The 55,915-nt window shown below is 72.1% G+C and carries 54 protein-coding genes and 1 pseudogene (2 of these 55 cut by a window edge); 12 read left to right on the forward strand and 43 right to left on the reverse strand.

Going from position 1 to position 55,915, the window contains the following annotated elements:
• Positions 1–911, reverse strand: the 5' portion of a protein-coding gene (locus ACWCO8_RS20860) for a glycoside hydrolase family 10 protein (protein WP_451033469.1). Its footprint begins 358 nt before the window's first position; 911 of the gene's 1,269 nt are visible here — the first part of the coding sequence; its start codon is at positions 909–911; the stop codon falls past the left edge of the window.
• 179 nt (positions 912–1,090) lie between these two features.
• On the opposite strand from ACWCO8_RS20860, the gene ACWCO8_RS20865 reads away from it, so the two are divergent.
• Entirely contained in the window at positions 1,091–1,951 is an 861-nt protein-coding gene (locus ACWCO8_RS20865) for a 3-hydroxybutyryl-CoA dehydrogenase (protein ID WP_362004583.1), read from the forward strand.
• Between the two features lie 85 nt (positions 1,952–2,036).
• Here ACWCO8_RS20865 and ACWCO8_RS20870 read toward each other — a convergent pair whose 3' ends face one another.
• The 10 genes from ACWCO8_RS20870 to infC all read right to left on the reverse strand — a co-directional run bounded on the left by ACWCO8_RS20870 (position 2,037) and on the right by infC (position 13,174).
• The gene (locus ACWCO8_RS20870; protein WP_362004580.1) at positions 2,037–2,567 is read right to left on the reverse strand and encodes an NUDIX hydrolase; all 531 of its coding nucleotides are present in this window, start codon (positions 2,565–2,567) and stop codon (positions 2,037–2,039) included.
• A 51-nt stretch (positions 2,568–2,618) separates the two neighbouring features.
• Positions 2,619–3,962 (reverse strand): transcriptional regulator, encoded by a 1,344-nt coding sequence (locus ACWCO8_RS20875; protein WP_451033470.1) that lies wholly within the window; start codon positions 3,960–3,962, stop codon positions 2,619–2,621.
• Positions 3,963–4,221: 259 nt separating this feature from the next.
• A complete protein-coding gene (locus ACWCO8_RS20880; RefSeq protein ID WP_451033471.1) occupies positions 4,222–5,301 on the reverse strand; it encodes a PP2C family protein-serine/threonine phosphatase in 1,080 nt (359 codons plus the stop codon).
• 319 nt (positions 5,302–5,620) lie between these two features.
• Positions 5,621–8,149 carry a phenylalanine--tRNA ligase subunit beta gene (gene pheT, locus ACWCO8_RS20885; protein ID WP_451033472.1) on the reverse strand — a complete coding sequence of 843 codons (2,529 nt, stop codon included), beginning with the start codon at positions 8,147–8,149 and terminating at the stop codon, positions 5,621–5,623.
• Positions 8,149–9,276, reverse strand: a complete 1,128-nt coding sequence (gene pheS, locus ACWCO8_RS20890; RefSeq protein WP_362004569.1) for a phenylalanine--tRNA ligase subunit alpha — start codon at positions 9,274–9,276, stop codon at positions 8,149–8,151. The genes pheT and pheS overlap by 1 nt, the downstream gene beginning before the upstream one ends.
• A gap of 138 nt (positions 9,277–9,414) precedes the next feature.
• A complete protein-coding gene (locus ACWCO8_RS20895; RefSeq protein WP_362004567.1) occupies positions 9,415–10,563 on the reverse strand; it encodes a sensor histidine kinase in 1,149 nt (382 codons plus the stop codon).
• Positions 10,564–10,645: 82 nt separating this feature from the next.
• Complete coding sequence (locus tag ACWCO8_RS20900) at positions 10,646–11,485, reverse strand: TrmH family RNA methyltransferase (RefSeq protein WP_451033473.1); 840 nt, start codon at positions 11,483–11,485, stop codon at positions 10,646–10,648.
• 175 nt (positions 11,486–11,660) lie between these two features.
• The gene (gene rplT / locus ACWCO8_RS20905) at positions 11,661–12,047 is read right to left on the reverse strand and encodes a 50S ribosomal protein L20 (protein ID WP_043227974.1); all 387 of its coding nucleotides are present in this window, start codon (positions 12,045–12,047) and stop codon (positions 11,661–11,663) included.
• 107 nt (positions 12,048–12,154) lie between these two features.
• Complete coding sequence (gene rpmI, locus ACWCO8_RS20910) at positions 12,155–12,349, reverse strand: 50S ribosomal protein L35 (protein ID WP_329122635.1); 195 nt, start codon at positions 12,347–12,349, stop codon at positions 12,155–12,157.
• Between the two features lie 123 nt (positions 12,350–12,472).
• The gene (infC, locus tag ACWCO8_RS20915) at positions 12,473–13,174 is read right to left on the reverse strand and encodes a translation initiation factor IF-3 (RefSeq protein ID WP_362005106.1); all 702 of its coding nucleotides are present in this window, start codon (positions 13,172–13,174) and stop codon (positions 12,473–12,475) included.
• Between the two features lie 333 nt (positions 13,175–13,507).
• Between infC and ACWCO8_RS20920 the strand changes: the two genes are divergently transcribed.
• On the forward strand, positions 13,508–13,867 hold the full coding sequence (locus ACWCO8_RS20920; protein ID WP_362004561.1) for a DUF1844 domain-containing protein: 360 nt from the start codon (positions 13,508–13,510) through the stop codon (positions 13,865–13,867).
• A 53-nt stretch (positions 13,868–13,920) separates the two neighbouring features.
• Here the strand turns inward: ACWCO8_RS20920 and ACWCO8_RS20925 are convergent, their stop codons facing one another.
• From ACWCO8_RS20925 to ACWCO8_RS20935, 3 genes are read right to left on the reverse strand one after another with little or no spacing between them, the layout of a single operon-like run.
• Positions 13,921–14,658: an SseB family protein gene (locus tag ACWCO8_RS20925; RefSeq protein ID WP_362004558.1), complete on the reverse strand. Its 738-nt coding sequence runs from the start codon at positions 14,656–14,658 to the stop codon at positions 13,921–13,923.
• A gap of 30 nt (positions 14,659–14,688) precedes the next feature.
• Positions 14,689–15,903 (reverse strand): type VII secretion-associated serine protease mycosin, encoded by a 1,215-nt coding sequence (mycP, locus tag ACWCO8_RS20930; protein ID WP_451033474.1) that lies wholly within the window; start codon positions 15,901–15,903, stop codon positions 14,689–14,691.
• Positions 15,900–17,426 (reverse strand): hypothetical protein, encoded by a 1,527-nt coding sequence (locus ACWCO8_RS20935; RefSeq protein ID WP_451033475.1) that lies wholly within the window; start codon positions 17,424–17,426, stop codon positions 15,900–15,902. Before ACWCO8_RS20935 ends, mycP begins: the two co-directional genes overlap by 4 nt.
• Before the next feature lie 124 nt (positions 17,427–17,550).
• Between ACWCO8_RS20935 and ACWCO8_RS20940 the strand changes: the two genes are divergently transcribed.
• On the forward strand, positions 17,551–18,753 hold the full coding sequence (locus ACWCO8_RS20940; protein ID WP_451033476.1) for an amino acid deaminase/aldolase: 1,203 nt from the start codon (positions 17,551–17,553) through the stop codon (positions 18,751–18,753).
• 13 nt (positions 18,754–18,766) lie between these two features.
• On the opposite strand, the gene ACWCO8_RS20945 is transcribed toward ACWCO8_RS20940, so the two are convergent.
• Genes ACWCO8_RS20945 through ACWCO8_RS20960 form a run of 4 tightly spaced genes read right to left on the reverse strand, consistent with a single transcriptional unit; the run spans position 18,767 to position 23,312 of the window.
• A complete protein-coding gene (locus tag ACWCO8_RS20945) occupies positions 18,767–19,726 on the reverse strand; it encodes a DUF2510 domain-containing protein (RefSeq protein WP_451033477.1) in 960 nt (319 codons plus the stop codon).
• Positions 19,727–19,756: 30 nt separating this feature from the next.
• Positions 19,757–20,569, reverse strand: coding sequence for a 3-oxoacyl-ACP reductase (locus tag ACWCO8_RS20950; protein WP_451033478.1), 813 nt, complete (start codon positions 20,567–20,569; stop codon positions 19,757–19,759).
• On the reverse strand, positions 20,566–21,939 hold the full coding sequence (locus ACWCO8_RS20955) for an aldehyde dehydrogenase family protein (RefSeq protein WP_451033479.1): 1,374 nt from the start codon (positions 21,937–21,939) through the stop codon (positions 20,566–20,568). The genes ACWCO8_RS20950 and ACWCO8_RS20955 overlap by 4 nt, the downstream gene beginning before the upstream one ends.
• 8 nt (positions 21,940–21,947) lie before the next feature.
• Positions 21,948–23,312, reverse strand: coding sequence for a glutamine synthetase family protein (locus ACWCO8_RS20960; protein ID WP_451033480.1), 1,365 nt, complete (start codon positions 23,310–23,312; stop codon positions 21,948–21,950).
• 78 nt (positions 23,313–23,390) lie between these two features.
• On the opposite strand from ACWCO8_RS20960, the gene ACWCO8_RS20965 reads away from it, so the two are divergent.
• The 3 genes from ACWCO8_RS20965 to ACWCO8_RS20975 all read left to right on the forward strand — a co-directional run bounded on the left by ACWCO8_RS20965 (position 23,391) and on the right by ACWCO8_RS20975 (position 26,433).
• The gene (locus ACWCO8_RS20965; protein WP_451033481.1) at positions 23,391–24,140 is read left to right on the forward strand and encodes a FadR/GntR family transcriptional regulator; all 750 of its coding nucleotides are present in this window, start codon (positions 23,391–23,393) and stop codon (positions 24,138–24,140) included.
• Between the two features lie 113 nt (positions 24,141–24,253).
• Positions 24,254–25,714 carry an ethanolamine permease gene (gene eat, locus ACWCO8_RS20970; protein WP_451033482.1) on the forward strand — a complete coding sequence of 487 codons (1,461 nt, stop codon included), beginning with the start codon at positions 24,254–24,256 and terminating at the stop codon, positions 25,712–25,714.
• Positions 25,715–25,743: 29 nt separating this feature from the next.
• Entirely contained in the window at positions 25,744–26,433 is a 690-nt protein-coding gene (locus ACWCO8_RS20975) for a gamma-glutamyl-gamma-aminobutyrate hydrolase family protein (RefSeq protein ID WP_451033483.1), read from the forward strand.
• Positions 26,434–26,494: 61 nt separating this feature from the next.
• Here ACWCO8_RS20975 and ACWCO8_RS20980 read toward each other — a convergent pair whose 3' ends face one another.
• A complete protein-coding gene (locus ACWCO8_RS20980; RefSeq protein ID WP_451033484.1) occupies positions 26,495–27,430 on the reverse strand; it encodes a LysR family transcriptional regulator in 936 nt (311 codons plus the stop codon).
• A 70-nt stretch (positions 27,431–27,500) separates the two neighbouring features.
• Here ACWCO8_RS20980 and ACWCO8_RS20985 point away from each other — a divergent pair, with 70 nt between their 5' ends.
• The gene (locus ACWCO8_RS20985; protein WP_451033485.1) at positions 27,501–28,658 is read left to right on the forward strand and encodes a TDT family transporter; all 1,158 of its coding nucleotides are present in this window, start codon (positions 27,501–27,503) and stop codon (positions 28,656–28,658) included.
• Here ACWCO8_RS20985 and ACWCO8_RS20990 read toward each other — a convergent pair.
• From ACWCO8_RS20990 to ACWCO8_RS21005, 4 genes are all read right to left on the reverse strand, one after another.
• Positions 28,585–29,319: a helical backbone metal receptor gene (locus tag ACWCO8_RS20990; RefSeq protein WP_451033486.1), complete on the reverse strand. Its 735-nt coding sequence runs from the start codon at positions 29,317–29,319 to the stop codon at positions 28,585–28,587. The two genes, ACWCO8_RS20985 and ACWCO8_RS20990, sit on opposite strands and share 74 nt — an antisense overlap.
• Positions 29,316–29,867, reverse strand: coding sequence for a helix-turn-helix domain-containing protein (locus ACWCO8_RS20995; protein WP_362004523.1), 552 nt, complete (start codon positions 29,865–29,867; stop codon positions 29,316–29,318). Before ACWCO8_RS20995 ends, ACWCO8_RS20990 begins: the two co-directional genes overlap by 4 nt.
• Before the next feature lie 161 nt (positions 29,868–30,028).
• Positions 30,029–31,834 carry an ABC transporter permease/substrate binding protein gene (locus ACWCO8_RS21000; protein ID WP_451033487.1) on the reverse strand — a complete coding sequence of 602 codons (1,806 nt, stop codon included), beginning with the start codon at positions 31,832–31,834 and terminating at the stop codon, positions 30,029–30,031.
• A complete protein-coding gene (locus tag ACWCO8_RS21005) occupies positions 31,827–32,912 on the reverse strand; it encodes a quaternary amine ABC transporter ATP-binding protein (protein ID WP_451033488.1) in 1,086 nt (361 codons plus the stop codon). The genes ACWCO8_RS21000 and ACWCO8_RS21005 overlap by 8 nt, the downstream gene beginning before the upstream one ends.
• A 361-nt stretch (positions 32,913–33,273) precedes the next feature.
• On the opposite strand from ACWCO8_RS21005, the gene ACWCO8_RS21010 reads away from it, so the two are divergent.
• Together ACWCO8_RS21010 and ACWCO8_RS21015 are read left to right on the forward strand one after the other, a co-directional pair.
• On the forward strand, positions 33,274–34,179 hold the full coding sequence (locus tag ACWCO8_RS21010) for a 5'-3' exonuclease (RefSeq protein ID WP_362005102.1): 906 nt from the start codon (positions 33,274–33,276) through the stop codon (positions 34,177–34,179).
• Between the two features lie 74 nt (positions 34,180–34,253).
• The gene (locus ACWCO8_RS21015; RefSeq protein WP_451033489.1) at positions 34,254–35,090 is read left to right on the forward strand and encodes a siderophore-interacting protein; all 837 of its coding nucleotides are present in this window, start codon (positions 34,254–34,256) and stop codon (positions 35,088–35,090) included.
• A 121-nt stretch (positions 35,091–35,211) separates the two neighbouring features.
• Here the strand turns inward: ACWCO8_RS21015 and ACWCO8_RS21020 are convergent, their stop codons facing one another.
• Positions 35,212–35,844, reverse strand: a complete 633-nt coding sequence (locus ACWCO8_RS21020; protein WP_451033490.1) for a MerR family transcriptional regulator — start codon at positions 35,842–35,844, stop codon at positions 35,212–35,214.
• A gap of 189 nt (positions 35,845–36,033) precedes the next feature.
• On the opposite strand from ACWCO8_RS21020, the gene ACWCO8_RS21025 reads away from it, so the two are divergent.
• Together ACWCO8_RS21025 and ACWCO8_RS21030 are read left to right on the forward strand one after the other, a co-directional pair.
• Positions 36,034–36,936 (forward strand): hypothetical protein, encoded by a 903-nt coding sequence (locus ACWCO8_RS21025; protein ID WP_451033632.1) that lies wholly within the window; start codon positions 36,034–36,036, stop codon positions 36,934–36,936.
• Positions 36,933–37,364, forward strand: coding sequence for an ABA4-like family protein (locus ACWCO8_RS21030; RefSeq protein ID WP_451033491.1), 432 nt, complete (start codon positions 36,933–36,935; stop codon positions 37,362–37,364). The genes ACWCO8_RS21025 and ACWCO8_RS21030 overlap by 4 nt, the downstream gene beginning before the upstream one ends.
• A 19-nt stretch (positions 37,365–37,383) precedes the next feature.
• Here ACWCO8_RS21030 and ACWCO8_RS21035 read toward each other — a convergent pair whose 3' ends face one another.
• The 14 genes from ACWCO8_RS21035 to ACWCO8_RS21100 form a co-directional block, all read right to left on the reverse strand.
• Entirely contained in the window at positions 37,384–38,529 is a 1,146-nt protein-coding gene (locus tag ACWCO8_RS21035) for a winged helix DNA-binding domain-containing protein (RefSeq protein ID WP_451033492.1), read from the reverse strand.
• Positions 38,530–38,548: 19 nt separating this feature from the next.
• Positions 38,549–39,937: a cytochrome P450 gene (locus tag ACWCO8_RS21040; RefSeq protein WP_451033493.1), complete on the reverse strand. Its 1,389-nt coding sequence runs from the start codon at positions 39,935–39,937 to the stop codon at positions 38,549–38,551.
• 212 nt (positions 39,938–40,149) lie between these two features.
• The gene (locus ACWCO8_RS21045) at positions 40,150–42,978 is read right to left on the reverse strand and encodes a DEAD/DEAH box helicase (protein ID WP_451033494.1); all 2,829 of its coding nucleotides are present in this window, start codon (positions 42,976–42,978) and stop codon (positions 40,150–40,152) included.
• A gap of 82 nt (positions 42,979–43,060) precedes the next feature.
• On the reverse strand, positions 43,061–43,951 hold the full coding sequence (locus tag ACWCO8_RS21050) for a diacylglycerol kinase (protein ID WP_451033495.1): 891 nt from the start codon (positions 43,949–43,951) through the stop codon (positions 43,061–43,063).
• A 42-nt stretch (positions 43,952–43,993) separates the two neighbouring features.
• On the reverse strand, positions 43,994–44,905 hold the full coding sequence (tatC, locus tag ACWCO8_RS21055) for a twin-arginine translocase subunit TatC (protein ID WP_451033633.1): 912 nt from the start codon (positions 44,903–44,905) through the stop codon (positions 43,994–43,996).
• 108 nt (positions 44,906–45,013) lie between these two features.
• Positions 45,014–45,295, reverse strand: coding sequence for a Sec-independent protein translocase subunit TatA (gene tatA / locus ACWCO8_RS21060; protein WP_362004492.1), 282 nt, complete (start codon positions 45,293–45,295; stop codon positions 45,014–45,016).
• A gap of 229 nt (positions 45,296–45,524) precedes the next feature.
• Positions 45,525–45,722, reverse strand: a complete 198-nt coding sequence (locus tag ACWCO8_RS21065) for a hypothetical protein (protein WP_451033496.1) — start codon at positions 45,720–45,722, stop codon at positions 45,525–45,527.
• 35 nt (positions 45,723–45,757) lie between these two features.
• Positions 45,758–46,021, reverse strand: a complete 264-nt coding sequence (locus ACWCO8_RS21070; RefSeq protein WP_362004487.1) for a hypothetical protein — start codon at positions 46,019–46,021, stop codon at positions 45,758–45,760.
• A gap of 73 nt (positions 46,022–46,094) precedes the next feature.
• Positions 46,095–47,051, reverse strand: a complete 957-nt coding sequence (locus ACWCO8_RS21075) for a helix-turn-helix transcriptional regulator (protein ID WP_451033497.1) — start codon at positions 47,049–47,051, stop codon at positions 46,095–46,097.
• A 17-nt stretch (positions 47,052–47,068) separates the two neighbouring features.
• Positions 47,069–48,025 carry a helix-turn-helix transcriptional regulator gene (locus tag ACWCO8_RS21080; protein WP_362004482.1) on the reverse strand — a complete coding sequence of 319 codons (957 nt, stop codon included), beginning with the start codon at positions 48,023–48,025 and terminating at the stop codon, positions 47,069–47,071.
• 176 nt (positions 48,026–48,201) lie between these two features.
• Positions 48,202–48,582 (reverse strand): FKBP-type peptidyl-prolyl cis-trans isomerase, encoded by a 381-nt coding sequence (locus ACWCO8_RS21085; RefSeq protein WP_362004480.1) that lies wholly within the window; start codon positions 48,580–48,582, stop codon positions 48,202–48,204.
• A 60-nt stretch (positions 48,583–48,642) separates the two neighbouring features.
• The gene (locus ACWCO8_RS21090) at positions 48,643–49,581 is read right to left on the reverse strand and encodes an FKBP-type peptidyl-prolyl cis-trans isomerase (RefSeq protein ID WP_362004478.1); all 939 of its coding nucleotides are present in this window, start codon (positions 49,579–49,581) and stop codon (positions 48,643–48,645) included.
• A gap of 118 nt (positions 49,582–49,699) precedes the next feature.
• Positions 49,700–51,061, reverse strand: a complete 1,362-nt coding sequence (pafA, locus tag ACWCO8_RS21095; RefSeq protein WP_137990376.1) for a Pup--protein ligase — start codon at positions 51,059–51,061, stop codon at positions 49,700–49,702.
• 9 nt (positions 51,062–51,070) lie between these two features.
• On the reverse strand, positions 51,071–52,393 hold the full coding sequence (locus ACWCO8_RS21100) for an MFS transporter (RefSeq protein ID WP_451033498.1): 1,323 nt from the start codon (positions 52,391–52,393) through the stop codon (positions 51,071–51,073).
• A gap of 126 nt (positions 52,394–52,519) precedes the next feature.
• Between ACWCO8_RS21100 and ACWCO8_RS21105 the strand changes: the two genes are divergently transcribed.
• Entirely contained in the window at positions 52,520–53,536 is a 1,017-nt protein-coding gene (locus tag ACWCO8_RS21105) for a LacI family DNA-binding transcriptional regulator (protein WP_451033499.1), read from the forward strand.
• Between the two features lie 78 nt (positions 53,537–53,614).
• On the opposite strand, the gene prcA is transcribed toward ACWCO8_RS21105, so the two are convergent.
• The 5 genes and pseudogenes from prcA to dop form a co-directional block, all read right to left on the reverse strand.
• Positions 53,615–54,376: a proteasome subunit alpha gene (gene prcA / locus ACWCO8_RS21110; protein WP_384509316.1), complete on the reverse strand. Its 762-nt coding sequence runs from the start codon at positions 54,374–54,376 to the stop codon at positions 53,615–53,617.
• A gap of 45 nt (positions 54,377–54,421) precedes the next feature.
• The gene (prcB, locus tag ACWCO8_RS21115) at positions 54,422–55,261 is read right to left on the reverse strand and encodes a proteasome subunit beta (RefSeq protein WP_451033634.1); all 840 of its coding nucleotides are present in this window, start codon (positions 55,259–55,261) and stop codon (positions 54,422–54,424) included.
• Between the two features lie 78 nt (positions 55,262–55,339).
• A pseudogene (locus tag ACWCO8_RS21120) lies at positions 55,340–55,396 on the reverse strand (hypothetical protein); the annotation flags it as partial.
• 138 nt (positions 55,397–55,534) lie between these two features.
• Positions 55,535–55,747 carry a ubiquitin-like protein Pup gene (locus ACWCO8_RS21125; RefSeq protein WP_175439096.1) on the reverse strand — a complete coding sequence of 71 codons (213 nt, stop codon included), beginning with the start codon at positions 55,745–55,747 and terminating at the stop codon, positions 55,535–55,537.
• A gap of 146 nt (positions 55,748–55,893) precedes the next feature.
• On the reverse strand, positions 55,894–55,915 hold the final stretch of the coding sequence (dop, locus tag ACWCO8_RS21130; protein WP_451033500.1) for a depupylase/deamidase Dop. 1,490 nt of this gene lie beyond the right edge of the window; only the last 22 of its 1,512 coding nucleotides appear in the window; its start codon lies beyond the right edge, outside the window; the stop codon is at positions 55,894–55,896.

Consider the following 55,915-nt stretch of genomic DNA (forward strand, 5'->3'; position numbering starts at 1 on the left):
GCGTGCAGATCGTCGTAGCTCTCCACGCCCAACTCGGTGTTCGACCCCAGGGGGTCGCTGGTGGCGTGGCGCCAGATCCCGAAGGGGCTGATGCCGAAGGCGACCTGGGGCGCGAGCTGCTTGATGCGGGCGGAGGCCTCGGAGACGAGCAGGTCGACGTTGTTCCGCCGCCAGGCGGCCCGGTTCGCGAAGCCCCCGCCGTACCGCGCGTAGGCCTCGTCGTCGTCGAAGGCCTCCCCTGCCACCGGGTACGGATAGAAGTAGTCGTCCCAGTGGACGGCGTCGATCTCGTAGCGGCCGAGGACGTCGAGCATCGCGTCCTGGACGAAGCCGCGCACCTCGGGCAGCCCGGGGTTGTAGTGCAGCTTCCCGCCGTAAGGAACGATCCACTCCGGGTGACGTCGGGCCGGATGGTCCGCCGCGAGCCGGCTCGGGTCCGTGTGGTTCGCCACACGGTACGGGTTGAACCAGGCGTGCAGCTCCAGACCGCGCGCGTGGGCCTCCTCGACGGCCGTCCCGAGCGGGTCCCAGCCCGGGTCACGCCCCTGGACCCCGGTCAGGCACTCCGCCCACGGCTCGTGCGGCGAGGGCCACAGGGCGTCGGCGGTCGGCCGGACCTGGAGGACGACGGCGTTCAGCCGGCGGGCGACGGCCCGGTCGAGGTGGGCGAGGAGTTCGGCCCGCTGCGCCTGGGCCGAGAGGCCTGGGAGGGAGGGCCAGTCGCGGTTGAAGACGGTGGCGATCCACATGCCGCGGAAGGCGTTCGCCGCCCGCCGCTTCGGCTCCGCCGGCACGGTACCCGGATCCGGATCCGCTCCCGCGCTCCCGCCCTCCCGCGCGCTCGCGCCCGTCGTGGCGAGCATCGCGAGGGCCGTGCCCGCCACGAATCCCCTTCTCCCGATCAGACCCATATGTCGACCTTGCCGTCCGTCTTGTGTCGGATACGTCACACCTACAGGCAGAGCATGCCCGACCCGGCCGATCGATCATCGGTTAATGAGCGGTAACGTCGTGGGGTCGAGGCGGACGCACCGGAATCACACGGGGCCCGCCGCCAGTGAACAGCGAAAGGCACGAGGTGACGGACTCCATGGCCGACATTGAGCGCGTCGGAGTGGTGGGCTGCGGCCAGATGGGCGCGGGCATCGCGGAGGTGTGTGCCCGCAGCGGTCTTGAGGTGAAGGTCGCCGAGACCACCGGCGAGGCGCTGGAGATCGGCCGTACGCGGCTCTACAACTCGCTCGCGAAGGCCGCCGAACGCGGCAAGATCAGCGAGGAGGAGCGCGACGCCACGCTGGCGCGCCTCAGCTTCACCACCGACCTGGGCGAGTTCGCCGACCGTGACCTCGTGATCGAGGCCGTGGTGGAGAACGAGCAGGTCAAGACCGAGATCTTCAAGGTCCTCGACCAGGTGATGACCCGGGCCGACGCGATCCTGGCCTCGAACACCTCCTCTATCCCGCTGGTCAAGCTGGCGGTGGCCACCTCTCGCCCGGACCAGGTCATCGGCATCCACTTCTTCAACCCGGCGCCGGTGCAGAAGCTGGTGGAGCTCATCCCGGCCCTCACCACCTCCGAGGGCACGATCAGCCGCGCCCAGCTCTTCGCCGAGAAGGTGCTCGGGAAGCACGCGATCCGCGCGCAGGACCGGTCCGGCTTCGTGGTGAACGCGCTGCTCGTCCCGTACCTGCTCTCCGCGATCCGGATGTTCGAGTCGGGCATCGCGAGCCGCGAGGACATCGACAACGGCATGGAGTTCGGCTGCGCCCACCCGATGGGTCCGCTGAAGCTCGCCGACCTGATCGGTCTGGACACGATCGTCTCCATCGCCGACTCGATGTACACCGAGTACAAGGAGCCGCTGTACGCCGCTCCCCCGCTGCTCCAGCGCATGGTGGACGCGGGCCGGCTCGGCCGCAAGACCGGCTCGGGCTTCTACCCGTACTCCTGAGGCCCCATCGACCTCCTGAGCACCACCGACCACCGTTCGGCCCGTACACCCGCACAGGTACGGGCCGTTCGGCTTTCCCGCGCTCTCAGCCGAGCCGCAGGTGATGGAGCATGAGCAGCCCGGCGGCCATGTTGGCGGCCGGGATCTCACCCCGGGAGATCATGTCCGGGATCAGTTTGAGCGGTATCCACTCGCGCCGCGAGGACTCGAAGTCGTCCTCGGGCGGGCCGATGTACGTGGCTTCCTCGGCCCAGTAGAGATGGTGCCGGGCGTCGGTGAGGCCGTTGGAGGGCTCGACGGTGAGGAGATGGCGCAGGGGCCCCGGGCGCCAGCCGGTCTCCTCCTCCATCTCGCGGGCGGCGGCCGTTTCGAGGTCCTCGTCGTCCTCGACGACACCGGCGGCCAGCTCCCAGCCCCAGCTGTCGGTGATGAAGCGGTGCCGCCAGAGCATGAGGACTTCGTTGGCCTCGTTGACGGCGGTCGCGACGGCGACCGGGCGGAGCCGGATCAGATAGTGGGCGAGGTGGCGGCCGTCAGGGAGCTCGACGTCCGCGAGGTTCACCCGGAACCAGCGGTTCTCATAGACAGGTTGTTCGCTCAGTTTCGTCCACTGCACGTTTCTGCCACCTTCCGATTGGTCGGTGGCAATATGGCAGCAGTCCTTGGCTCACAGGGGAACGCGTAGCGCCCCGTCGATGAGTTCGGCCGCCTGCCGCGCGTCCCGGCAGTCGCTCGCCAGCAGATGCTCCCGTACCAGCCGCAGCCGGTCGCGCAGCCGCTGCGACTCCATCCCCCGCGCCCGCTCGGTCATCTCCACCGCCGTCCGCGCGGCCGCGTCGGCCTCCCCCTGCCGCAGCTCGATCTGGCAGAGCATCGCGAGGCGGTGCACGCGGCCCCGGTCGTGCGCCGGGGTCTCCACCGCCGCCCGCGCGTGCTCCCGGGCCGCCGGAAGATCACCCAGACTGAGCAGGGCCTCGGCGACCTGCACGTTGACCAGGCCCGGCTGGACATAGCCGGTCTCGGCGGGCTCGTGCCCGGGCCTGATCCGCTCCGCCTCCGCCTCCGCCCGCCGGATACCGGCCAACGCGGCGGCCCCGTCGCCGAGATGGGCGTACGCCTTCGCCTGCATCGCCGAGAGGTCGGCGGCGAGGGCCGGGGTGATCCGCTCCCCCGCCGAGCGCAGCGCCGCCTCGGCGAACGCGACCGCCTGCCGGTACTCCCCCATGAACAGCGACTGGTTGACGAGCAGCGCGACCACGTACGCGCCGAGGCCCCGGTCCCCGCTCGCCTTCGCGAGCCGCAGCGCCTGGTGGAAGTAGCGCTGGGCGAGGCCGAGGGCGTCGGAGTCGTACGCGCAGATGCCGGCCACGGCCACCAGACCGCCGGTGGCGCGGTGCAGCTGCCGGCCCAGGCTGTCGCCGTACGCGCCGCGCAGCAGCGGGGCGGTCTCGGCGTTGAGGAAGCCGACGATCCGCTGCCGGGTCGCCACGCCGCCGGTCTTGCGGTACATCTGCTCGTAGTGCGCCCGGGCGGCGCCGAGCATGGTGATGTCGGCGGTGGACACCCGGGTCCGGCCGTCGCGGGAGACGTCGGAGTCCTCCGGCGGGTTCTCCCACTCCCAGACCGGCATCACGGCCGGGGTGCCGGTGACCGCCTGCACGCCGAGTATGTGCGGCCGTTGCTGCTCGTCGGAGCGCCACAGGGCGGTGGCCCGCTCGACGAACGCGGAGAGCGGCGAGCCGTGGGCGACTGCGGCGACGCCGCCGGAGACGCCGAGACCGATGTCGTCGAGGGTGACCGCCCGGTGCAGCCTCGCCGCGAGCACCTCGCAGATCAGGTCGGGCACCTGGCCGCGGGGCCGTTGGCCCTTCAGCCAGCGGGCCACCGCGGTGTGTTCGTACCGCAGGGCCAGGCCGCGGTCGCGGCCGGCCCGGTTCACATGGGCGGCCAGGCCTGCGTGCGAGACGCCCGCCTCGTCCAGCAGGGCGTCGAGCAGGGTGTTGGGGTGCATGGGCCGCTCCGACGACTCGGTCCGCCCAGCGTAGTGGTGGGCGGTTTCGCACGGGGTGTGAATGAAGTGCCCGTTCTTCCGGTCCGTGCACTCTGCCGCCGTCCGCTCGGGGCCGGTTGACTGAGCGCCTCGCCGCAAGGCGACCCGGGCCGCCGGGCTCCCCCTCGTACAGTGCGGCGGCCCGCACCGCGCCGCCCGCCCGCCGACCTGCCCGACACTCCCAGGCGGCCGGGCGGCGCCGGCCTCAGGCCCTGTCCGCTCAACAGTGAGGGGAGGGTTCAGGTCGGGTACGGCGCAGCCCGGGTTCGGCGGGCTGCGCCGGAACCCGCATGCGGTCGTTGCGGACGACCAACAGGGCGACGTCGTCGGCGAGTCGGCCCCTGGTGTGCCGCAGCAGCGCGGCGTGCACGCGGTGGACCAGCGCCGCCGGGGAGAGGGGCGTGTCACGGGCGGCCTCGGTCAGGACCGCTTCGAGGCCGAAGAAGCGCCCGGCCCCGTCCCGCGCGTCCTCCGCGCCGTCGGTGTGCAGGAAGAGCGCCTCGCCCGGCTGGAGCCGGCCGCAGGGGTACGGGGTGAGGTCGGCCGGCAGCGGGAACGTGCCGAGCGGGGGCAGCGGGTCGCCGACGGGGACGGGCTCGACGCGGCGGCCGATCCGGTACGGGCCGGGGTGCCCGCAGTTGAGCGCGTACACCTCCCCGTCCTTGCCGATCTCCAGGAGCAGTAAGGTGACGAACTCCTCGGCCGCCGGATGTTCCGGCTCACGTCCGGCGCAGGCCGCCGGGTGCTCCTCCCGCGCCCGCTCGCGCAGATGGCGGGTGAGCGCCCGGTCGAGCCGCCGCAGGACCCCGCCGAGTTCGGGCTCGTCGTGGGCGGCCTCGCGGAAGCTGCCGAGGACCGCGACGACCGCGCCGAGGGCGGCGAGCCCGTGGCCCCGGACGTCTCCGATGACGACCCGCACGCCGTAGGGCGTGGCCACCGCCTCGTAGAGGTCCCCGCCGACGGACGCGCCCCGGGAGGCGGAGAGCTGGCCGGCGGCGACGGAGAGGCCGTCGAGCCGGGGCGGCGGCGGTCGTAGCAGAACGCGTTGGGTGGCGTGGGCGATGGCCCGCACCCGCTCGAGTTCGCGCGAGAGGCCCCGGCGGATGCCGAGGATCAGTCCGGTGCCGACGCTGAAGAAGACCACGCTGGTCGCGATCCGCATGGGAAGCCCCGGTTGCTGCGCCAGTGGACAGCCGAGTTTCCATGTCACGGCCACGGCACCCCAGAGGGTGGGAAGGGCGAGAGGTCCCAGCCTGCGCAGCCGGGAACCATCGGAGAGCGACGTCCTGGTACGGATCATGCACGGCCCTTCCTGAGGCCCTGCAGCGCCCGAAGGCCCTGCGGCACACAGGCCCGCCCCTGTGGCCGCGTCGATTCTCCCGACCTCACGGGGCACCAGGGAACACCGCCCGGACATCTCACCCGAAGGAGTGACCACCCCCACCGCGCCGCCCCACGCCACCCGTCCGCCACCCGCACGGACACCGCCTCTTCGCACGGGGGATCGACCGAAGGGCGAGCGCGGGGTCCGGCCCGCAACACCGGAGAGGCAGGCCGCCCGCAACGCCGGAGGGGCCGGCCCGGGTTCACCGGGCCGGCCCCTCCGGGGAGCGTTCCGCTCAGGCGCCGCGCAGGACGGCGCCCGTGCGGTCGGATGCCAGGGCGACGGCCGCGTCGCGGGCGGCGGTGGCCTCTTCGACCGTGAGGGTGCGGTCCGTGGCGCGGAACTTCAGGGCGTACGCCAGGGACTTCTTGCCCGCGCCGATCTGGTCGCCGGTGTACACGTCGAACAGCCGGATGGCCTCGAGGAGTTCACCGGCACCGTCGCGGAGCGCGGCCTCGACCGTCTCGGTCGGGACCGACGCGTCGACGACCAGGGCGACGTCCTGGGTGGCGACCGGGAAGGAGGAGATGCTCGGGGCCTTCAGGGGGCCCTCGTTCGCCCGCTCCACCAGGTCCAGGTCCAGCTCCATCGCGCAGGTGCGGTCGGGCAGGCCGAGCGCCTTGACGACGCGCGGGTGCAGCTCGCCGCCGTGGCCGACGAGGACCTTCTCGCCGTCGACGACCACGTGGAACGCGGCGCAGCGGCCCGGGTGCCACGGGGCGTGCTGGTCCGAGCTGATGATCAGCTCGACACCGGCCTCCGCGGCCACCGTGCGCGCCGCCTGGATCGCGTCGGCCCAGTCGGCCGGGTAGCCCTTGCCCCACCAGCCGGCCTGCTCGCGGGCGCCCGCGAGGACGACGGCGACGCGGCGCGGCTGAGCCGGAAGCGCGGCGTTGACGCCTCCGATCTCCTCGTCGGTGGGACGGCGGTCGACGGGCAGCCGGACGGCGACCCCCGGCCGGTCGCCCGGCCGGAAGACCAGACCGGTCTCGAAGAGCGCCAGGTCGTGGCTGCCGCGCCCGTTGTTGCGGCGCAGCGCGCCGAGCAGGCCCGGCAGCAGCGTCGTACGGAGCGCGGGCTCCTCGTCGGAGAGCGGGTTGACGAGCGTGACCACGCGGCGACGGGCGTCGTCCGCGTCCAGGCCGAGCTGGTCGAAGACCTGCGCGCCGATGAACGGGTAGTTCAGCGCCTCGACGTAACCGGCGCCGGCCAGCGCGCGGCCGACCCGGCGGTGGACGCGCTGGCTCTCGGTGAGGCCCCGCCCGGCGGGCGGCTTGGGCAGCGTCGAGGGCAGGTTCTCGTACCCCTCGAGCCGGATGACCTCTTCGGCGAGGTCGTTCGGCACCCACAGGTCGGGACGCCACGACGGGACGGTGACGATCAGCTCGTCCTGCCCGTAGACGTCGCAGCCGATCTCCTGGAGGCGGCGGACGACGGTCTCGCGGCCGTAGGCGACGCCCGCGACCTTGTCCGGGTGGTTCGCCGGCATGGTGACCGTACGGGGCGCGGACGGCGCGACGATCTCGGTGACACCGGCCTCGGCCGTGCCGCCCGCGAGCAGCACGAGCAGGTCGACGCAGCGCTGCGCGGCGGCGGAGGCGGCCTGCGGGTCGACGCCCCGCTCGAAGCGCCGGGACGCCTCGGAGGCCAGCTTGTGCCGGCGGGCCGTACGCGCGATCGAGATCGCGTCGAAGTGCGCGGCCTCGATGACGATTTCGGTGGTGCCCGTGACGATGCCCGTCTCGGGGTCGGTCACCGGGTCGGCGATCTCGGTGTGGGCGCCGCCCATCACACCGGCCAGACCGATCGGGCCGGTGTTGTCGGTGATCAGCAGGTCCCCGGAGTCGAGGACGCGCTTGGCACCGTCGAGCGTGGTGATGATCTCTCCGGCGGCGGCACGGCGGACGCCGATGGGGCCGTTGAGCCGGGTGCGGTCGTAGGCGTGCAGCGGCTGACCGAGCTCCAGCATCACGTAGTTGGTGATGTCCACGGCGAGCGAGATCGGGCGCATGCCCGCCTTCTGCAGGCGGCGGCGCATCCAGATCGGGGTGCGCGCCTCGGGCGCGACCCCGACGACGGTGCGCGCGGTGAAGCGGTCGCAGCCGATCGGGTCGATGACCTGGACGGGGTGGCCGTACGAGTTCGGCGCGGGCACGTCGAGCAGCGCCGGGTCGCGCAGCGGCAGGCCGTACGCGATGGCGGTCTCGCGGGCGACACCGCGCATCGAGAGGCAGTAGCCGCGGTCGGGCGTGACGGCGATGTCGAGGACCTCGTCGTACAGCTCCAGGAGCTTGGTCGCGTCGATGCCGATCTCGAGCTCCGGCGGCAGCACGATGATGCCGTGCGTGCCGTCGTCGCCCATGCCGAGCTCGTCGCCCGAGCAGATCATGCCGCGGGAGACCCGGCCGTACGTCTTGCGCTCGGCGATCCGGAAGTCACCGGGGAGCACGGCGCCGGGCAGGGCCACGACGACCTTGTCGCCCTCGGCGAAGTTCCGGGCGCCGCAGATGATCTCCTGGGGCTCGCCGGTGCCGTTGGCCTGGCCGACGTCGACGGTGCAGAAGCGGATGGGCTTCTTGAACTCCGTCAGCTCCTCGATGGTGCGGACCTGGCCGACCACCAGCGGGCCGGTCAGGCCGGCGCCGAGCTGCTCGACGGTCTCGACCTCGAGTCCTGCCGAAATGAGCTTGGCCTGGACGTCGCGTCCGGTCTCCGTCGCCGGCAGGTCGACGTACTCCCGCAGCCAAGAAAGCGGGACCCGCATCAGATCTCCATCCCGAACGGCCGGGTGAACCTGACGTCACCCTCGACCATGTCTCGCATGTCATCGACGTTGTGGCGGAACATCAGCATCCGCTCGATGCCGAACCCGAAGGCGAATCCGCTGTACTTCTCCGGGTCGACACCGCAGGCGACGAGCACCTTGGGGTTGACCATGCCGCAGCCGCCCAGCTCGATCCAGCCCTCGCTGCCGCAGGTGCGGCAGGGGCGGTCGGGGTTGCCGACGGACTCGCCGCGGCAGACGTAGCAGAGCATGTCCATCTCGGCGGACGGCTCGGTGAACGGGAAGAAGTTCGGGCGGAGCCGGGTCTTCATGTCGGGCCCGAAGAGCGCCTGGACCATGTGGTCGAGGGTGCCCTTGAGGTCGGCCATGGTCAGGCCCTCGTCGACGGCGAGCAGCTCGATCTGGTGGAAGACCGGGGTGTGCGTGGCGTCGAGCTCGTCGGTCCGGTAGACCCGGCCGGGGCAGACGACGTAGACCGGGGGCTCCCGGTCGATGAGCGTGCGGGCCTGCACCGGGGAGGTGTGCGTCCGCAGCACGACACCGGACTCGTCGCCGGTGGTGCCCTCGGGGCCCCGGACGAAGAAGGTGTCCTGCATCTGGCGCGCCGGGTGGTCCGGCACGAAGTTCAGGGCGTCGAAGTTGAACCACTCCGCCTCGACCTCGGGGCCCTCGGCGACCTCGTACCCCATGGAGACGAAGACGTCGGCGACCCGCTCCATGAGCGTGGTCAGCGGGTGGCGGGCGCCGGCCGGAACGCGGTCGTACGGCAGGGTGACGTCCACCGCCTCCTCGACCAGGACGCGGGCGTCGCGCTCGTCCTCGAGCTCGGCCTGGCGGGTGGCGAGGGCCTTGGAGACCGCGCCGCGGGCCTGGCCCACGAGCTTGCCGGCCGCGGCCTTGGCCTGCGGCGGCAGCGCGCCGATCTCGCGGTTGGCCAGCGCGAGCGGCGAGGTGCCGCCGGTGTGCGCGACCTTCGCGTGCGCGAGCGCGTCGAGGTCACCCGCGGCGGCGAAGGCGGCGAGCGCCTCGTCCCGCATGCGCTCGATCTCTTCCGGTTTCAAGGCCTCGACCTCAACCGGGTCGTACGACTTATTGGGTGCGGACATCTCTTCCCGTGCTTCCGTTTGGCTGGCTTGGGCGCGGCCCCGCTCGACGTCAAGGGCGCAAACGTGCCAAAGGTCGAGTCTAACGGGGCGCGGGGACGCGAATGAGCCCGTGGGCGGCCCGGGCGGCTGTGGATCTCGTCAGGCGAGATAGGCCGGGGCGCCGACGGGCAGGATAAATCGGAACTCGGCGCCGCCGCGGGGACCGCGTCCGACGGTGATCGTTCCGCCGTGGGCCTCGACGATGCCCTTGACGATGTAGAGGCCGAGTCCGGTGCCACCTCGCTTGCTCCCCCGCCAGAAGCGGGTGAAGACACGGCCCATCGACTCCTCGGGGATGCCGGGGCCTTCGTCGCTCACGGTGACCGCCGTTCCCTTCTCTCCGTCGGGGGTGTCGCAGGTGGGTGCCACCTCGATGGTGACGGTTCCCTCGCCGTGGCGCACCGCATTTTCGAGCAGGTTGCCGAGGACCTGGTCGACCTTGTCGGGGTCGGCCCACAGATCGGGCAGCTGGGGCCGGACGCGGACGAAGAAGCGGTCCGGGGACTGGCCGCCGGTGGTGTGGGCCTGGATGTGCCGGCCGACGGCGGCGGCGATGTCGACGGGCTGGCGGCGCACCTCGAGGCGGCCGGAGTCGATCCGGGAGATGTCGAGGAGCTCGGCGATGAGCCGGGTGACGCGGTTGGCGTCGGCGTCGACGGTCTCCAGCATCAGCCGCTTCTGGTCGTCGGTGAACCGCTCCCACTTGGCGAGGAGGGTCGCGGTGAAGCCCTTGACGGAGGTCAGCGGGGAGCGCAGCTCGTGGGCGACGGTGGCGATGAGTTCGGCGTGGCTGCGTTCGGTACGGCGCCTGGCCTCGGTGCCGCGCAGCGAGACGACGACGCGGCGGACGGGCCCGGTGGGGTGCTCGCGGACGTAGCGGGCGGAGACGAGGACCTCGCGGCCGCCGGGCAGGAGCAGGTTGCGCTCGGGCTGGCCGCGCCGGGTGGCGAGGCCGCCGTACGGGTCGGTGAGGGTCCACCAGCGGCGGCCCTTGAGGTCCTCCAGGGGCAGCGCCTGTTCGAGCGGGAGGCCGAGGGCCTTGCCCGGGGGTACGGAGGTGATGCGGGCGGCGGCGGCGTTGAAGCAGACGACGTGTCCGGTGGCGTCGGCGACGACGAGGCCGTCGGGCAGCTCGTCGGGGTCGATGCCGGGGATGCCCGGCGCCTCGGGCGGGGTCCCGCCCGGGTCCTCCGGGGCATCCGGCGCGGCACTCCGTGCCTGTGCGGGACTGTCCGTGCCGACCGTCATCCCCGTTCCCCACCCCTCCGTGTAGCGCAGTGGGCCCCCGAGTTCGTCACCCTACTAGGTGCGGGTGACGCTTTGGAGCCCCTCAGCGGGAGGTTCGGGGGCGCTGGGCTCGCGCGGAGGCGTAGAGGCACACGGCGGCCGCCGTCGCGAGGTTCAGGCTCTCGGCCTTGCCGTGGATCGGGACGCGCACGACGGCGTCCGCGAGGGCGCGGGTCTCCTCGGGAAGTCCCCAGGCCTCGTTGCCGAAGACCCAGGCGGTGGGCCCGCCCATGGTGCCGGCGTCCAGCTCGTCGTCGAGGTCGTCCTGCCCGGCGCCGTCGGCGGCGAGGATCCGTACGCCCACGCTCTTCAGTCCGGCGACGGCCTGCTCGACCGGGACGCCGACGACGACCGGGAGGTGGAAGAGGGAGCCCACGGAGGCGCGGACGGACTTGGGGTTGTAGAGGTCGACGGAGGCGTCGGTGAGGACGACGGCGTCGGCGCCGGCCGCGTCGGCGCAGCGCAGCACGGTGCCGGCGTTCCCGGGGTCGCGTACGTGGGCGAGGACGGCGACCAGCTTGGGCCGGGCCGCGAGGACCTCCTCGAACGGCGAGTCGAGGAAGCGGCAGACCCCGACGAGCCCCTGCGGGGTGACGGTCTGGGAGACCTCGGCGAGGACGGCGGCGTCGGCGTAGTGGACCCGGGCGCCGGCCGCGCGGGCGGCGTCGACGATCCCGTCGTACCGCTCGGCGGCCTCGACGGTGGTGAAGAGCTCGACGAGGGTGGGCTCACCGGAGCCGCCGCGGTGCCGGACGGCCTCGCGGACGGCCTGCGGGCCCTCGGCGATGAAGAGGCGGTCCTTGCCCCGGAAGTTGCGCTTGGCGAGCCGCCTGGCGGCGACGACACGCGGCGAACGCGGGGAGATCAGCTCAGGGGTACCCATGGGGTCGGTTGGCTCTTTTCGGCGGTCCGGGCGAGGGGGTCAGGGTCCGGGGTGATCGGGGCGCGGGGCCTAGCCGCGGGTCAGGGCCGGGCGTGGCTCCGAACGCCACCGAACGCGACCGGACCCGCAGGCCCGAAGGCCTGCGGGTCCGGTCGGAAGATCTGCGGCCTGGAGATCAGGCAGCGGCCTTCGGGGCGTTGACGTCGGCCGGGAGGGCCTTCTGGGCGACCTCGACGAGCGCGGCGAACGCGTTCGAGTCGTTAACGGCCAGCTCGGCGAGGATCTTGCGGTCCACCTCGATGTTGGCGGCCTTCAGACCCTGGATGAGGCGGTTGTACGTCATGCCGTTCTGGCGGGCAGCGGCGTTGATGCGCTGGATCCACAGCTGACGGAAGTCGCCCTTGCGCTTCTTGCGGTCGTTGTAGTTGTAGACCAGGGAGTGGGTGACCTGCTCCTTGGCCTTGCGGTACAGGCGCGAGCGCTGACCGCGGTAGCCGGAGGCCGCCTCGAGGATCGCCCGGCGCTTCTTGTGGGCGTTGACTGCCCGCTTGACGCGTGCCACTTGTTAACTCCTTGTAGCGGGGTCGTGGTTGGACTCACACGACCCGAAAACGAATTGGTCCCGGACTGGCCGGATGGCCCTCGTCACCGAGGGCACGAGACGATCGGTCAGATGCCCAGCATCTTCTTGATGGTCTTGGTGTCACCCGGGGCCATCTCGGCGTTGCCGGTGAGGCGACGCGTCAGCTTGGACGACTTGTGCTCGAGCAGGTGGCGCTTGCCGGCGCGCTCGCGCAGGATCTTGCCGGAGCCGGTGACCTTGAAGCGCTTCTTGGCACCGGAGTGCGTCTTGTTCTTCGGCATAGCGCCGTTATCTCCTCGTCAGTGGCGCTCCCCCGGTGCGGGCACCGGACAACCAGGAGCGTCATATCTTCGTTTGGTGGTTCCGGGCGGGGCCCGGGGCTGCCTGGGTGGCAGCCCCTCGGGTCACGCCTCGGGGTTCTCGGCCTCGGCGGGAGCCTCGGCCGAAGCGTCCTCGGCCGGAGCCTCGGCGGTCTCGTCGGACGTGCCGCCCTGACGCTCCGCCTTGCGCGCGGCCTGGGCCTCACGCGCCTCGGCCATGGCCTCGGTCTTCTTCTTGTGCGGGCCAAGAACCATGATCATGTTCCGGCCGTCCTGCTTGGGGTTGGACTCGATGAAGCCAAGCTCCTCGACGTCCGAAGCCAGCCGCTGAAGCAGCCGGAAGCCAAGCTCGGGGCGGGACTGCTCGCGACCACGGAACATGATCGTGATCTTGACCTTGTCGCCCTGCTTGAGGAACCGGACGACGTGACCCTTCTTGGTGTCATAGTCGTGCGGGTCGATCTTCGGCCGGAGCTTCATCTCCTTGATGACCGTGTGCGCCTGGTTCTTGCGCGCCTCACGGGCCTTCATGGCCGACTCGTACTTGAACTTCCCGTAGTCCATGAGCTTGCAGACGGGCGGGCGGGCGTTCGCCGCCACCTCGACGAGGTCGAGGTCGTACTCCTGAGCAAGCTCAAGGGCCTTGGCAAGCGGAACAATCCCGACCTGCTCGCCGCTGGGACCGACAAGTCGCACTTCGGGAACGCGAATCCGGTCGTTGATGCGGGGCTCGGCGCTGATGGATCCTCCTCGGTAGCACCACGTGACCGCCTGGCGGACGGACACGTATGTCTGTTTCAGTAGACCTACCGCGCCGGTACATGAAAAACGCCCCGGACGGGACACAGGCGGGGCTCCACGGAAATACCGGAGCACCGCCGCGGTCAACCGCGGGGCGCACATCGGGCGGCTCCATCGTCCGTACGGAACGATGGGCGCCACCTGACCGGTGACCCGCCGCCCGCGAGGGCGGCCAGGTGGGAGATCGGAGCCTCCACTTGTGGGCCGGGCACATAGGTGTCCGGCCGGTCGTTACACCAGGTTAGCAGGACCCGTCCCGGTACGCGAACGGGGACGGCGGCGCCGGGCGGGCGGCCCGGTCCGCTTATCGTGTGGGGCATGAGCGAGACGCCCCAGAACGAGTCCCCCGACTTCGACGACATGACCCGTGACATCGCGGAGGTCCCCGCGGTGGAGGTCATCGTGACCGTCGCGGTGAACCTGATGAGCGCCGCCGCGGTGAAGCTCGGTCTCACCGAGGACGGTGAGAAGCACAAGGACCTCGACGAGGCCCGCAAGCTGGTCCACGCCCTGGCCGGCCTCCTCGACGCCGGTGCGACGGAGATCAGCTCCTTCCACGCGGCGCCGCTGCGGGACGGCCTGAAGTCCCTGCAGCTGGCCTTCCGCGAGGCGTCGCTCGTCCCGGACGAGCCGGGCCAGGGTCCGGGCGAGAAGTACACGGGGCCGGTGTACGGGTAGGACCGGCCGAGGGTACGGGGGTCGTCCCCCGTACCCCTCGTCAGTTCCGTACGTCAGCTGTTCCGTACGTAGAAGGGCTCGCCCGGAGGCGTGGCCGAGGCCGGCAGGAGTGCCAGGTCGAGGCCGCGTACCAGGCGGGCCCTCAGTGTTTCGTCGGCGGCCAGGCCGCGGGCCACGCGCTGGGCGGCCTCCGCCGGAGCCGCGTCCTCGGCGAGGACGAGGGCGAGCGTGCCGTCGGCGGTCCCGGGGCCGAGGTGGGCGCGCAGGACCGCGGGCTCGGCGGCGACGGCGTTCCGTACCGCGTCCCGTACGGCCGGGTCGTCCAGCGGGTCGAGGCTGGTGCGGCCCTCGGCGAGGGCGAGCAGCGCGGGGCCGGTCAGCTGGTACGGGACGGGGCCCGCGAGGTCGAGGACGAGGGTGTCGGCCTTCTCGTGCGCGGCGGCCTGGAGGGCCTGGTGCAGGGGGACGGCCACCGGCCGGGCCTCGGGGTCCCAGAGCGCGAGCGAGGCGATCGACGTGAACGCGGGCAGCGCGCGGCGGTCTCCGGCGGTGAGCGTGGGGACGGCCATGTCGCTGGTCTTCTCGCGGCGCAGGCCCGTCTCGGGGTCCTCCTCGACCTCGCCGAGGACGGCGACGACGGGGACGAGCAGGCGCGCGTCCTTCAGGGCCGCCAGGACCGGGCCGTGGGCGGTTCTGTCCACCGCCCAGGCCGCGAGGGCCTCGGCGAGCCGCGGGTCGGCGGTTCCGTCGTCGTCGGAGAAACCGGGGTCAGGGATGTTCTTGAGCGCCACGCACCGAGCCTAACCGCCGAGGCGGGGCGGTCAGCGCGGAGGGCGGGGCCCGGTGACGCGGCTGCCGCGCCACAGGACGATCGCGGCGGCGAGCAGGAGGGCTCCGAGGCCGCCGGCGGCCGGGGCGAGCAGGCCGACCGGCTTGCCCTCCTCCTCGGCGGGCGGCTGCGGGCCGGGGCCGAAGAAGCGGCCTCCGTAGCCGGCGGCGGCGTTCTTGGGGTCGGCGGCCTTGAGCCGGAGGCCGGCCTTGATGGCGGCGGCCGGGTCGACGGTGCCGTAGCCCTTCTCGTCGCTGCGGCCGTGCTCGGGCCGGTCGCGGGCGGTGTCGATGAGGAGCTGCTTGACCTGGGCCGGGGTCAGGTCGGGGTGGGCGGAGCGGACGAGGGCGACGGCGCCGGAGACGAAGGCGGCGGCGGCGCTGGTGCCCCAGCCCGAGTAGTAGCGGCGGTCCGGGTCGGCGATGACGATGTCGAGGCCGGGGGCGCTGACGGTGGCGTACCAGCGGCTGGTGGAGAACGCGGCGCGGGTGCCCCACCGGTCGACGGCGGTGACGGCGACGACGCCGGGGTAGGCCGCGGGGTACGAGATGTGGTCGCCCTTCTCGCCCCCGTTGCCGGCCGAGGCGACGACGGAGACGCCCTTGGCGAGGGCGTACTGGACGGCGGCGTCCTCGCCGGCGTCCGGGTGGGCGGACTTGGAGTCGTCGCCGAGGGAGAGGTTGATGACGTCGGCGCCGTGGTCGACGGCCCAGCGGATGCCTTCGGCGAGCGCGGTGCCGCGGGTCTTGCGGGCCTTGTCGCGGGACTTGTCGGCGCCTTCGAGGATGACGCGGACGGGCAGGATGTCGGCCTTGGGCGCGATGCCGAGGACGCCGTCCTGACGGCCGGCTCCGTGGCCGTGTCCGGCGATGATGCCGGCCATGGCGGTGCCGTGGCGGGCCCACGCGCGGTCGCCGGGTGCGGCGCCGAAGCCGACGAGGTCCTTGCCGGGGAGGACGGAGCCGGTGAGGTCGGGGTGGTCGGCGTCGACGCCGGTGTCGAGGACGGCGACGGTGATGCCCTCGCCCTTGGTGGTGCGCCAGGCCTCGGTCGTCCGCAGGGCTTCGAGGCCCCACTGGCGGGCGCGGATGGTGTCCGCGTACGCCGGGGTGGTGGTGGCGGGCAGGACGGCGAACGCGGCGGCGAGGAGGGTGGCGAGCGCGCGGGGGTTGCGGAGGGCACGGGGCGTGCGGAGGGTCCGGTTCACGTGTCGGCGTCCTTCGCTGCCGTGGCGACCGTGGCGCGCAGGGCGCGTTCGATCTGGTCGGCGACGCCCTTCGCCTCGTGGCCGAGGCCCGCCTGGGCGGTGGGGCTGGTCTGTCCGTCGGCCATGGCCCGCGCGACGGATTCGGGGGTGGCGACGGGGCGGCCGTCGGCGAAGCCGGAGACGGCGGTGACGACGACGGGGAGGTCGGCGAGGGCCCGGGTCGACCAGCTGGCGCGCTGCCCGGGGCCGAAGCGGGCGGCCACGGTGCCGGGGCCCGCGAGCGCGGGCGGCACGTCGGCGGCGAGCCGGGCGGCGGAGTCGGTCGCGAGCGTGCGGGTGGCGGTGGGGTCGGCGTGGGTGAAGACGAGGCCGACGGTGATGACGCTGGAGGCGGTCGCGTCGGTGTAGGTGGCGCGCAGGACGCGGTCGCAGCCGACGGGGCGGAGCGTGGTGAGGACGCTCGCGGGCAGCACGGCCGCCGTGCAGGGGGTGTCGGGCGCGACGACGACGCGGGTCCAGGTGCGGTCGGCGGCGCCGGGGCCCTTGCCGGGACCGGCGAGGGTGCGGGGGAAGAGGGTGTCGACGGGGACGCTGTGCCAGAGGGTGCCGGCCTCGGTGTAGCCCTCCGGCTCGGGGGGCGCGCCGGCGTCGGTGGCGGCGAGGACGGCTCCCGCGAGGGCGCCGCCGAGGAGGCCGACACCGAGGACGAGGCAGGCCCCGGCCGCGACGACCCGGCCGACGGCACGGCGGTCGCGGATGGGCCGCAGGCGGGTGGTGGTCTCGACGGGCGTCTCGGGCGGCGCGGTGAACGCCCGGTAGGCGCCGTACGTCCCGTACGTCTGCCCGCTCGGCGGCCCGCTCCGGGGCGGGAGCCCGGTGCCGTGGCCCTGACCTGTGCCGGGTGCGGCCTCGCGTATGGGCCGCAGCCGGGTGGTCGTCTCGACGGCCGGGACGGCGCTGTGGGCGCTGCCGGTACGGGGCGCGATGACACGGTCGGGAGCGGGGGCGGGCGTACGGCCGGGACCGGCCTGCGGCGTCGCCGCCGGACGCGGCGGTACGACTCGGGGGCCGCCTCCCGGAGCGGTGGCGCCCTCGGGCGCGGGCGTACCCGCGCGCGGGGCGGCCGCCGGACGCGGCGAACCGCCCGCCGGGCCGGTCACACGGTCGGGACCGACACGCGGAGCGCCCGCGGCTCCCGGAGCGGTCGAGCCGCCGGGCGCGGGCACACGGCCGGAACCGGGTGCCTGCGGGGCCGCCGCCGGACGCGGAGGTACGACGAGGGGGCCGGCTGCCGATGCGGGGGCGCCCTCGGGCGCGGGCGTGGCCGCGCGTGGGGCGGTCGCCGGGCGCGGCGGCAGGGCCGGCGTCGCCGGGGGTTGGGGTGGCCTCGCGGGGACGGGCGGGCGGGTCGCGGCGGCTTCCGGCGTGGGGGTGGTCTCGTCGCCTCGGCCCGCGGGCTCGGGCGGGGGCAGCAGGGCGTCGGTGACGCGGGCGGAGGCGGGGCGGTGCGCGTCAGTGCTCATGCCCGCCCCCTGGTGGTTCCTCGTCGTGCCTGCCCTCGCAATGCCCGCCACTCTACGGGCTGTTCCCCTCACCACGGGAACCCAGGGGCTACCCACCCGTAAACCCGTCTGGCAAGCTCGGGCCATGACTCCCCGCGCCGCAGACCGGGCCCGGTACGACCGGGCCACCGCCCCTCTCGACGCGCCCGTCGCCATCGTCGACCTGGAGGCCTTCGACGCCAACGCCGACGATCTCGTCCGGCGGGCCGGGGGCAAGCCGATCCGGGTGGCGAGCAAGTCGGTGCGGTGCCGGGCGCTCCTGGAGCGGGTCCTGGCGCGCGAGGGCTTCGCGGGGATCATGTCGTTCACGCTCGACGAGAGCCTGTGGCTGGCCCGGGCCGGGTTCGAGGACGTGCTGGTCGCGTACCCGTCCGCCGACCGCACCTCCTTCGGCGAGCTGGCGAACGACCCGAAGCTCGCCGCCGCCGTGACGGTCATGGTCGACGACCCGGCGCAGCTGGAGCTGATCGACGCCGCCCGCGCGGGCGGCACCGAGGAGATCCGGGTCTGCCTGGAGCTGGACACCTCCCTCCGGCTGCTCGGCGGCAAGGTGCGGATAGGCGCGCTGCGCTCCCCGCTGCGCGAGCCCGCCCAGCTCGCCGAGCTGGCCCGCTCGATCGCCCGCCGCCCCGGGTTCCGGCTGGTCGGGATCATGGCGTACGAAGGGCATGTCGCCGGGGTCGGGGATTCGGTGGCGGGGCGGCCGCTGCGGTCGCGGGCGATCCGGCTGATGCAGGCGGCGGCCCGTCGGGAGCTGGCTGCCCGGCGCGCGGCCGTGGTCCGTGCGGTACGGGCGGTGGCGCCGGACCTGGAGTTCGTCAACGGCGGCGGTACGGGCAGTGTGCAGCAGACGGCGGCCGAGGAGGCGGTGACCGAGATCGCCGCCGGTTCGGGGCTCTACGTGCCGCGCCTCTTCGACAACTACACGTCCTTCACCGGCCGTCCGGCGGCCCTCTTCGCCCAGCCCGTCGTGCGCCGCCCCGGCGTCGGTGTGGTGACCGTGCTCGGCGGCGGCTACCCCGCCTCGGGCGCCGCGGGCCCGGACCGGCTGCCGGTCCCGTACCTGCCGGAGGGGCTGCGGTACGACCCGCAGGAGGGGCCCGGCGAGGTGCAGACCCCGCTGATCGGCTCGGCGGCGGACGATCTCCTCATCGGGGACAAGGTGTGGTTCCGGCACGCGAAGGCCGGGGAGCTGTGCGAGCGGTTCGACAGCCTTCAGCTGATCGAGGGCGACCGGATCACGGCGACGGTGCCGACGTACCGGGGCGAGGGCCGCACGTTCCTGTAGCCCTCGGGCCCCCTCACGTCCCCGGGGTGATCGAGCTGCCCACTCCCCCGTTGGTGTCGCTGCCGATGGGGCGGATGCCGCGCGTGATCTCGTCCATCACGGCGAGCGCCGGTCCGTCCGGGCCCGCGTCGAAGACGAAGCGCACGACGACCGGGGACTCGCTGCCCGTCGGGGACGGGAACGCGAGCGACTGGACGTAGCCGCCGGGGCCCTTGTCGGTGGTGACCTGCCAGCGGACCAGGTAGCCCGTGCGTCCCGCGACGGCGGTGGGGCCCGCGGCGACCACCTTGTAGGCGGTCATCCGGCCGTAGGGGAGGCTGCCGAGGATGTCCTCCTCGTAGGTCTCCTTCGCGGCGGCGGCCACGTCCTCCTTGGCGATCGCCTCGGGGGTCGAGGCGTCGGTGCGGGAGACCGCGTGCGAGGAGACCGTGCCGTGGCGGCACTCCTTGCTGCCGGAGGGGCACGGATAGGTGCCGACGGTCGTCACCGTCGGCGCTGGACCCGAGTAGAACTCCGGCTTCTCCCAGCCCTTGACGATGGGGAGGGAGATCCCGTTGAGCTGGTCGTCGACCCGCGTGGCGTTCTTGTCCTCGTCGTCGTCCTCGACGGGCCCGTCGGTGGTGGGCGGCGCGGTGGGGGTGGGCGTGACCGCCGTCGGACCCGCCGTGGGCGGGTTCTCCTCGTCGTCGCCGCCGATGACGAGCACGCCCGCGACGACCGCCGCGACCACGGCCACCGCGACGGCGCCGATGAGGACGGCCCGGTTCCGCCCGGCGCCCGCGGAGCCGGACGGGGCCGGTGCGACGACCGGGGACGGCACGGTGGACGGCATCACGGGCGGCGCCCCGTACGCGGCCTGCGGCTGCGTCTGCGCCTGCCGGGTGTGTGCGGTCCAGTTCGTACCGTCCCACCAGCGTTCGACGCCGGGAGCGGCGGAGTCCGGGTACCAGCCAGGAGGAGTCGTCATGCTCATCCCATCAGACTAGGACCCGGACCTCGGCGCCTACAGCGGGGTCACGTACGCGCCCGAAATGCCGCCGTCCACGAGGAAGTCGGTGGCGTTGATGAAGGACGAGTCGTCGCTGGCGAGGAAGGCCACGGCGGCGGCGATCTCCTCGGCCTCGGCGAAGCGGCCGACGGGGATGTGCACGAGCCGGCGCGCGGCGCGCTCCGGGTCCTTGGCGAACAGCTCCTGCAGGAGCGGGGTGTTGACCGGCCCCGGGCAGAGCGCGTTGACGCGGATGCCCTCGCGGGCGAACTGCACGCCCAGTTCGCGGGACATGGCGAGCACGCCGCCCTTGGAGGCGGTGTACGAGATCTGGCTGGTGGCCGCGCCCATGATGGCGACGAAGGAGGCGGTGTTGATGATGGAGCCCCGGCCCTGGCGCCGCATGTAGGGCAGGGCGGCCTTGCAGCACAGGTACACCGAGGTGAGGTTGACGTCCTGGACGCGCTTCCAGGCCTCCAGGCCCGTGGTGAGGATGGAGTCGTCGTCCGGGGGCGAGATGCCCGCGTTGTTGAAGGCGATGTCGACGGAGCCGTAGGTGTCGAAGGCGGTCTTGAAGAGCGCCTCGACCTGCTCGGGGTCGGTGACGTCGACCCGCACGAAGGTCCCGCCGACCTCCTCGGCGGCGGCCTTGCCGGCCGTCTCGTCGATGTCGCCGCAGACGACGTTCGCGCCCTCGGAGGCGAGGCGGCGGGCGGTGGCCAGGCCGATGCCGCTGCCGGCGCCGGTGATGACGGCGGTGCGGCCGACGAGGCGCCGGCAGACGTTCTCGCTGCTCGGGGTGGCGTTGGTCAGGGTCTCGTTGCTCACAGTGCGGGGCCCTCCGTGCTGATGAAGACGTTCTTGGTTTCGGTGAAGGCGGTCAGTGCGTCGGGGCCGAGCTCCCGGCCGAGGCCGGACTGTCGGTAGCCGCCGAAGGGGGTCCAGTAGCGGACGCTGGAGTGGGAGTTGACGGAGAGGTTGCCGGCCTTGACGGCGCGCGAGACGCGCAGGGCGCGGCCGACGTCACGGGTCCAGATCGAGCCGGACAGGCCGTACTCGGTGGCGTTGGCGAGCCGTACGGCGTCCGCCTCGTCCTCGAAGGGCAGGACGACGGCGACCGGTCCGAAGACCTCCTCGACGGCGCAGGGCGCGTCCTCGGCGATGCCGGTGAGGACGGTCGGCGGGAACCAGAAGCCGGGGCCCTCGGGGGCCTCGCCGCGGATGCCGGGGAGGGTGTCGGGGACGTACGCCCGTACGCGGTCCAGCTGGGCCTGGGAGATCAGCGGGCCCATCTGGGTCTTCTCGTCGGCCGGGTCGCCGACGACGATCTCCTCGACGGCGGGGGTGAGCAGCTCCAGGAAGCGGTCGTACACGGAGCGCTGGACGAGGATGCGGGTGCGGGCGCAGCAGTCCTGGCCGCTGTTGTCGAGGAACGACATGGGCGCGGCCGCGGCGGCCGCCTCGATGTCGGCGTCGGCGAAGACGATGTTCGGGCTCTTGCCGCCGAGTTCGAGCGTGAGGCGCTTCACCTGGTCGGCGCACTTGGCCATGATGCTCTTGCCGACCCGGGTCGAGCCGGTGAAGACGATCTTGGCGATGCCGGGGTGGGCGACGAGCGCGTCGCCCGCGACGGCGCCCTCGCCGGGCAGGACCTGGAAGAGGTTCTCGGGGAGCCCGGCCTCCAGGGCGAGTTCGGCGAGGCGGAGCGCGGTGAGCGGGGTGGTCTCGGCGGGCTTGAGGATGACCGCGTTGCCGGCGGCGAGCGCCGGGGCGGTGGCCCAGGCGGCGATCGGCATGGGGAAGTTCCAGGGCGCGATCACGCCGACGACGCCGAGGGGTTCGAGGATCGTGACGTCGAGCCCGCCGGCGACCGGGATCTGCCGGCCGTTCAGCCGCTCCACTCCCCCGGCCGCGTAGTCGAGCAGGTCGCGGACGTTGCCCGCCTCCCAGCGGGCGTTGCCGAGGGTGTGGCCGGCCTCGCGTACTTCGAGGAGGGCCAGCTCCTCGGTGTGGGCGTCGACGACGGCGGCGAAGCGGCGCAGCAGCCGGGCCCGGTCGGCGGGGGCGGCGGCGGCCCAGCCGCGCTGGGCCTCGGTGGCCCGGACGACGGCTGCGTCGACGTCCTGCCGGGTGGCGGCGGGGACGGTGGCGACGACCTCCTCGGTCGCCGGGTTCAGTACCTGGAGTTCCTGAAGCAACTCGTTCCTCACATGCGTTCGAAGGAGCGGCGCAGCTCCCAGTCGGTCACCGCGGCGTCGTACGCGTCCAGTTCGACGCGGGCCATGTTGCGGTAGTGCGCGACGACCTCGTCGCCGAAGGCGGCCTTGGCGATGGGGCTGGTCTCCCAGAGCTCGGCGGCCTCGCGCAGGGTGGTGGGGACGTGGGCGTAGTCGCCGGTGTAGGCGTTCCCGTCGCAGGCGGCGGGGAGTTCGAGCTTCTGCTCGATGCCGTACAGGCCGGCGGCGATCAGGCCGGCGACGGCGAGGTACGGATTGACGTCTCCGCCGGGGAGCCGGTTCTCGAAGCGCGTCGAGCGGCCGTGGCCGACGACGCGCAGGGAACAGGTGCGGTTGTCGACGCCCCAGGCGACGGCGGTGGGGGCGAAGGAGCCCGGCTGGAAGCGCTTGTAGGAGTTGATGTTGGGGGCGTAGAGGAGGGAGAAGTCGCGCAGCGCGGCGAGCTGTCCGGCGAGGAAGTGCCGCATGACCTCCGACATGCCTGCCGGCCCGTCGCCGGCCATGACGTTCGTACCGTCGGCGTCCTGGAGGGAGAGGTGGATGTGGCAGGAGTTGCCCTCGCGCTCGTTGTACTTCGCCATGAAGGTGAGCGAGACGCCCTCCTGGGCGGCGATCTCCTTGGCGCCCGTCTTGTAGACGGCGTGCTGGTCGCAGGTGACGAGGGCCTCGTCGTACTTGAAGGCGATCTCGTGCTGGCCGGGGTTGCACTCGCCCTTGGCGGACTCGACGGTCAGTCCGGCGCCGGCCATCTCGTTGCGGATCCGCCGCAGGAGGGGCTCGACGCGGCCGGTGCCGAGGATCGAGTAGTCGACGTTGTACTGGTTGACCGGGGTCAGGCCCCGGTAGTTCGCGTCCCAGGCCTGCTCGTAGGTGTCCTTGAAGACGATGAACTCCAGCTCCGTGCCGACGTGCGCGGTGTAGCCGTGCTCGGCGAGCCGGTCCAGCTGGCGGCGGAGGATCTGGCGCGGCGCGGCGACGACGGGCGAGCCGTCGCTCCAGGCGAGGTCGGCGACGAGCATCGCCGTACCCTCGTTCCAGGGCACGCGGCGCAGGGTGGAGAGGTCGGGGCGCATGGCGAAGTCGCCGTAGCCGCGGTCCCAGGAGGACATCGCGTATCCGTCGACCGTGTTCATCTCGGTGTCGACGGCCAGGAGATAGTTGCAGCCCTCGGTGCCGTGGTCGAGGACCTCGTCGAGGAAGAAGGGTGCGGCGAACCGCTTGCCCTGGAGCCGTCCCTGCATGTCGGGGAAGGCCAGGACGACGGTGTCGATCTCACCGCTCGCGACGAGGGCGCGGAGCTCCTCGACGGAGAGCGGGGCTTTGCGGTCTGCCACGGGATTGTTCCTCCTTGGGTCAGCCGGAAGCCATAAGGTATTGCCGAAGACCATTGCTTGGGAAGGGGAAACGGGAACGTGTCCACTACGAGTGATACGAGCGGATCGCCCGCCCCGCAGGCGGACCGGCTGACGCCCGTGCTGCGGCCGGTCCGGGCGGGCAACGGTTTCGAGGAGGCCCTGGAGCAGATCCTCCAGGTGGTACGGCTCGGACTCGTGCCCGGCGGCGAACGGCTGCCCGCCGAGCGGGAGCTGGCCGACCGGATGGGGATCAGCCGGGTCACGCTGCGCGAGGTCCTGAAGGTCCTCCAGGAGCAGGGCCTGGTCGAGAGCCGGCGCGGGCGGTACGGCGGAACGTTTGTGCTGCCGCGCACCCAGACGGCGGACGAGGACGAGTTGCGGCGCCGGATCGCCGCGGTCGACGTCGAGGACACGCTGCGGTTCCGGGAGGTCCTGGAGGTCGGTGCGGCGGGCCTGTGCGCGGCGCACGGGCTCGACGACGAGGGCGCGGACCGGCTCCGCACGGCCCTGGCCGCCACGCACGACGCCCCGCTGGCCGACTACCGGCGCCAGGACACCCTGCTCCACCTCACGCTGGCCGAGCTCTCCGGCTCCCCGACGCTCACCGCGCAGTACGCGGCGGTACGGGCGACGGTGAACGACCTCCTGGACTGCATCCCGCTGCTGGTACGGAACCTGGAGCACTCCCAGCACCAGCACACGGCCCTGGTGGAGGCGGTCCTCGACGGTGACGCGGACGGGGCCCGCGAGGTCATGCGGGAGCACTGCGGGGGCACGGCGGCGCTGCTGCGGGGCTTCCTGACGTGAGCGGCGCGGCGCCCGCGTAACCCGAAAGTAACGCACGGGGGTTGCATTCGAGCCGACCCGGCGCAAAGGTATGGCACCAATCCATTGGGCCCGACGCGGGAGCTGACGCTGCCATGACGCTCGAAGACACCACCGGGGACAAGACAGCACCACCGAACGGGACGGCGCCGGACGACTATCTCCAACGCCGGGCCCTGCGCCGGGGCAGCGCCGGCTGGCTGCTGCTCACCGGCCTCGGCGTCGCCTATGTCGTCTCCGGCGACTTCTCCGGCTGGAACATAGGCCTCTCCAAGGGCGGCTTCGGCGGCCTCGCCATCGCGACCGTCCTGATGGGCGCGATGTACGCCTGTCTCGTCTTCGCGCTCGCCGAGCTCTCCGCCATCCTGCCCACCGCCGGCGGCGGTTACGGCTTCGCGCGCCGGGCGCTCGGCACCTGGGGCGGCTTCCTCACCGGCACCGCGATCCTCATCGAGTACATCCTCGCCCCCGCGGCGATCTCCATCTTCATCGGCGACTACGTCGAATCGCTCGGCCTCTTCGGCCTGGAGTCCGGCTGGCCGGTCTACCTCGCCTGCTTCGCGATCTTCATAGGGATCCACCTCTGGGGCGTGGGCGAGGCGCTCCGCTTCAGCCTGGTCGTGACGGCGATCGCGGTCGCGGCCCTCGTCATCTTCGCGCTCGGCGCGCTGAGCGACTTCCACGTCGACGGGCTCAACGACATCCCGGTCGACGGGGAGGCGCTCGGCTCCAACTCCTGGCTGCCGTACGGCCTGTTGGGCATCTGGGCGGCGTTCCCCTTCGGCATGTGGTTCTTCCTCGGCGTCGAGGGCGTGCCGCTCGCGGCGGAGGAGGCCAAGGACCCGGTCCGCTCGATGCCGAGGGCGCTCGCTCTGTCGATGGGCATCCTGGTGCTGCTCGCCGTGATCACCTTCGTCGCGGCGACGGGGGCGCGCGGCTCGGCCGCGATCCAGGAGGCGGGCAACCCGCTGGTCGTGGCGCTGCAGGGCGACGGGGACCCGACGACGCTCAGCCGCTTCGTGAACTACGCGGGGCTCGCGGGCCTCGTGGCCTCGTTCTTCTCGCTCATCTACGCCGGTTCGCGCCAGCTCTTCGCCCTCTCCCGGGCCGGCTACCTGCCCCGGTTCCTCTCCCTCACGAGCCGCCGGAAGTCCCCGTACCTGGGGCTCCTCATCCCCGGCGGGATCGGTTTCGCGCTGGCGGCGGGGACCGGGGACGGCGCGCGGATGCTGAACATCGCGGTGTTCGGCGCGACCATCTCGTACGCCCTGATGGCGCTCTCGCACATCGTGCTGCGCCGCCGCGAGCCGGAGCTGCCGCGCCCGTACCGCACGCCGGGCGGTGTCGTGACCTCTTCGGTGGCGTTCGTCCTCGCCCTGTCGGCCCTGGTGGCGACGTTCCTGGTGGACAAGGACGCGGCGTTCATCGCGCTGGGGGTCTACGTGATCGCACTCGCCTACTTCGCGTTCTACAGTCGAAAGCACCTGGTCGCCAAGGCGCCGGAGGAGGAGTTCGCGGCGCTCGCGGCGGCCGAGGCAGAACTCGACCGCGACTGACCCACCCCTTTTCCGATCTGGAGGAATCCGTGCCCAAGCCGCTCATCGGCGTGACGACCTACTTGGACCAGGCCCGTTGGGGCGTGTGGGACATGCCGGCGGCGCTGCTGCCCGCGCAGTACCCGCGACTGGTGCAGGCGAGCGGCGGCCTCGCGACGATGCTCCCGCCGGACGAGCCGTCCGCCGCCGCGTCGGTGGTGGCGCGGCTCGACGGGCTGGTGATCGCGGGCGGTGCGGATGTCGAGCCGGTACGGTACGGGGCCGAGCCCGACCCCCGTACCGGCCCGCCGGCCCGGGCCAGGGACACCTGGGAGCTGGCCCTGATCGAGGCGGCGCTCGCCTCCGGGACGCCGGTGCTCGGCATCTGCCGGGGCATGCAGCTCTTGAACGTGGCCCTCAGCGGCACGCTGGTCCAGCACCTGGACGGCCATGTGGAGTCGGTCGGCGTGATCGGCCGCCACGCGGTCAAGCCGGTCCCGGGCACGCGGTACGCCTCCCTGGTCCCGGAGCTGACCTCGGTCCCGACCTACCACCACCAGGCGGTGGACCGCCTGGGCAGGGACCTGTCCCCCTCGGCGTACGCGGAGGACGGCACGATCGAAGCGATCGAACTCCCGGACCCGACGTGGGCCCTGGGCGTCCAGTGGCACCCGGAGATGGGCGAGGACTTGAGGGTGATGCGGGGCTTGGTCACCGCGGCGACCGAACAGGGGCATTAGGGGCGCGGGGAACTGCGCGAACAACCACAACGGACACGCACCCGCCCCCCGGCCAAAGCCGTCACCCCGACGGCGTCGCCCTCGTCAAGGACAGCAAGTCCCGAGCCGGGCCTGTGGGGCGGTGCCCGGTCGGCCACACCGCACGCAACTCCCGCCGCAACAGCACCCCCGCGACCGGGATCTCCACCAACCGCCGCGACGCCAGCTCCTCCGCGATCGCCAGCTCGCTCAGGACCGCCGGCCCCGCCCCGCTCACCGCCGCCGCCTTCACCGCTGTCGTGGAGGCGAGTTCGAGCAGCGGTTGCGCGAGCCCCCCGTGCGCGGAGAGCGCCGAGTCGAGGACCTGGCGTGTGCCCGAGCCGCGCTCGCGCAGGATCAGCGGGGTCGCGGCCAGCTCCCCCGGGTCCACCGGCTTGCGCCGCCGCGCCCACGCGTGCGACGGCGCGGTGACCACGACCAGCCGGTCGCGGGCGACGACCGCCCCGTCCAGGCCGTCCGGCACGGCGAGCCCCTCCACGAACCCCAGGTCCGCCTCGTCGCCCAACAGCCGCTCCGCGACCGCCGCCGAGTTCCCCGCCATCAGCGACACCGCCGTGTCAGGCCGCTCCGCGCGCAGCGCGATCAGCCACCCCGGCAGCAGGTACTCGGCGATCGTCATCGACGCCGCCACCCGCAGCCGCGAGTCCCGCCGCCCCCGCAGCGCCTGCGCCCCCACGTCGAAGGCCTCGGCCGCCTCGACGATCCGCCGCGCCCAGTCCGTCACGAGCGCCCCCGCGTCCGTGAGCCGCGAGCCGCGCGGCGAACGGTCCACCAGGGCCACCCCGAGCTGCCGCTCCATCGACCGGATCCGGCTGCTCGCGGCGGGCTGCGTGATCCCGACCTCCCGGGCGGCCCGCCCCAGGCTCCCGTGCCGGGCGACGGCGAGCAGCAGTTCGAGCGCGCCGAGGTCGGGGACCCGGTGGGACAGGGGCGAGGTCTCGGCAGGCTCGTTGCTCATAAAGTCAGCTTATGACGTCATAGCGCCAAGATCCCTGGTCGGGCCCGTTCCACCGCGCGAGGGTGGAGCCATGGCAACCCTCGCACCTTCCCGTCCGGCCCCCCTCGCCACCACCCCCGGCGTGCGGGCGGCCGCGGTCCGTCACCTCGGTCCCAACTGGTACGCCTCGGTGATGGGCACCGCCATCGTCGCCAACGCGGGAGCCACCCTCCCCGTCGACGCCCCTGGTGTCCGCACCGCCTGCGCGGCCGTCTGGGCGCTCTCCCTCGCGATGCTGCTCACCCTGGTCACGGCCCGCGCGCTGCACTGGATCCACCACCGCGACCGCGCCCGCGAGCACCTCCTCGACCCGGCCGTGGCCCCGTTCTACGGCTGTCTGTCGATGGCCCTGCTCGCCGTCGGCGCGGGCGCCCTGGTCGTCGGCCAGGACTGGATCGGCCCGACCGCGGCCGTCGCCCTCGACACCGTCCTGTTCTCGGCCGGTACGGTCATCGGCCTGGCCGCCGCCGTGACGATCCCGTACCTGATGGTGGTGCACCACAAGATCGAGGGTGCCTCGCCCGTCTGGCTGCTGCCCGTCGTCGCGCCGATGGTCTCCGCCGCCGTCGGCCCGCTGCTCCTGCCCCATCTGCCCGCCGGGCAGCCCCAGGAGACCCTGCTGATCGCCTGCTACGCCATGTTCGGCATCAGCCTGCTCGCCACCCTCGTGATGCTGCCCCTGGTCTTCGGGCGGCTTGTCACCGGCGGGCCCCTGCCCCTCGCGCTCACCCCCACGCTCTTCCTGGTCCTCGGCCCGCTGGGCCAGTCGACGACCGCCGCGAACAAGTTCGCCGACGCCGCCCCCGGCCTGCTGCCCGAGCCGTACGCGCACGGCTTCGGTGCCTTCGCCGTCCTCTACGGCGTGCCCGTCATGGGCTTCGCCCTGCTGTGGCTGGCGCTGGCCGGCGCGATGGTGCTGCGTGCCCGGCGGCAGGGCATGGGGTTCGCGATGACCTGGTGGGCCTTCACCTTCCCCGTCGGCACCTGCGTGACCGGCGCGGAGGGGCTCGCCCACCACACCGGCCTCGCCGCCTTCCGCTGGCTCGCGATCGCGCTGTACGTGTTCCTCGTCGCCGCCTGGCTGGTGGCCGGGACCCACACCCTGCGCGGGCTTCTCAGCGGTGCGCTGCTCGCAGGGCCCGGGCGAGGACCCGTGGCGCCTCTGCGAGCGACGGCCCGTACCACGTGAGGTGACGCCCGCTGACGAGCGCGGCGGCGGTCCCGGGGAACGCCTCGGGGCCGTCCTCGCGCGTGAAGCGGTACGGCTCGTCCGGCAGGACCACCAGGTCGGCTCCGGACGCCCGCAGTTCGTCGAGGGGGACGCGCGGGTAGCGCTCGGCGTGGTCGGCGTACAGGTGCCGGACGCCGAGGCGCGCCAGGAGGTCGCCCGCGAAGGTGTCGCTGCCGAGGACCATCCAGGGGCGGCGCCAGATCGGCACGACGGCGGTGAGCGGCGGGCCCGGCGCCTCGGCGGCGCCCCATGCCTCCTCCGCCTCGTCGAGCCAGCGCGGCCGGTCCCGTACGCCGCAGGCCCGCAGCGTCCGGTCCAGCTCCTGGAACGCCTGGTCGAGCGTGCGCACCTCGGTGACCAGGACCTCGATCCCGGCGGCGCGCAGGGCGGCCAGGTCGGGGGCGCGATTCTCCTCCTCGTTGGCGATCACGAGGTCGGGGCGGAGCGCGGCGACGGCGGTGACGTCGGGGTTCTTGGTGCCCCCGATCCGTACGACGTCGAGCTCGGCGGGGTGGTCGCACCAGTCGGTGGCGCCGACGAGCAGGCCGGGCGCGGTGACGGCGACCGCTTCGGTGAGGGAGGGCACGAGGGAGACGACACGGGCCGGCCTCACGCTCATGTCTCGTCGGCCTCGATGTGCTCGGCGACGGCCACGACGAGAAGGCGGGTGCCGGGCTCGGTGGCGCGCCACCGGTGCCGTACACCGCCGGAGAGGTAGAGCGTGTCGCCGCGTTCGAGCCGGTACGCGCGGCCCTCGGCCTCGACCTCGGCGGCGCCGTCGGCGACGAACAGCAACTCGTCGTTGCGGTGCTGGAATTCGCGGCCCGCGTCCCGCTCGCCGGTGAATTCGAGCGCGTGCAGCTGGTGGCGGCCGCGGACCAGGGACCGTACGCCCTCGGGCATCGCGTGCGGCTGCTCCTCGGCCCGTACGACGTCGACGGTGCGGGCGGCCTCGGCGGCGGCGAGGAGTTCACCGGCGGAGGTCTCCAGGGCGCCGGCGACGAGTTCGAGGGAGCGCTTGCTGGGGCGGGCCCGCTCGTTCTCGATCTGGCTGAGGAAGGGCACGGACAGGCCGCTGCGGGACGCCACGACGGCCAGGGTGAGCTTGAGGGCCCTGCGGCGCTTCTTGACGGCCGCGCCCACGCGCAGTGATTCCTTGTCGTCCATGTCGGCTCCCTCCCTCGTGCTCGGTGCCTGCGTACTGGTCGGTTACCTGAACCTTACGCAGCTTTGGCGCGGGGTTTCGCGTCGTGGCGAAAAGGGGTGGCCGCCGAACACGCTCGGCGACCACCCCTTTTCGGACAGGAGTCAGAACTCCCGCGTGGGTGCTACTGCGGGGCCAGCTTCTCCGCGAGGCCGGGGTTCTTCTCCAGCCAGCCGCGGACGGCCTCCTGCTCCTTGCCCTTGCCGGTCTCCTGGATGTCGGCTTCGAGATCCGTGAGCTGCTTCTCGGTCAGCTTGAAGTTCTTCAGCCAGGCGCCGATCTCGGGGTTCTCGCCGGAGAAGCCCTTACGGGCGAGGGTGTGCACGCCGTCACCGGCGCCCCAGGTGCCCTTCGGGTCCTTGAGCTTCTTCAGGTCGTACGTCGAGTAGGCCCAGTGCGGCGACCAGAGCGTCACGACGACCGGTTCCTTCTTGTCGTACGCACGCTTCAGCTCGGCGAGCATGCCGGGCGTGGAGCCGTCGACGACCTTGTACTCGCCCTCCAGGCCGTACTCCTTGAGGACCTTGTCCTTGAGGATGCCCATCATTCCGGCGCTCGGCTCGATGCCGATGATCCGGCCCTTGAACTCGCCGCTCTTGCCCTTGAGGTCGTCGAGCGAGTCGACGCCCTTCATGTAGGACGGCACGGACAGCTCCAGGGAGGTGGGGCCGAACCAGGAGCCGAGGTCCTCCAGCTTGTTCTGGTACTTCTCCCAGTACTGGGCGTGCGTGACAGGGAGCCAGGAGTCGGTCTGGAAGTCGATCTGGCCGCCGGCCAGGCCGGTGTAGAGCGCGCCGGCCTCCAGCTGCTTGGCGTCGACCTCGTAGCCGCGCCGTTCGAGCAGTTCCTTCCAGAGGAAGGTGGAGGCGATGCCCTCGTCCCAGGGGATGTAGCCGAGGTTGATCTTCTTGCCGTGGCCGATGTCCTTGCCGCCGGCGGTCGTCGAGGACGTGCCGCCGCCGAGGAAGCCCATGCCGCCCGCGACGAGCGCGAGGACGACCACGCCGACCAGGGCGGTGACGGGCTGCGGGCGGTGGTTCCAGAGCTTCGCTCCGGCGCGCCCTGCGACCGCGGCCCGCGCCTTGGCGAGCGCGCGGCGGCCGACCGGCGAGACCTGGCGGCCCAGCGCGCCGGTCATCCGGTCCAGGTACATGGCGAGGATGACGATGGAGATGCCCGCCTCGAAGCCGAGGCCGATGTCGACGTTGCCGATGGCGCGGTAGACCGCGCCGCCGAGCCCGCCGCCGCCGACCATGCCGGCGATGACGACCATGGACAGGCCCAGCATGATGACCTGGTTGATACCGGCCATGATCGTCGGCAGGGCGAGCGGCAGCTGCACGCGCAGCAGCGTGTTGCGCGGGGTGGTGCCGAACGCCTCGGCCGCCTCGACGAGTTCGCCGTCGACCTGGCGGATGCCGAGTTCGGTCATCCGGACGCCCGGCGGCAGGGCGAAGACGATGGTGGCGATGATGCCGGGGACCACGCCGACGCCGAAGAAGATGATGCCGGGGATCAGATAGACCATGGCGGGCATGGTCTGCATGAAGTCCAGGACCGGGCGCAGCACGGCGCTGACGGTCTTGGAACGGGCCGCCCAGATGCCGAGCGGAACCGCGATCACCAGGGTCACGAGCGTCGCGACGAGCACCAGGGAGAGCGTCGCCATGGCGTCGTCCCACAGGTCGACGGAGTCGACGAGCGCGAAGCCCGCGAAGGCGAGCACACCGGCGGGCAGGCCGCGCAGCCACCAGGCGACGACGGCGAGGATGCCGGCGAAGAGCAGGGGCTCGGGTGCGGAGAGGACCGCGTCGATGCCGTCGTAGAGACCGGTGACGACGGTGGTGATGGCGTCGAAGAGCCAGGAGAACTGGGCCTGGAGCCAGTCGACGGAGCTGTCGACCCACTGGCCGAGGGGGAGCCTAGGCATGCACGGCCACCTCCTTCGTACCGGTGGAGCCGGGGGTGCAGGCGACGGGCGGGCGCTGCTCGTCGCCGATGAAGCCGATCAGCCGGGACTGCGGTACGACACCGAGGACGGTGCCGTCGGTGTCCTTCACGGCCACCGGGTGCGGGACACGGGCGCTGACCGCGCACAGGTCGGCGACGAGAGTGTCGGGGCCGACGGTCTCGCAGCCGCAGGCGTCCGCCTTCTCGGGGCCGGCCGCCTCGGTCATCACGGAGGAGGCCGTGAGCACGCGGGAGCGGTCGACGTCCTGGATGAAGGAGGCGACATAGTCGTTGGCGGGGCGGACCAGGATGTCCTCGGCGCTGCCGAGCTGGACGATCCGGCCGTCGCGCATGACCGCGATGCGGTCGCCGAGGCGCATGGCCTCGTTGAGGTCGTGGGTGATGAAGACGATGGTCTTCTTCAGCCGCTTCTGCAGTTCCAGGAGCTGGTCCTGCATGTCGCGGCGGATCAGCGGGTCGAGCGCGCTGAAGGACTCGTCCATGAGGAGCAGGTCGGCGTCGGTGGCGAGCGCGCGGGCCAGGCCCACACGCTGCTGCATGCCGCCGGAGAGCTCGTCGGGCCAGGACTTCTCCCAGCCGGCGAGGCCGCACATCTCCAGGGCCTCGGTGGCCCGGGTCTCGCGCTCGGCGCGCGGGACTCCCTGGACCTCCAGGCCGTAGGCGGCGTTCTCGAGGACGCTGCGGTGCGGGAAGAGCGCGAAGTGCTGGAAGACCATGCTGATCTTCGTGGACCGTACGGTGCGCAGATCGCGGGGGTTCAGCGCCGTGAGGTCCTTGCCGTCGAACAGCACGCGGCCCGCGGTGGGCTCGAGCAGGCCGTTGAGCATGCGCAGGAGGGTGGACTTGCCGGATCCGGACAGACCCATGACGACGAAGATCTGGCCGGGCTCGACGGTGAACGAGGCGTCGATCACCGCCGCCGTCGTGCCGTCGGCGCGGAGCTCGTCGCGGTCCGCGCCGTCATCGAGTTTCTTGACGGCTTCGTCGGGTCGTCTGCCGAACACCTTGTACAGGCGGTCGGCCTGGAGCCTGGACACATATACCTCACGTGTTGAAACGAAAACGGCCTGCCACCCCCGCAGCCAGGCCGTGGAGCGGGGCGGTTTCGGCCCGCGACTCCCGGTGCGCACGGTGATCCCTTGTGGAATCCCGTACCGGGTCCGCTCCGGGCCCGCGCCTGCCCGGGCGTCGCAGGCGCAAACCGAAAGGTGACGGGGGTCACGACGGACGGCCCGGTTGGCGGATCGGGGCGAGTGGCCGAGGCGGGTGCTGGGTCGCCTGGGGCGGCCGGGCGGGGCAGGTGCTGCGTGGCCGGGGCGGCCGGTCGGGGCGGGGGCTGCGTCGGCCGGGGCGGGTGTCAGTGGGGTGCGGCATGATCGGGGTGTGACGCGACGCCTGATGCTCCTCGACACCGCCTCCCTGTACTTCCGCGCGTACTTCGGTGTGCCGGACTCGGTCCGGGCCCCGGACGGCACGCCGGTCAACGCCGTGCGCGGTCTGCTGGACTTCATCACCCGGCTCGTCCAGGACCACCACCCGGACGACCTGGTGGCCTGCATGGACGCCGACTGGCGCCCGCAGTGGCGGGTGGACCTGATCCCGTCGTACAAGGCGCACCGGGTCGCCGTGGAGACGGAGACAGGCCCTGACGAGGAGGAGATCCCGGACACGCTCTCCCCGCAGGTGCCGGTGATCGAGGACGTCCTGGACGCGCTGGGCATCGCCCGGATCGGGGTCGCGGGGTACGAGGCGGACGACGTGATCGGGACGCTCGCGGGCTGGGCGAAGGGCCCGGTGGACATCGTCACGGGCGACCGGGACCTCTTCCAGCTGGTGGACGACGAGCGCGCGGTGCGCGTCCTGTACCCGCGCAAGGGCGTCGGCGACTGCGACCTGGTCGACGACGAGCTGATCCGTACGAAGTACGGGGTGCGGGCGGACCAGTACGCCGACTTCGCCGCCCTGCGTGGCGACGCCAGTGACGGGCTGCCCGGGGTGAAGGGCATCGGCGAGAAGACGGCGGCGCAGCTGATCACGGAGTACGGCGATCTGGCGGGCGTGCGCGCGGCCGCCGTGGACCGTACGTCGAAGCTGACCCCGGCCAAGCGGCGCGGGATCGTGGAGGCGGCGGCGTACCTGGACGTGGCGCCGACGGTCGTCCGGGTCGCCGGAGACGTACCGCTGCCGGAGTTCGACCCGGCGCTGCCTCGGGTGCCCAAGGACCCGGAGGCGCTGGCCGGCCTGGTGACCCGCTGGGGTCTCGGCGGGGCGGTGGGCCGCCTGCTGCCGGTCCTGGAGCGCTGAGGCGTTCTGGGCCGTCGCCCGCCCGGGATGCTAGCTTAGGCAAACCTAAGTTCGTAGAGTCAGGGGAGACCGTCGTGGCAGAGCAGCCGGCGCGCAAGGCACCGCAGGCCCATGAGGCACAGGTCGTGCGCACGGAGCGGATCACGCCTCACATGGTGCGGGTCGTCCTGGGTGGGGAGGGCCTCGACGCGTTCTCCGTGGGCGAGTACACCGACCACTACGTGAAGCTGCTCTTCGCGCCGGAGGGCGTGAGCTACCCGGAGCCGTTCGACATGGAGCGGATCCGCGCGGAGTTCCCGCGCGAGCAGTGGCCGACCACGCGGACGTACACGGTACGGAGCTGGGACCCGGTCCACCGCGAGCTGACCGTCGACTTCGTCGTCCACGGCGACGAGGGCCTGGCGGGTCCGTGGGCGGCGCGGGCGCAGGCGGGTGAGACGGTGCGCTTCCTGGGTCCTGGCGGCGGTTACGCCCCGGACGCGGAGGCGGACTGGCACCTGCTGGTGGGCGACGAGAGCGCCCTGCCGGCGATCGCGGTGGCCCTGGAGCGGCTGCCGGAGGGCGCCACGGTCCACGCCTTCGTGGAGGTCGCGGACGCGGCCGAGGAGCAGAAGTTCGCGACGGCGGCGGGCATCGAGGTGACCTGGCTGCACCGCGGCGACCGCCCGGCGGGCGAGGCGCTCTTGGACGCCGTGAAGGGCCTGGCCTTCCCGGCCGGCGACGTCCACGCCTTCGTCCACGGCGAGGCGGGCTTCGTGAAGGAGCTCCGCCGCCACCTGCGCCTGGAGCGCGCGATCCCGCGCGAACGCCTCTCGATCTCGGGCTACTGGCGCCTGGGCAAGACGGACGAGGCCTGGCGCGCGATCAAGCGCGAATGGAACGACCAGGTGGAACGCGAACAGGAGAACTGAGAAGGGGCGGGGGCCGGGGTCGAGGGGCCCCGGCCCCCGGCGTTCAGACGCCGTGGGCGCCCGGGCAGCCGGGCGCCTCACCCACCCCTGGGCGGCCCCGGCCTCACAAGCGGCCGCCCCCTCACACCCCCGTACCGAACACCTTCCCCGACGCGTCCACGTGCGCCATCCTCCGTAGCGCCGCGAAGATCGCGTCGCCGAGCACGGTGCCCACCACCACGCTCTCCACCAGTTCGTCCCGCTCCACGTTGCGCGCGACGTACTCCAGGTCCGCGCCGGCCACCTGCTCCGCCGCCCCCGCGTAGGCGTCGAGCACCTCGGCGAAGCCGCCGTGGCCGACCTCCGTGAGCGTCGCCAGGGCGACCGCGAGCGCCTCCGCCGCCGCACTGCCCTCGTGCGTGCGCCAGCCGCGCCGGCCGATCAGTTCGGCGACCGCCGCCCGCGCCTCGACGATCTCCTCCCCCACCTCCTCGCGAGTGCGCGGCACCACCCGGTCGGCGGCCGCGCCCAGCATCTTGTGCACCGGACGGTCGCGGTCCTCTATCGCCTCGAGGACCTCGCGGATCGCGGCGACCGACAGCCCGCCGACCTCCAGGAGCGCGCGGATCAGCCGCAGGCGCCGCTCGTGCGAGTCGCCGTACGAGGCCTGGTTCGGGCTCGTCAACTCCCCGGCGGGCAGCAGCCCTTCCCGTACGTAGTACTTGATCGTCGGCACCGGCACCCCGGTCCTGCGACTCAACTCTCCGATGCGCACCCTGCGTTCACCTTCCCGTTCTCGCTCCGGACTTGCCGAGCGACCCACCCATCATAGATAGTGCCGCTATCAGATAGCGGCGAGTGCCACTATCCATAATGCTCGGGACAACCCACGGGGGTACCCATGTCCTCACCCATGCCGCAGCTCCGCCAGCTCCACCGGCCGCTGCTCTGGTTCTCCGCCTCGATGGCGTTACTCGCGGTCGTCGCCCTCGGCGGCCTGATATTCGACGACCGGATCCTGGTCGGCGCCCCGATATGGGCGAAGCCGTTCAAGTTCGCGGTCTCGTTCGTCGCGTACTGCATGACCCTCGCCTGGATGCTCACCCTGCTCCCCCGCGGCCGACGGCTCGCCTGGTGGGCGGGGACGGTGGTCGCCGTGACCGGTCTCGGTGAGATCGCGCTGATCACGATGCAGGCGATACGCGGCAGGCAGAGCCACTTCAACAACGAGACGGCCTTCGACGCCGCCGTCTTCCGGACGATGGGCCTCACCATCGTCGTCCTGTGGCTGGCCGCCCTGGTCATCGCGATCCTGCTGCTGCGCGCCCGGATCCTGGACCGCGCCACCGCCTGGGCCGTCCGCCTCGGCTCCCTGATCGCCCTCGTGGGCACCGCGATCGGCTTCGTCATGGTGCTGCCCACCCCCGAGCAGCGGGCCGCCGGGGACGACCGGGGGATCGTCGGCGCGCACAGCGTCGGCGTCGCGGACGGCGGCCCGTCGATGGCCGTGACCGGCTGGTCCACCACCGGCGGCGACCTGCGCGTCGCTCACTTCTTCGGCATGCACGCCCTCCAGGTGATCCCGCTTCTGCTGCTCGTCCTGGTCACGCTCGCCCCGAGGTTCGCCCGACTGCGCGACCCCCGCGTACGACTCCGGTTGACGCTCGTCGCCTCGGGCGCCTACGCGGCCGTCGTCGCCCTCCTCACCTGGCAGGCCCTGCGCGGCCAGCCGCTCACCGACCCCGACGCCACGACCCTCACCGCCGCGGCCGGGATCGCCCTGCTCACGGGCGCGGCGACCTGGACCTCCCTGCGGCAGAGCAAGAGCCGCACCGCACCCACCACGACCCCGGAGTCCGCCTCATGACCGGCTTTCTCTTCGAGCTCAGCTTCTACCTGGCCGCGCCCGTCTGGCTGCTGATGATCTTCGCACCGGCCTGGCGGTTCACCGAGCGCCTTGCGGCCTCGCCGCTGACCGTCGTCCCGATCCTGGCGGTCTACCTGGCCCTGGCCCTGCCGATCTTCCCCGAGCTGTGGGCGGCGGTCACAAGCCCGGACCTGGACTCCTTCCGCGACCTGACGGCCGGGGCCAACGGGGCGGGCGCGATCTGGGCGCAGGTCATCGCCTGGGATCTGCTGATCGGCCAGTGGATGTACCGCGAGGCCCGCCGACTCCGCATCTCCCCCTGGCTGATGGGCCCCCTCCTGATCCTGACGATCCTCCTCTCCCCCATCGCCCTCCTCGTCTTCCTGGCCGTCCGCGCCTTGAGGAGGCCGACTCCCCAGCAGACCTGAGGAGTCCACCCCGACCACCTCACGTCCCGGGCAGCAACCGGGCCTCGCCGCCCGGGAGTTTGCTCCACCAGTGGTCGTAGCGGCGGTAGACACGGGGCTCGCGGTCGGCGAGGAAGGCCGTCAACGCACGGGCCTCCTCCGCGAGTCCCTCCCAGACCTCGTCCGGCAGGTCGTGGAAGGCGGTCGCCTCGATGCCCCCGTCGGCCGGCCGCCACACACCGGCGACGTAGCCGTCGACCAGCAGGGTCGGCAGCACGTCACCGTTCCTGCGGATGACTCTCGTGCGGTAGTCGGGCGGGATGATCCGCGACCGGTCGACGTAGGCCAGCAGAGTGCTGTCCCACATGGCCATCAGCCGTGGCGGGGCGGGGGTGTCCTCGTCCGGGCGGGGCGCGCCCGGGATGTCGAACAGCTCCTCGCCGCCCGGGCCCTCCCCTCGCTCGAGCTCGTCGGTCAGCGTCTCCAGCACCCTCCTGACCCGGGCCCGCTGGACCAGGGCGAACTGCGCCATGTCCGCCGCGGACGCGGGCCCGAACCCCTCCAGGTAGCGCACGAGCAGCGTCCGCAGGGCGGCGTCGGACGCCTCCTGGGCCGGCAGCTCCGGCGGGTCCGGGGGCGCCATGTACCAGGGGCGTTCCCCGAAGGACCACGGCGGTGCGGTGGGCGCGTGCACCAGGGGCGTGTAGTGCCGCAGCGCCCACCACGCGCCGGACTTCGGCGCGGCCCCCACCCGCTCCTGGATCCAGGCCTCGTACTCCGCGCCCGTCCTGGGCCTGTCGGCGAAGGCCAGCAGCTCCGGGACGAGCAGGTCCGCGTCCTCGGCGGTCAGGCCCGAGGCCGCGAACCGGGGATCGCCGATCCTGGCCCCCCTCAGCAGCGGATGCACGGCCTCCCGGAAGGTGCGGAAGTCGTCGGCGTGGACGGCGTGCAGGGTGACCCGCATCAGCGTCGACTTGACGACCGTCCCCCGGGCGAACGCCGTGTCCAGGTCGGCGGGGTCGAACCCGGCGGTCCGGTTCCACAGCGCGAGGTACGGGGAGGCCGGCTGCTGGGCCTGCAGCGCGACCACCTTCCGTACCGCCTCGGCGGCGCCGAGCCGCTCGCGCCGCAGCAGCGACTGCCGGGCCAGAGTGGAACGGTTGAGCCCCCGCGCGCTGATCTTCATACCGGCATCGTCCCGCATCTCACGAGCGGGCGCGGACCGTCGCCAGGACGTCCCGGTCGGGCTGGAGGGTCAGGCTCGGCACGGGGCGTATCTCCCCGGCCCCGAGGTCCAGGTCGAGCCGGAAGCGCCGGGCGAGGACGGCGAGGATCAGGACGGCCTCGACCATCGCGAACCGGGTCCCGAGACAGGCCCGGGGCCCGCCGCCGAAGGGGAACCACGCGTACTCCGGTATCTCCTCGGCGGGCTCGCCCTCCACCGCGCCCCAGCGCTCCGGGCGGAACTCCTCCGGGTCCGCGAACCAGCGCCCGTCCCGATGGGTGGCCCACTGGCTGGACCACACGCGCGTCCCCGCAGGGACCGCCCGCCCACCGAGGGTCGCCCCCTCCCGGGCGCGACCGGTGATGAGCCAGATCGTCGGGTAGAGCCGGAGCGTCTCCTTCACCACGGCCTGGGTGTACGGCAGCTGGGCGTAGTCGTCGAAGCCCGGTTCACGGTCGCCCAGGACCCGGTCGAGCTCCTCGCTCAGGGCGTCCCGCACCCGCGGGTTGTGGGAGAGCAGCTGCCAGGCCCAGACGAGCGTGGAGCTGGTGGTCTCGTGCCCGCCGATGTACAGCGTGACGGTCTCGTCGCGGATCTCCTGGTCCGAGAGGTGCGCGCCGGTCTCGTCCTGGGCGGCGAGGAGCCGGCTGAGCAGATCGGGCCGCTCCGTGTCGCCGCCGCGATGGCGGGCGACGACGCGGCCGACCTCGGCGTCGATGACGGCGACGGCCCGCTTGATACGAGCCCGCCCCGGGGTGGGCACCCAGTCGGGCAACAGGGCGCCGATCCCGCTGAACTCGGCGCCGATCTCCTTCTGCGCCACATCCATGGCCCGGCCGATGGCCTCGGCGTCGGCGGCGGTGTCGACGCCGAAGATGGTGCGCACGGCGATGAGCTGGGTCAGCGCGGCCATCTCCTTCTTGATGTCGACCCGCTCCCCGTCGCCCCACCGGTCGGCCAGGGCGATGGCGCACTCGGCCATCGTGGCGGCGTAGGACCGCACCTGCTTGGGCCGGACGGAGGGCTGCACGAGGGAGCGCTTGCGCCGCCACTCGGCGCCCTTGGCGACGACCACACCGTTGCCCAGCAAGGTGCGGAAGGCGATGCCGAGGTCGGAGTGGTCGAAGGTGCTCTCCACCTCGGTGAGGAGTTCACCGATGGCGTCGGGGTGGGCGATGAAGAGCGAGGGACCCGACCCGAAGCGCCAGCTGACGAAGTCGCCGCGCTCGCGCATCCGTTCGAAGAAAGCGAGCGGGTCCTTGCCGAACTCCGGCAAGTTCCCCAACAGCGGTACGCCCCGCGGCCCCGGCACGATCTTCTGTCCGTCGGCCGTCTCGTCGACGGCGGCCGAACCGGCTTGCGTGGTCACGTGCGTCCCCTCCCAGCTGTGTTGCCCGGCGTGGTGCGGTGTCGAGATCCATGGAATCGGAGACGTCCGACACTCCGCCACCCCTGTGGACAACACCCTGTGGACAACACCCGCAAGATCCGGACAACCCGCCCGCGCCGCACAAGCCGAAGGGCCCGCAGCGCGCCGATCCGGCGTCAACCACGGGCCCCTACAAGCGACTTGATGTTGCGTCAGCCCACCGAGCTGTACGCCACCACACCCCTCAGCAGCGAGTCGACCGCCTTGCGGGCGTTCTTGGCGACCGTGCTGTTCTCCTTGGGCGCGGCGGCCGCGATCTGCCCGAGGACGTCGATGACCTGCTTGCACCAGCGCACGAAGTCACCGGCGGGCATCTCGGCCTCCCGCAGGACCTCGTCGAGCCCCTTGTCGGAGGCCCACTGGTAGGCGGCCCAGGCGAAGCCGAGGTCCGGTTCGCGCTGACCGACACCCTCCGCCTGGTTGATCTTGAACTCTTCCTCCAGGGCGTCGAGCCGCCCCCAGATCCGCACCATCTCGCCGAGCGCGGCCTTGGCGTTCCCGGTGGGAAGCTTCGGCGCCACGGCGTCGTCGGACTGCCGGGCCTCGAACACCAACGCCGAGACGCACGCCGCCAGTTCGGGCGGCGTCAGGCCCTCCCAGACCCGGTCGCGGAGGCATTCGCTGGCCAGCAGGTCGAGTTCGCCGTAGAGCCGGGCGAGCCGCTTGCCGTTGTCGGTGACGTCGTCGCCCCGCAGATAGTCGAGCTCGGTGAGGAGCGCGACGATCCGGTCGAAGGTACGGGCGATGGTGTTCGTCCGCCCCTCGATGCGCCGCTCCAGCTGCTTGGTGTCGCGCTGCAGCCGGTGGTAGCGCTCGGCCCAACGCGCGTGGTCCTCGCGCTCGTCGCAGCCGTGGCACGGGTGCGCCCGCAGCTCGGTACGGAGCCGGTTGATCTCGCGGTCGTCGGCGGCGGCCGAACGCTGCTTGCGGTGCCGGTCCGGGTTCAGGTGCCCGGCCTTGGTCCGCAGCGCGGAGGCGAGGTCCCGACGGGACTGCGGGGAGCGGGGGTTGAAGGACTTCGGGATCCTCAGCCGCTCCATCGCCTCCACCGGGACCGGGAAGTCGATCGAGGCGAGCCGCTTGACCTGACGCTCGGCGGTGAGCACGAGCGGGCGGGGCCCGTCGTGGTGCTCGAAGCCGCGGTGGCCGTTGGTCCGCCCGGCCGGGATCCCCGGGTCGAGGACGAGGGCGAGCCCGGCGAACTTGCCCGTGGGCACGTGGATGACGTCGCCCGGCTTCAGCTTCTCCAGGGACGCGGCGGCCGCGGCTCGGCGCTGCGCGGCGCCCTGCTTGGCCAGTTCGGTCTCCCGGTCCTTGAGGTCGCGGCGCAGCCGCGCGTACTCCTCGAAGTCCCCGAGGTGGCAGGTCATGCCCTCGCGGTAGCCCTCGAGGCCCTCCTCGTTCTTCTGGACCTGGCGCGAGATGCCGACGACCGACCGGTCCGCCTGGAACTGCGCGAACGAGGTCTCCAGCAGCTCGCGCGAGCGGTGCCGCCCGAACTGGTCGACCAGGTTGACCGCCATGTTGTACGAGGGCCTGAAGCTGGACCGCAGCGGGTACGTGCGCGTGCCCGCGAGTCCGGCGAGGTGGCCGGGGTCAAGACCGCGCTGCCACAGGACGACGGCGTGCCCCTCGACGTCGATGCCGCGCCGCCCGGCGCGCCCGGTGAGCTGGGTGTACTCGCCGGGGGTGATGTCGGCGTGCTGCTCGCCGTTCCACTTGACGAGCTTCTCCAGGACCACGGACCGTGCGGGCATGTTGATGCCGAGCGCGAGGGTCTCGGTCGCGAAGACCGCCTTCACGAGGCCGCGGACGAACAGCTCCTCGACGACCTCCTTGAAGGTCGGCAGCATGCCGGCGTGGTGGGCGGCGATGCCGCGCTCCAAGGCCTCAAGCCACTCGTAGTACCCGAGGACGTGCAGGTCCTCGGTCGGGATGCTGGCGGTGCGCTCCTCGACGATCTCGCGGACGCGCAGCCGCGCCTCGTCGTTGTTGAGCCGGAGTCCGGCGTACAGGCACTGCTGGACGGCGGCCTCGCAGCCGGCCCGGCTGAAGATGAACGTGATGGCGGGCAGGAGCCCTTCGGCGTCGAGGCGTTCGATGACCTCGGGCCGTCCGGGCGTCCAGATGCGGGAGCGCTGCCGGCGCTCGCGCTCGCGGTCGGCCTCGCGGACCATCTTGCCGCGCCGCCGCTCGCGCGGGTTGTACGTACGGGTGTTCTCGGTGCGGGCCAGGCGCAGCAGGTCGGGGTTGACCTCGCGGCGGGACGCGGCGCGGCCGCCGTGGTCGGTCTCCTCCTCGAAGAGGTCGTACATCCGGCGCCCGGCCAGGACGTGCTGCCACAGCGGCACGGGACGGCTCTCGGAGACGATGACCTCGGTGTCGCCGCGCACGGTGTCCAGCCAGTCGCCGAACTCCTCGGCGTTGGAGACGGTCGCGGAGAGTGAGACCAGCGTCACCGACTCGGGGAGGTGGATGATCACTTCCTCCCAGACGGCGCCGCGGAAGCGGTCCGAGAGGTAGTGCACCTCGTCCATGACCACGTATCCGAGGCCGCTGAGCGCCTGGGAACCGGCATAGAGCATGTTGCGGAGGACCTCGGTGGTCATGACGATGACCGGGGCGTCTCCGTTGACACTGTTGTCGCCGGTGAGGAGGCCGACCTTGTCGGGGCCGTACCGCTTCACGAGGTCGGCGTACTTCTGGTTCGACAGCGCCTTGATCGGTGTCGTGTAGAAGCACTTGCGCCCCTGGAGCAGGGCGAGGTGGACGGCGAACTCGCCGACGATGGTCTTGCCCGAGCCCGTGGGCGCGGCGACGAGCACGCCCTTGCCCGCTTCGAGGGCCTGGCAGGCCTCGATCTGGAAGGGGTCCAGACCGAACTCGTACATCTCGCGGAAGGGGGCCAGCGCGGTGGCCTGCTCGGCGTTGCGGGCGCGAGCGGCTGCGTACGCTTCGGCTGGTGTGAGGTCCTCTGTCATCTTGTTGTCGAGCCTACCCGCCACCTCTGACAGTGACGCGATCTTTAACGAGCGAGCGAAATCCGGCCCCCACGGAGCCCCGTCACGGCGCCAGCACCCGAAGCGCCCCCGGTACGCACTCGGCGGTCAGCGGCAGCGGTCCGAGCGGCTCGCCGTCCGCGTAGCCGGTGATGCCGGGGGCGTCGAGGGTGACGGACCGGACGCGGTGGACCGTGACGGCCGGGTGGTCGAGGTGGGTGCCCCGGTAGACCTTCGGGAAGACCTTGATCAGCGTCGTACGGCTGCACTCGCCGACGACGGTGACGTCGAAGAGGCCGTCGTCCATGCGGGCGTCGGCGCAGATCCGCATCCCGCCGCCGTACGACGTCCCGTTGCCGACGGCCACCAGGGTCGCCTCGACCTCCCTCTCCGTACCGTCGTCGAAGACGAGGCGGTACGGGACGGGCCGGAAGGCGGCGAGCTCGGCGATCATGGCGAGGTCGTACTTGAACCGTCCGACGGGCAGCCGCATCCGGTTGCCGCGGTCGTTGACGCGCGAGTCGAAGCCGGAGGCGAGGACGGTGCCGAACCAGCGGTCGCCGACCCGGCCGAGGTCGATGTCGCGTCCGCCGCCGCCCTTGAGGAGTTCGGCGGCGAGCCGCCCGGCGGCCGACGGTCGGCGGACGGGCAGGCCGAGGGAGCGGGCGAAGTCGTTGCCAGTGCCGACGGCCACCACCCCGAGGGGCGTACGGGAGCCCGCCAGGGCCTGGAGGGCGAGCGAGACCATGCCGTCGCCGCCGACGGCGACCAGTGCGCCGGTGCCGCCCGCGACGGCCTCACGGGCCCGCCGCAGGGCGTCCTCCGCGTCGGCGCCGAGGACGGTACGGACGGAGAATCCGGCGTCCCGGAGCGCGCGAGCGGCCGGCTGCGCGGCGTGCGCGCCCCGGCCGCGTCCCGCGGTGGGATTCACGAAGAGGGTGATCTCGCTGGTCATGGGTGTCCCCCCGGAGGAGTCTGGGGGGAGGACCCTACAAGATCAGGTGACGTCGTCGTAACTGCCGGGACCGAGCGCCCTGCCGCCGTCGGCCTGCCCGGTGGACTGCTCCGGAAGGGCGCGGGACGCTCCAACGGGCTCGACGGCGCCGACGGCCTCGGGCGTGAGGTCCAGGCTGGAGGCCTCGTCGTCGTCCAGCTCGGCGTCCGGATTGTTGCGGGCCCGGCGTCGGTCGTTGAGGACCGAGACGCCGACCGCGATGAAGTAGAGGACGATCATCGGCCCGGAGAGGGCGATCATGCCGAAGGGGTCGGTCGAAGGGGTGGCGACCGCGCCGAAGACGAAGACGCCCATGATCACACCGCGCCACCAGCCGGCCATGCGCTTGCCGGTCACGACGCCGGCGATGTTGAGCATGATCAGCAGCAGGGGCAGCTCGAAGGCGACACCGAAGACCAGCACCATGCGCGTGGTGAAGTCCAGGATGTCGTCGAGCGAGACGAAGTTCGATGCGACGTCGGGCGTGATGCTGATCAGCACCTTCACGCTGACCGGCATGATCAGGTACGCGACGTAGGCGCCGGCGGCGAAGAGGGGCACGGCGACGGCCGCGAAGTAGTACGTGTACCGCTTCTCGCTCTTGTGCAGGCCGGGCGCGACGAACGCCCACAGCTGGTACAGCCAGACCGGGGAGGCGGCGAGCAGACCCGCGAGCATGACCACCTTCACCGTCGAGGTGAAGGGCGACAGCACGGTCTGGTACGCGATGACGACGCAGCGCCCGCCGGTGTTGTCGGCGATCGAGGTGCCGGGCGGGCACTTCGGGACGGGCGAGGAGAGGAAGTCCATCAGCTGCTGGCTGAAGAACGCGGCCACGACCGAGGCCACGACCACCGCGAGCATCGCCTTGGCGACCCGGTTACGGAGCTCGCGCAGGTGTTCCACGAGCGGCATCCGCCCCTCGGGATCCTTCTCCTTCTTCGTGCGGGCAGGCTTGAGCAACCCACGTCCTCATCTCGTGCGGCAGGCCGGCATGCGACGCGGCCTTGGGGTCGAACGGGGTCAGCGCTGCGTGGTGTCCGAGGGCTCGGTCACGGGGCGGGCGGAGGTGACGTCGCCGGGCGCGGCCTTGATGGTGCGCTGCGCGGCGGGCTGCTCGGCCGGCGGGTCGGCGGGGGCGGGCTGCTGGCCGCCCTCGCTCTTCATCGCCTTGGCCTCGCTCTTCAGGATGCGCGCCGACTTGCCGAGGGAACGGGCCATCTCGGGGAGCTTCTTGGCGCCGAAGAGGAGCACGATGACAAGGAGGATCAGGCTGATCTCGAGGGGACCGATCTGACGGAACATAAGCGTGGTCTACCTTCTCATCGAGGCGGCTGGGATGGTGCTGGTGGTCGCCGCCCGGACTGGTGCCCGAACCCCGACCGTCAGCGATCGTAACGCGCACGAGTAAACGCAGGGCAATCCCCGTGCGTACACCCGTTTGCGGCCCGCACCTCTTGATCAGGGCCGCGCTCACGAGCGTACCCCGCGCCGCGCGGCGGGAGGAGAGCACTACCGGCCGCCGGACAGCCCCTCAGCGCAGCGCGCCGCCGGTCCGGGTCAGGTCCTCGGCGGCCCGCTCGAGCTCCTCGGCGGCGCGGTTGATGCGCTCCGTGGTGCGGGTCACCTGGCGGCCGAGCCGCTGGGCTTCGAGGAAGACCTTGATGCCGAGGACTCCGAGGACGGCGATGCCGAGGAATCCGAGGACGATGGCGAGCATGGGCCAGAACATGGGGCGAGCCTAGACGGTGCGCGGCTGTCGGGACGTCAGACGGTGGAGTGCAGCCGCAGGGTGCGGACGCCGCCTCCGGTGAGGAGTTCGACGATCCGCTCACCGGCGGGCTTGCGGACGGAGCTGCCGCACTCGGGGCAGGTGAACGAGTAGAAGGTCGTACGGCTGCTGGCGCCGATGGCCAGGCGCAGGGAGCCCGCGGCGAGTTCGAAGCGGGCGCGACAGTCGGGGCAGGCGGCCTTGAAGAAGACCGGTGCGATCGAAGCAGTCATTCCGTGCATCACGGACATATCCCTCATCCCTCTCCCCTGTCTCTCCCGTACCTCACGCCTGGCTCTCCCCCTTGCCTCACGCCCGCGTCTCCCCCGCGCCTCACGCCTGGCTCTCGTACGCCGCGAGCGCCGCGGCCGCCGCCTCCCGGGCGCTGTCGGCGAGGTCCTGCGGAGAGACGATCCGCCCGTCGCTGCCGAGCCGCAGCGCGAGGCGCCGCAGCGAGGCTGGGGCGGGGGTCCGCAGCGTGATCCGCAGCCCGCCGTCGGGCAGCTCGTCGGCCCGGTCGTGCGGGTAGTACTCCGCGACCCAGCGGCCGCCGGGACCCACCTCGACGACGACCTCGGGGTCCTCGGCGGACGGCTGGACCAGCCCCTCCGACAGGTCCCGCAGCTCGATCTCCGGCGGCGCGGACTGCTCGTCCAGGATCCGGATCTCGGCGACCCGGTCGAGCCGGAAGGTGCGGCGGGCCTCCGAGAGCCGGCACCACGCCTCCATGTACGTGTGCCCGACGGCGAACAGCCGGATCGGGTCCACCTCGCGCTCGGTGAGCTCGTCGCGGGCGGGCGAGTAGTACCGCACCCACAGCCGCCTGCGCTCCGAGATCGCCCGGTCCACCTCGGCGAAGACACCGCCCTCGGACTCGAAGGTCACCGAGAGCCGCGCGCTCGCCCCGGCGACCTCACCGGCCGCCGTCTCCAGCTTCGCGGTGGCCCGCAGCAGGGCCTCCCGGTCGCCCTCGCGCAGCCCGGGCAGCGTCGCCACGGCCCGCGCGGCGACCAGCAGGGCCGTCGCCTCGTCGGCGGCGAGCCGCAGCGGCTCGGCCACGTCGTCCGGGTTGTGCCACCAGATCCGGTCGCCGTCGGTGTCGATGTCGAGCAGGTCGCCGCCGCGGAAGCTCGTGCCGCACATCGGCAGCACGTCGAGGTCCGAGATCAGCTCGTCCTCGGTGATCCCGAAGGCGCGCGCCACATCGGCGACATGCGCGCCGGGACGCTCGCGGAGATAGGTGACGAGGGAGAGCATCCGCCTCGTCTGGTCGATCGCGTTCGCAGCCATGCTGTACGTCTCCCCCTTCAGCCCTTGGCCACGGCGCGCAGCCGGTCCACCACGTCGGCCCGCAGATCCGCGGGCTCCAGTACGACCACATCGGGACCGAACTCCACGAGCCAGGCGTCCAGGCCGTGCCCGTACGGAATCTCCAGCTCGTCCCAGCCGTCCGCGCCCTCCCGTACGGACTGGGCGCGGGCCCGCAGCGGGTAGCCGCTGCCGGCGCGCAGCCGGATCCTGGCGGAACGCGTCGCGGTCTCCCCGGCCCAGCTCTCGACCGTCTCGCGGACGGTGACGACGTCGGGCACGGGCGCGGTGAACGCGCCGGCCCGGGAGCGGACCTTGCCGGTGATCCGGGAGAGCCGGAAGACGCGCTCGGCGCCCCGGTCGCGGTCCCAGCCGGCCAGGTACCAGTGGCCGCGCCAGCACTCCAGGGTCCACGGCTCGACCTGGCGCGTCTCGGGCCGGGCGGCGGTGGCCTTGCGGTAGTCGAAGACGACCGGGCGGCGGTCGCGGCAGGCCAGCATCAGGGGCTCGAACGCGGTCTCGTGGACCGGGATGCGCGGTTCGAGGGCGCTGTGCTGGGCGTCGTACGAGTCCTCGGCCTCGGGCATGCCGGCGGCGCGCAGCTTCTGCAGGGCGCCGCTGGCGGCCCCGGCGAGCCGCGCCTGCTGCCAGACCCGGGCGGCCAGACCGAGCGCCGCGGCCTCCTCGGCGTCCAGGGTGATCGGAGGCAGGCGGTTGGAGTCGCGGCGGGCCAGATAGCCGGTCTCGCCCTCCAGGTTCTCGACGGTCTCGATGACCAGGCCGAGTTCGCGCAGATCGTCCTTGTCCCGCTCGAACATCCGGTTGAAGGAGTCGTCCGTACCGGCTTCCATGTAGGCCTCGATGGAGCCGCGCAGCTCACGCTTGCTGAGCGGCCTGCGGGTCCCGAGCAGGCAGAGGGCCAGATTCATCAGCCGCTCGGCCTTGGCAATCGCCATCGACGCCCTGCACCTCTTCTGCCGGATTGACTTCGGGGACATCCGACCGTACCGCCCCGGGGTGTCGTGGCAAAAGCCGAGGGCCCGCGCCTGGACAGGCACGGGCCCTCGTTCGAGCGGATCCGGTCAGCGCGTGGCCGACCGGCGACGGTCAGCGGGTGACCGAGCCGATCCGGTCAGGCCTTCTTGACGCCGACCAGGTCGCAGACGAAGATCAGCGTCTCGCCGGGGGCGATCGCGTTGCCCGCGCCCCGGTCGCCGTAGGCGAGGTGGGCGGGGATGACCAGCTGGCGGCGGCCGCCGACCTTCATGCCCTGCACACCCTGGTCCCAGCCCGCGATGACCTGACCGACACCGAGCCGGAAGTCCAGCGCGCTGCCGCGGTTCCAGGAGGCGTCGAACTCCTCGCCGGTGGAGAAGGCCACACCCACGTAGTGGACCTTGACGGCGTCGCCGGCCTCGGCCACCTCGCCGTCGCCCTCCCAGATGTCCTTGATCTCCAGGTCCTTCGGCGGCTCGCCGCCCGGGAAGTCGATCTCGGGCTTCTCAATGCTCACTGCAGTGTGCTCCTCAAACTCATGAACCGCGCAACGGTGAACTGCGCGACGGGGACAGTCTTACATCTTCGCCAGAATGTCGACGGCGAACACCAGCGTCGAGTTCTTCGGGATGCCCTGCTGCTCCTTGTCGCCGAACGCCTCCGCCGGCGGGGCGACGATCAGGACCCGGCTGCCGACCTTCTTGCCGGTGATGCCGTCCTTGAGACCCTTCAGGGTCAGCTGCTCCAGCGGGAAGTTCGCGGTCTTGCCCGTCTGGTACGTCGAGTCGAAGACCTTGCCGTCCTTCCACAGCGCGGCGACGTAGTTCACCACGACCGTGTCGGTGCCCGCGACGACCTCGCCCTTGGACTCCAGGATGTAGTTGGAGACCAGCTTGGTCGGCGGGTCGACCTTCGGCACCGTCAGCGAGGGGGCCTTGCCGTCGGTGTTCGTACCGACCTTCGGCAGGTCCTTGTTCTCCTGGGCGACCTCGGTGCCCTCGGCGGACTTCGGGATCGTCGTCGACTTCAGGATGTCCACGACGAAGACGAGGGTGGCGTTCGGCTTGATGTCGCCCTGGCCCTGCGCCCCGTAGCCGAGCTCCGGCGGGATGCCGATCTCGATGCGGCTGCCGACCTTCTGGCCCTCGAGACCCTGGTCCCAGCCCTTGATGACCTGACCGGCGCCGAGCGTCAGGTCGAACGGCTGCCCGCGGTCGAAGCTGTTGTCGAAGGGCGTGGTGGAGTCCCAGGCCTGGCCCAGGTAGTTCACCTGGAGCGCGTCGCCCTTCTTCGTGACGGCGCCGTCGCCCTCGCTGATCACATTGACCTTGAGTTCCTTCGGCGGATCGCCCTCACCCTTGGCAAGAGTGGGCTTCTCCCCGAACTTCTCACCCGCGGTGATGGCGGGCAGTCCGTTCTTCATCGAGGCGTTATCGGAGCCCTTGTCGTCGCTGCCGCACGCCGCTGTCGAGAGCAGCAGCAGTGGGACGACCAGTAGGCCGGCAAGTCGGCGCACGTGTTCCTCAGATCTCAGACGGCACAGTAGTTGTCCGACACTCTAGGGGACCACCCGAGCAGGCCAAGGGCCCCGCACGTCACACGCACGGGGCCCTGGCACTTCGTACAGCGTCGTCCTACATTCCGGCGATCAGCTTTTCCACCCGGTCGTCGACCGAACGGAACGGGTCCTTGCACAGCACCGTGCGCTGGGCCTGATCGTTCAGCTTGAGGTGGACCCAGTCGACGGTGAAGTCCCGTCGCTGCTCCTGCGCACGGCGGATGAAGTCGCCGCGCAACCGCGCCCTGGTGGTCTGCGGGGGCACCGACTTGCCCTCGAAGATCTTCAGGTCGTTGCAGATCCGGGCCGCCTGCCCCTTCCGCTCCAGGAGGTAGTACAGCCCCCGGCGGCGGTGGATGTCGTGGTAGGCGAGGTCTATCTGCGCGACCCGGGGGTGCGACATGGTCATGTTGTTCTTCGCCCGGTACCGCTCGATGAGCTTGTACTTCATGACCCAGTCGATCTCGGTGCCGATCCGGTCCAGGTCCTCGGCCTCGATCGCGTCGAGCGTACGGCCCCACAGCTCCAGGACCTGGGCGACCGTGCCCGTACGGATGCCACGGCGGTCGACGAAGTCGGCGGCCTTCTCGTAGTACTCCCGCTGGACCTCCAGGGCGGAGGCCTCACGGCCGCTGGCGAGCCGGACCTTGCGCTGGCCCGTGATGTCGTGACTGACCTCACGGATCGCCCGGATCGGGTTCTCCAGTGTCAGATCGCGCATCACCGTGCCCGCCTCGATCATGCGCAGCACGAGGTCGGTCGCTCCGACCTTCAGCAGCATGGTCGTCTCGGACATGTTCGAGTCGCCGACGATGACGTGCAGCCGGCGGTAGCGCTCGGCGTCCGCGTGCGGCTCGTCACGGGTGTTGATGATGGGTCGGGAACGGGTCGTCGCCGAGCTGACGCCCTCCCAGATGTGCTCGGCCCGCTGCGAGACGCAGTAGACCGCGCCCCTCGGCGTCTGGAGCACCTTTCCGGCGCCGCAGATGAGCTGTCGGGTGACGAGGAAGGGAATGAGGATGTCCGCGAGCCGCGAGAACTCGCCGTGCCGGGCGACCAGATAGTTCTCGTGGCAGCCGTAGGAGTTTCCGGCCGAGTCGGTGTTGTTCTTGAAGAGATAGACGTCGCCGGCGATTCCCTCCTCGTGCAGGCGGCGTTCGGCGTCGACGAGCAGACCTTCGAGAATGCGCTCGCCGGCCTTGTCGTGCGTGACCAGTTCGGTCACGTTGTCGCATTCGGGTGTTGCGTATTCCGGATGCGATCCCACGTCGAGGTAGAGGCGGGCGCCGTTCCGCAGGAAGACATTGCTGCTGCGGCCCCATGACACGACACGGCGGAAGAGGTAGCGCGCCACTTCGTCAGGTGACAGTCGGCGCTGTCCCCTGAACGTGCACGTGACGCCGTACTCGTTCTCCAGCCCGAAAATGCGGCGGTCCATGTCTGAACATTACGCCTGATGGCCTGAGCTGAAACCGGGTTCGACAGCCCCGTTCCGATCATTTTCCGATGGGCCCTCGTTCCTTTCGGCGTGTCCGACCTCGACGGGGCCCGCGCTGACGGCGTGTCGCACGCTGCGGCCCGGCACCCGCAGCACCCGGCCGGTCGCGAGGAGCACCAGGAGGGCCACCAGGCCGCCGCCTCCCGCGACGGCGAAGCCCGCGGTCGTTCCGGCGAGTTCGACCGCCGGTCCCGCGACGGCGGAGCCGAGCGCGGCCCCCACGCCGAAGGTGGTGACGAGCCAGGAGAAGGCCTCCGTGACGGTGCCTGCGGGCGCGTGCCGGTCGACCACGATGAAGCCGCACGCGAGGGCCGGGGCCAGGAAGAGACCGGAGAGCGCGGCGAGGGCCGTCATCGGCAGGACACCCGGGGTGAGCATGAGGGGCAGGTAGCCGAGGGCGAGCAGGCCGACGATGACCGTCAGACGGCGCTCGGGAGCGCCCGACCAACGGCGGGCACCGTAGGCGACGCCGCCGATCAGCGCGCCGAGGCCGAGAGCGGCCATCAGCCAGCCGTACGCCGCCTCATGGCCCCGCTCGTCGGCGTAGGCGAGGGCCGAGACGGTGATCGAGCCGAGGGCCAGCCCCACGAAGAAGAACGAGCCGAGCAGCGCCAGCAGGCCCGGCGAGCGCAGGGCGCCGAGCCAGTGCGCCTCGCGGGGCGCCGAGCGCCACGCGCGCGAGGGCTCGGAGAGGACCACGGAGAGCGCGCCGAGGACCCCGAGGACGTTGATGACCAGGAGGGCCGCGGCCGGGGACCAGAGGGCGACCAGGAGCGTCACCAGGAGCGGTCCGACGGTGAACATGACCTCCTGGGCCACGGCGTCCAGGGCGTACGCCCGGTGGACCCGGTCCTCGCGGCCGAGGACGCTCGGCCACAGGGCGCGCAGCCCGCCTTCGAGGGGCGGGGTGAAGAGCCCGGCGACGACGACGGCCGCGTAGGCGAGCACAAGGGGGCTGATTCCGGCCACGGCGAGGACGATCATCCCGAGCGCGGAGATCAGCGCCGCGGGCAGCTGGACGCGCGGCTGGCCCTTCAGGTCGACGGCACGGCCGAGGAGTGGCTGGCCGACGGCGGTGGCGATGCCGTACGCGGCGGTGAGACCGCCCGCGAGGCTGAAGCTGCCGCCCTCGGAGCGGACGAAGAGCACGATGGCGATGGGCCCGGTGCCGTTGGGGAGCCGGCCGACGAGGGTGCCGGTGAGCAGTCGCAGGGCGTGCGGGGCCCTGAGTATGTCGAGATAGCCGCCGCTCTCCTTGGCCTCGGTGGCCATGTCCGTCTCCTCTCCCCCGGTACCCACCCCCGAGGTTTTACGTATAACTACAGAGGTCATACGTACCATGGCCGCAACCCGCGGGTCCACCCCCGCGCTCGGCGACCACCTCTCACGGAGGCACCAGTGCAGACCCCAGACTCCCCCGGCGCGGCCAGACCCACCAGCCGGGACGTCGCCGCCGCCGCAGGGGTGTCACAGGCCACCGTCTCCCTCGTCCTCGGCGACAAGTGGCGCGGCAGGGTCTCCGAGCGCACCGCGGACGCCGTCCGCGAAGCCTCCCGCACCCTCGGATACCGGCCGAATCTCGCCGCCCGCAACCTCCGCCTCGGCCGCACGCGGACCGCGCTGCTCGTCGTCCCCGCCCTCACCAACGAGTTCTTCGCCCGCGTCTACACCGGAGCCGCCACCGTCGCCGCCCGCCACGGCTTCGGCGTGGTCCTCTACCCCTCCCCCGACGGCGTCGGGCCCGCCAAGGACCCCTTCGCCTCCGCGCGCGCCGCGCTCGACGGGATCATCGCCTCCTCCATGGCCACCGAAGCCCTCAAGGCCTTCCACGGGACCGACCTGCCCCTGGTCATGCTCGACAGCGACCCCTCCGAGACGGGCGCCGCAGCCCATGTGAACCTCGACATCGCCGACGGCATGCGCCAGGTCACCGCCCACCTGCTCGGCCTCGGCCACCGCCGGTTCGTCCACCTCGCCTCGGCCGTACCGTCCTGGACCTTCGACGTGCGCGCGGCAGCGCTCGCCGACGCGCTGAGCGGTGCCCACGTCCGTACCGTGCGCGCGCCCCTCGACGTGGACGGGGCCCGCGCCGCCGCCGAACAGGCCCTCACCGGGCCGGGCCCCCGCCCCACCGCCCTGATCTGCGACGACGACATCCTCGCCGCCGGCGCCTGCAAGGCCGCGCGCCGGCTCGGCCTGCGCGTCCCCGAGGACGTCTCGGTCACCGGCTTCGACGACCTGGCCCTCGCCACCGCCGTGGAGCCGGAACTCACCACCGTCCGACTCCCCGCCGAACAGATCGGCGAACGCGGCATGGACGCCCTCCTGGCCGTCCTGGCGGGTCGGAGCCCGGAGCCCGGGGACCTTCCCGTCACCCTCATGCCGCGCGACTCCTCGGGCCCGGCCCCGGCCTGAGCCCACCCCGAACACGACGAAACCCCGGCCGCCGAAGCGGACCGGGGTTTCGCCACACATGCTCGAAGGCTCCGAAGGCTACTCCTCCGAGTCCTCCACGATCTCGTCCGACGGGTCGTCCGTCTTCGCGATCGCCGCGTTGTCCGCCTCCAGGAGGCGGTTCAGCTGGCGTCCGACGATCCGCTTGAACTTGCGCTGCTGCGGACGCGTACGGTCCAGGACCGCCACCTCGAGCCGCTCCGCGGGAATCTCCCGCTCGCTGCCGTTGGTGTCCCGCGACAGGGCCTGCACAGCAAGCTTCAGCGCCTCGGCGAGCGACATCCCGTCGCGGTGCCGCTGGTCGAGGAAGCTGCTGATCTGCTCCGCGTTGCCACCGACCGCGACCGAGCCGTGCTCGTCCACGATCGACCCGTCGTGCGGCAGCCGGTAGATCTGGTCACCGTCGGGCTCCGCGCCCACCTCGGCCACGACCAGCTCCACCTCGTACGGCTTCTCCCCCGCACTGGAGAAGATCGTGCCGAGCGTCTGCGCGTACACGTTCGCAAGCCCACGGGCCGTCACATCGTCACGGTCGTAGGTGTAGCCCCGCAGATCGGCGTAGCGCACACCACCGATCCGGAGGTTCTCGTACTCGTTGTACTTGCCGGCCGCCGCGAACCCGATCCGGTCGTAGATCTCGCTGAACTTGTGCAGCGCCCGGGACGGGTTCTCACCGACGAACACGATGCCGTCGGTGTACTGCAGGACGACCAGACTGCGGCCGCGGGCGATGCCCTTGCGGGCGTACTCCGCCCGGTCGGCCATGGCCTGCTGGGGTGAGACATAGAACGGAGTCGACACCGGCTACCCGTCCCTTTCTTCTGGGGTTCTACGGACGACGAGGGGTCAGAGCAGGGCCGCGCGCGGGCCGTCGGGCTGCTCCAGGCGCCGATCGGTGACCGAGCGGGCGAGCGCCGAGGACTCGTCCTCGTTGAGCCTGCGGAAGCCCTCGTCGGTGATGACGGTGACGATGGGATAGATACGGCGGTACAGGTCCGGGCCGCCGGTCGCCGAGTCGTCGTCGGCGGCGTCGTAGAGGGCCTGCACGACGAGCGTCGTCGCCTGCTCCTCCGTCAGATCCGGGCGGTACAGCTTCTTCATGGAACCCCGGGCGAAGACCGAACCCGAACCCGTGGCGGCGAAACCGTGCTCCTCGGAGCGGCCACCGGTCACGTCGTAGGAGAAGATCCGGCCCTTCTCCTTGCCCTCGTCCCAGCCGGCGAAGAGCGGGACGACGGCCAGCCCCTGCATGGCCATGCCGAGGTTGCCGCGGATCATCGTGGACAGGCGGTTCGCCTTGCCCTCCAGGGAGAGCGTCGCGCCCTCCACCTTCTCGAAGTGCTCGAGCTCCAGCTGGAACAGCTTGACCATCTCGACGGCGAGACCGGCCGTACCGGCGATGCCCACCGCCGAGTACTCGTCGGCCGGGAACACCTTCTCGATGTCGCGCTGCGCGATCATGTTCCCCATGGTCGCCCGCCGGTCACCGGCGAGCACGACACCGCCCGGGAAGGTGACGGCGACGATCGTGGTGCCGTGCGGCGCCTCGACGACCCCCTCCGGCAGCTTCCGGTTCCCCGGGAGCATCTCCGGCGAGTGGTCGGCGAGGAAGTCCAGGAACGAGGACGAGCCCGGCGTCAGGAAGGCAGCTGGTAGACGCCCGGTGCTACGAGTGTTGGCTTCCACGCGTGTCCCTCCAAGTATTGAGATGGCCCGACGCGGTCTGCCGGGGTCGTCTCCCGGCATGCCATTTGCCTTGGCCGCATTGCAGTTGAAGCACGGTACGTCACGGACCCTACCCGGCTCGTGACGGTGATCCACATCGGCTTCGGGGACAGCGTCCGGCCGTACCGGCGCTCGGTGCGTCGTCCGTGACCGGGCGGTGCGGGCGCTGCGGCCCGCACCGTCCGGTGACTCATTCCGTCACCCGCCCCCACCTTCGATTCGAAGGTCAGAGGATTACTGGCCGCCCTTTTGCACGAAGGACCTCACGAAGTCCTCGGCATTCTCCTCGAGGACGTCGTCGATCTCGTCCAGCACGGAGTCCACGTCGTCGCTCAGCTTCTCCTGGCGTTCCTTGAGGTCGGAGCTCGCCTCCGCGGTCGTCTCCTCGACCTCCTCCGTGGAACGCGTCGCCTTCTGCTGTCCGCCGCCGGTGTCCTTGGTCGCCATATCCCTCACCCCGCTCGAATCGCCCGCTCGGTTGGGTCTCTCAAGATCAGACCCTACAAGCCAGGTCTGACTTCGGCCCCGCAGTTTCGTACAACGTCCGGGCACTAGTCCCATGATTCCCAGTGCCCGGGTATTTCAGGCTCGCCTCAGCCGCCGGAAAGGACGCGG

The sequence above is a fragment of the Streptomyces sp. NPDC001927 genome (genome assembly GCF_053594455.1).

Bases quoted from the DNA above. Each gene is read 5' to 3' on its own strand.
- ACWCO8_RS20865 (WP_362004583.1), top strand. From the start codon at position 1,091: ATGGCCGACATTGAGCGCGTCGGAGTGGTGGGCTGCGGCCAGATGGGC.
- ACWCO8_RS20875 (WP_451033470.1), bottom strand. From the start codon at position 3,962: ATGCACCCCAACACCCTGCTCGACGCCCTGCTGGACGAGGCGGGCGTC.
- ACWCO8_RS20880 (WP_451033471.1), bottom strand. From the start codon at position 5,301: ATGATCCGTACCAGGACGTCGCTCTCCGATGGTTCCCGGCTGCGCAGG.
- pheT (WP_451033472.1), bottom strand. From the start codon at position 8,149: ATGCGGGTCCCGCTTTCTTGGCTGCGGGAGTACGTCGACCTGCCGGCG.
- pheS (WP_362004569.1), bottom strand. From the start codon at position 9,276: ATGTCCGCACCCAATAAGTCGTACGACCCGGTTGAGGTCGAGGCCTTG.
- ACWCO8_RS20895 (WP_362004567.1), bottom strand. From the start codon at position 10,563: ATGACGGTCGGCACGGACAGTCCCGCACAGGCACGGAGTGCCGCGCCG.
- ACWCO8_RS20900 (WP_451033473.1), bottom strand. From the start codon at position 11,485: ATGGGTACCCCTGAGCTGATCTCCCCGCGTTCGCCGCGTGTCGTCGCC.
- rpmI (WP_329122635.1), bottom strand. From the start codon at position 12,349: ATGCCGAAGAACAAGACGCACTCCGGTGCCAAGAAGCGCTTCAAGGTC.
- ACWCO8_RS20920 (WP_362004561.1), top strand. From the start codon at position 13,508: ATGAGCGAGACGCCCCAGAACGAGTCCCCCGACTTCGACGACATGACC.
- ACWCO8_RS20935 (WP_451033475.1), bottom strand. From the start codon at position 17,426: ATGAGCACTGACGCGCACCGCCCCGCCTCCGCCCGCGTCACCGACGCC.
- ACWCO8_RS20940 (WP_451033476.1), top strand. From the start codon at position 17,551: ATGACTCCCCGCGCCGCAGACCGGGCCCGGTACGACCGGGCCACCGCC.
- ACWCO8_RS20945 (WP_451033477.1), bottom strand. From the start codon at position 19,726: ATGAGCATGACGACTCCTCCTGGCTGGTACCCGGACTCCGCCGCTCCC.
- eat (WP_451033482.1), top strand. From the start codon at position 24,254: ATGACGCTCGAAGACACCACCGGGGACAAGACAGCACCACCGAACGGG.
- ACWCO8_RS20980 (WP_451033484.1), bottom strand. From the start codon at position 27,430: ATGAGCAACGAGCCTGCCGAGACCTCGCCCCTGTCCCACCGGGTCCCC.
- ACWCO8_RS20985 (WP_451033485.1), top strand. From the start codon at position 27,501: ATGGCAACCCTCGCACCTTCCCGTCCGGCCCCCCTCGCCACCACCCCC.
- ACWCO8_RS20990 (WP_451033486.1), bottom strand. From the start codon at position 29,319: ATGAGCGTGAGGCCGGCCCGTGTCGTCTCCCTCGTGCCCTCCCTCACC.
- ACWCO8_RS20995 (WP_362004523.1), bottom strand. From the start codon at position 29,867: ATGGACGACAAGGAATCACTGCGCGTGGGCGCGGCCGTCAAGAAGCGC.
- ACWCO8_RS21000 (WP_451033487.1), bottom strand. From the start codon at position 31,834: ATGCCTAGGCTCCCCCTCGGCCAGTGGGTCGACAGCTCCGTCGACTGG.
- ACWCO8_RS21010 (WP_362005102.1), top strand. From the start codon at position 33,274: ATGCTCCTCGACACCGCCTCCCTGTACTTCCGCGCGTACTTCGGTGTG.
- ACWCO8_RS21025 (WP_451033632.1), top strand. From the start codon at position 36,034: ATGGCGTTACTCGCGGTCGTCGCCCTCGGCGGCCTGATATTCGACGAC.
- ACWCO8_RS21030 (WP_451033491.1), top strand. From the start codon at position 36,933: ATGACCGGCTTTCTCTTCGAGCTCAGCTTCTACCTGGCCGCGCCCGTC.
- ACWCO8_RS21035 (WP_451033492.1), bottom strand. From the start codon at position 38,529: ATGAAGATCAGCGCGCGGGGGCTCAACCGTTCCACTCTGGCCCGGCAG.
- ACWCO8_RS21045 (WP_451033494.1), bottom strand. From the start codon at position 42,978: ATGACAGAGGACCTCACACCAGCCGAAGCGTACGCAGCCGCTCGCGCC.
- ACWCO8_RS21050 (WP_451033495.1), bottom strand. From the start codon at position 43,951: ATGACCAGCGAGATCACCCTCTTCGTGAATCCCACCGCGGGACGCGGC.
- tatC (WP_451033633.1), bottom strand. From the start codon at position 44,905: ATGCCGCTCGTGGAACACCTGCGCGAGCTCCGTAACCGGGTCGCCAAG.
- tatA (WP_362004492.1), bottom strand. From the start codon at position 45,295: ATGTTCCGTCAGATCGGTCCCCTCGAGATCAGCCTGATCCTCCTTGTC.
- ACWCO8_RS21065 (WP_451033496.1), bottom strand. From the start codon at position 45,722: ATGTTCTGGCCCATGCTCGCCATCGTCCTCGGATTCCTCGGCATCGCC.
- ACWCO8_RS21070 (WP_362004487.1), bottom strand. From the start codon at position 46,021: ATGAGGGATATGTCCGTGATGCACGGAATGACTGCTTCGATCGCACCG.
- ACWCO8_RS21075 (WP_451033497.1), bottom strand. From the start codon at position 47,051: ATGGCTGCGAACGCGATCGACCAGACGAGGCGGATGCTCTCCCTCGTC.
- ACWCO8_RS21080 (WP_362004482.1), bottom strand. From the start codon at position 48,025: ATGGCGATTGCCAAGGCCGAGCGGCTGATGAATCTGGCCCTCTGCCTG.
- pafA (WP_137990376.1), bottom strand. From the start codon at position 51,061: ATGGACCGCCGCATTTTCGGGCTGGAGAACGAGTACGGCGTCACGTGC.
- ACWCO8_RS21100 (WP_451033498.1), bottom strand. From the start codon at position 52,393: ATGGCCACCGAGGCCAAGGAGAGCGGCGGCTATCTCGACATACTCAGG.
- ACWCO8_RS21125 (WP_175439096.1), bottom strand. From the start codon at position 55,747: ATGGCGACCAAGGACACCGGCGGCGGACAGCAGAAGGCGACGCGTTCC.